The following is a 57,671-nucleotide window of genomic DNA, read 5'->3' as shown; positions in this document are numbered from 1 at the left end:
TTTGATGGCGCTGGCTATGTTTGGGCTATTTGATCTGCAATTATCCGGTGGTATCCAAAGCAAAATGAATCAATGGGCCAATCGCCTACCGGGTGGTCAATTTACCTCGGTATTTGCGATGGGTGCGCTTTCTGCTCTGATTGTTGGGCCTTGCATCGCCCCGCCGCTGGCTGCAGCCTTGGCTTATTTAGGCCAAACGGGGGATCTGCTGCTGGGTGGTAGCGCTCTATATATGCTGGCGCTTGGCCTAGGCCTGCCTTTACTTGCCATCGGCGTTTTTGGAGGCAGCGTCTTACCCAAGCTACCGGACAAGGCCATGCAGGGGATTAAAATAGTCTTCGGGATCTTATTGCTGGCCATGGCGGTATGGGTGGCGCGGCCATTATGGGAGAAAACAGGCGCAGCAACAGGGCCGCAATTTACGGCCATTCGCTCAGTAGCAGAATTAGATCGCTCTATTGCCAAAGCCAATGGCAAAATAGTTGTATTAGATTTTTATGCCGATTGGTGTATTGCTTGCAAAGAATTTGAGCGCGATACACTCAGCGATCCAGAAATTCAAGCCACGCTATCTAATATGGTATTACTACGTGCCGATGTGACTCGAAATAATGCATCAGACCAAGCACTCTTAAAACGCTTTAAACTGTTTGGCCCACCTGCTATTTTATTTACCGGCAATCATGGGCTGTTTTTAAATGAGCGTGTTATTGGCTACCAAAACCCAGCAGCATTTAAAGCCACATTAAAACGCGTTAAAGAGGAAGCACAATGAAATACTGGCTGATTGCATTTAGTTTTATCAGTGTTTTAGCGCAGGCTGATGGGATATTCTCAGCCCAACTCCCTGATTTACAGAACAAATCTCAATCTTTTTCACAATGGAAAGGCAAACCCGTCATCATGAACTATTGGGCAACGTGGTGCAGCCCATGCCGTGAAGAGATTCCAGAGTTTATTGCCTTACAAAAAAAATATGCCGGAAAAGTGCAATTTGTTGGCATTGCCATTGATGATGTAAAAGACGTCAGTGTTTTTTCCAAGCAATATGGAATTAATTATCCAATATTAATTGGTGACGCCAATGCAATGGAGCTGATGCGAAAAGAAGGTAATCAACTTGGCGGATTGCCCTTTACCGCAATTTACAATGCAAAAGGAGAGCGCATCGCAATTGAATTAGGACGGATCAAAAAGGAAAAGCTAGAGGGCTACTTAAAAGAATTAAGTAAATAATTGTAATTTATATAGGTGCAACATCGCGTACCTTGTACGCGATGTAAACGGCTAAAAGCCGCAAAATACATTTCGAAGCATCACAATCACTTCAAGAGTACGCAAATCACCAACACGGTAAAAAACCCGATTAGCATCTTTGCGTGTACGCAACACACCTTTTTCCCGCATCAAAGCCAGATGCTGGGAAATATTCGATTGTGTGGTGCCCACTTGCTCCACAATATCTTGCACGCTGACTTCTTTATCCCCTAAAACGCAGAGAATTTTTAAGCGTAGCGGGTGCGACATCGCTTTCATTGCACGCGAAGCCTGATCAATGTGGGTGTCGTCCATATGCTCAATGGAATTGGCCATAATCACTATCTAAGAATAAAAGGTTTAGGGGGATATTCTAATTATATATTGCTGATTAGGGTAGAAATATTGCCAAACGTCATAGAGGCTATTATGCAATGGGTTAGAATACTAGTGATATTTAAAAATTGTTTGCTTAACAAACCTGCGTAAGCAAACATCATAGGGATAAATTCTAATATGAGCCAAAACGTCAAACCTGTGTTGTTACTGATTCTAGACGGCTTCGGTTACCGTGAAGAGACAACGGATAACGCCATTGCCGCCGCCAACAAGCCTCATTTAGATCGTTTATTTGCCACTTACCCGTGGACCACAATTAACGCATCAGAAGAATACGTTGGCCTGCCTAAGGGTCAATTTGGTAACTCTGAAGTAGGCCATCTAAATATTGGCGCAGGGCGCGTGCTGCAACAAGACATCAGCCGCATTGATTGTGACGTTGCGGATGGCTCCATTGGTCAAAACCCTGTATTTGCTGCTGCCATTTTACAAGCTAAAAACAATAGCAAAACATTACATATCCTAGGCTTGATTTCTGATGGTGGCGTACATTGCCACGAAGCCCATGTAAATGCCTTGATTGCTGCTGCTAGCGATGCGGGCGTCGCCCACATCCATGTGCATGCCTTCCTTGATGGCCGTGATACTCCTCCACGCAGCGCCGCAATCTACCTAGCCAAATTGCAAGCCGTGTGCGATGCCCATCCCGCAGCACGTATTGTTTCTGTTACTGGCCGCTACTGGGCAATGGATAGAGACAAGCGTTGGGAGCGCATAGAGCCCGCCTACAAGGTGATGGTTGAAGGCGAAGGGCTGTTTCATGCCGCCACAGCAGCAGATGCACTGGCAGCAGGTTATGCGCGCAATGAAAACGATGAATTTATCTCAGCAACCGCCATTGGCGAAAAATCATCGATGCAAGACGGTGATGTAGTGATCTTTATGAATTTTCGCGCCGACCGTGCCCGCCAAATCACCACCGCACTTACCGATGCCAGCTTTGATGGTTTTAAAGCGCGTCAGCCTAAATTTGCCTCATTTAGCACCGCAACCAACTACGGCTCAGCCTATCCAAGCCTACTGGTAGCCTACGATAAGCCAAAAGTAAAAAATAGCTTTGGTGAATATGTAGCAGCTCAAGGCTTAAAACAACTACGCATCGCCGAAACCGAAAAATACCCGCACGTGACTTACTTTTTCTCGGGCGGCGAAGAAAACGAATTTGCTGGCGAAGACCGTATCTTAGTGCCATCCCCTAAAGTGGCTACTTATGATTTGCAGCCAGAAATGAGCGCGCCAGAAGTCACTCGGCAAATTGTGGCTGCCATCGAATCCAAGCAATACGCAGTCATTATCTGTAACTATGCCAATGGCGATATGGTGGGCCACTCAGGTATTTTTGACGCAGCCGTTAAAGCAGTTGAAGCTTTAGACCAGAGTGTTGCACAATGTGTTGACGCCATGCTTGCAGCGGGAGGAGAAATCCTCATCACTGCCGATCATGGTAATTGTGAATTGATGTATGACCACACCGCACATCAGCCGCATACCCAGCACACCACGGATCAAGTTCCTTTTGTGTATATCGGCCGCCCAGCAACCATGGCGGCCCGTGGTAGCGGCGCTTTACGTGATATTGCCCCAACCATGTTGGCCTTGATGGGCCTTAATCAGCCCGAAGAAATGACGGGTAAATCATTGGTGAATTTCTAAATTGCTTAGACCGCTATTTCTTTTATTGCTTACAAGCGGTGCACTGGCTGCACCTGCTACCCCCGCCGCTCCGCAGCAAGAATCACAGGCCAAGCAGGCCGAGCTAAAAGACTTACGCGGTCAACTGCAAGAGCTTAAAAAAGATCTGGCTGTTAACGAATCCCACCGAAGCGAAGCCACAGACGCTTTAAAAGATTCAGAAACAGCCATTTCTGACGCCAACCGCGTGCTAAACAGCATGCAAGCAGAACAAGCCTTAAGTACCGCCGAAATTAAGCGCTTAGAAAACGATATCAGCCATACCCGCAGTGGCATTCAAGCCAGCCAAGTTAGGCTGGGTAAAATCCTTAAAACACGCTACAAAGCTGGGCAAATTGAAGCTTGGCGCTTGCTACTCAACCAGCAAGACCCCAATCAAGTCAGCCGCGAGCTCACCTATTACCGCTATATCAGCCGCTCTCAGCTGCAATTGGCCAATAAACTAGAAGCGCAGCTTGCCGAGCTATCCCAGCTATCCGAAGAAATTCGCCAAAAAAACGAAGCCTTACAGCAACTCGCCCAGCGTAAAAAACAGCAAAAAGAAGTGCTGGTTTCTGAGCAGCAAGAAAAAAAACAAATTGTGAATAGCCTGTCACAAGAAATCAGTAGTCAACGGAATCAAATCCAAAAACTCGCTGCCGATGAAAAACGCCTGACCGGCCTAGTCGACAAATTAAACGCGATTATTAAACGCCAAGAGCTAGAACGCGCCAAACAAGCCGCGGCAGCCAAACAGCTGGCAGAAAAGAAAGCAAAAGAGCGCGCAGCCAGAAACGCCGCCGCACAGGCCAAGGCAAAAGCCGCAGGTAAACCCGCGCCCAAAGCCGAACCAGAACCAGCCCCCACATTGAACAGCGCTTTACCCGATGCCAGCCAAGCGGGGCAAGCCTTTGCCTCACTCAAAGGCAAGCTAAGATTGCCAATTAAGGGCGAAATTATGGGCCGCTTTGGCACCGCGCGTGGTGAAGGTGGGCAATGGAAAGGCGTGTTTATCCGTGCCGCTTCCGGCCAGAGCGTAAAGGCCGTTGCCAGCGGGCGTGTGGTGTTTGCCGAATGGCTACGTGGCTTTGGCAATATGCTGATTGTGGATCACGGCGGTGGATATATGAGTATTTACGCCGCGAATGAGAGCATTCTTAAGCAAGTAGGTGATACGATTAAGGCAGGAGACAGCATTGCCACCAGCGGTAACAGCGGTGGAATGGCAGATTCCGGCTTATACTTTGAACTCAGACAAAATGGCCGCCCCGTTGATCCACTAGCGTGGGCTGGCTGATAAACAATAAGCAAAGAGGCTTTGCCCGCATCATTTGCAAAGCGATTGGCCCAGAAATTATTTGCTATACCTAATAGAGCATTCCAATCAAACCACGAGAGTGCGCCGCGCCTAAGGTCATTAGGTGCTTTTCGTGGAAAAAAGTATCAAAAAAAACATAAATTGTACGGTCTAAACCCATGTCAGTAAGCCTATAACAGGAAAACGCGGATGTCCTCGAGCAGCAAAAAACCAAAGCTCCAAAAGATCGCCTTGCTACTGGCAGGCGCAGGTCTGGGCGTTGCCCTCAGCCTTTCCTTTAATGCCGTCGCCGATAAAGATGCCGGCGGTAATCCACTACCCGTTGAAGAGCTGCGCGCATTTTCAACGGTGTTTGGCTTGATTAAGCAAAGCTATGTTGAGCCCGTTGAAGATAAAAAACTGATTACTGAAGCCATCAAAGGCATGGTATCCGGCCTTGATCCGCATTCAAGCTATCTAGATGCCGATGCATTTAAAGATATGCAAATCCAAACTCAGGGTGAATTTGGTGGTTTAGGCATAGAAGTCAGCATGGAAGACGGCTTGGTTCGTGTGGTCTCACCGATCGAAGACACCCCTGCTTACCGCGCTGGCGTAAAAGCGGGTGACTTTATCGCCAAAATCGACGAAACCCCCGTGCAAGGCATGTCGCTCAATGACGCCGTAACCAAAATGCGCGGCAAAATTGGCACCTCAGTTACGCTTACTATGTTGCGTAAGGGCGAAGGCAAGCCGATTGTGATCTCGCTAAAACGCGCCGTCATTAAAGTGCAAAGCGTGAAATCTAAGCTGGCTGAACCTGGCTATGGCTATATCCGTGTGGCGCAATTCCAAGAGCACACCACAGAAAACGTCGCTCAAGCCTTAGAAGCGCTTTATAAAGAAAACAAAGCACCGCTCAAAGGCGTTGTGCTTGATTTACGTAATGATCCGGGCGGTTTGCTAAACGGTGCCGTGGGTGTATCCGCAGCCTTCTTGCCTAAGGATACGCTGGTGGTTTACACCGAAGGCCGCACGCCAGATTCTAAGATCAGGCTCACCGCTAGCAAGGAAAACTATCTGCGCGAAAGCGGCAAAGATGATTACTTTAAAAATACCCCTAAAGAAGTGAAAACCGTACCATTGGTGATTCTGGTCAATGGTGGCTCGGCTTCTGCTTCAGAAATTGTAGCGGGTGCACTGCAAGATCATAAGCGCGCCATCGTGGTTGGCACTCAGACTTTTGGTAAAGCATCGGTGCAAACCATCATGCCGATTGATAACAAAACGGCACTGAAGCTCACTACTGCGCGCTACTTCACCCCGCTAGGCCGCTCGATTCAGCTAAAAGGGATCACTCCGGATATCGAAGTTGAAGAAGCAACACTCAACGGCAAGGAACAAAGCGCCTTCCGTATTCGTGAAGCCGATTTAGGCCATCGTTTGGATAATCCAAATGAAAAAGACGCGGGTAAAGCAGCATCCGAGCCTAAAGCCATCATCAAGGCCCAAAAACCAAAAACAGTTGCAAGCGAAACGGCGGAAGAAAATCCACGCGAGCTGGCCTCTAAAAACGACTACCAACTGCAACAAGCGCTGAATATTTTAAAAGTTCAGCAAATTTTGCAAAATAAAGCGGTAGCAGCACCGGCTAAATAGTCATTGCACAGGATAGCCATAGAGGGCTTGCCCTCTATGGCTCCTAGGTATGGGAAAGCCGCCCATACCAGCTCGCAAAATGCGGAGAATAATGATGAAGCCAGCAGATTCTCTCTCTAGGCAACGCGATATTCAATTTTACCCGCACCCCGCCCAAGCCCATCTTGCGGCTCAGTTTTTAGCCACGATTCCTAGTATTACCGTTCAGATTTTTGCCAGCAAGCACTGTATCTCTGTGCAATACCTAATCCAAGAACACTCACTACAAATCATCGAAAATCAGCTCAAAGTGGCTGGGTTTCATCTGGATGAAAGTATCCTGAGCAAAATCAAACGCGCCCTAGTCTATTATTGCGAAGATATCGCTCGCAGCAATTTAGAAATCCCCGAGCACAATATTAAAAGTCGTGATGTCTATGTGAAGGTCTGGGAAAATCACCCACACGGCGATCATGACGAAACCCCTGAGGAGTTGCGAAGATATTTATAAAATACTCGCCCAGCTACACAGCGGGTTGACACCATGTAATTAGCCGGCACACAACACCTTACACTCTTCTTTTATGTGATTTTTAGCCATGATCTACGCTACGCTATCCCCCTCCATTGCTAACGAAGCTGAGCTCAGCGATCAAGATTTACTGCGCTATAGCCGCCATATTCTGCTCGATGAAATCGGCATCGAAGGCCAGCAGGCAATCAGCAATGCGCATGTGTTGCTGATTGGTGCGGGGGGTTTAGGCTCACCCGCTGCGCTCTATCTAGCCTCAGCAGGTGTTGGCACACTCAGCATTGTGGATGACGATCATGTGGAATTATCTAATCTGCAGCGCCAAATCATCCATAGCACGGCCAGCCTTGGGCAAAATAAAGCCATATCGGCCAAAGCGGCAGCTAGCGCGATCAACCCGCAAATAAAAATCAATGCAATCACCACACGCGCCACGGCGGCAGAGCTAAATAAACTCGTTGCAGCGGCCGATATTGTGCTGGATTGCTGCGACAATTTTGCCACCCGCCACGCGGTAAACCGCGCCTGTGTCGCACACAAAGTGCCTCTGGTTTCAGGTGCGGCAGTGCGCTTTGATGGTCAGCTCACCACGTTTGATGCACGCCTCGGCAACGCCCCCTGTTATCACTGCTTATTTGGGGAAGAAGGCGAAACCAGTGATGGCCCATGCGCCACCTTTGGCGTATTTGCCCCGCTGGTAGGGATTATTGGCGCAGCGCAAGCCGCCGAGGCGCTCAAGCTGCTTATGAGAGTAGGCACGCCGCTGATTGGACGCTTGCAGCTATTAGATGCCCGCAATATGGCTTGGCGCGAAATGCGCTACAAGCAAGACCCTGCCTGCCCAGTTTGCAAGCACCACACGCAATAAACGATAATAATTATCATTAACACGACTTACTGTGTAGACAAGCGGTCTAAAAGCTGCAATAGTAGAGCCCATGAACGCACTTCAACGCCCTCTTATTTCCCAGCCAACGAGCTGGTGCTACCGCCACTATATGTTACTGGCGGCCTAGACTCATTTATTTGAACAATGCCGCCGGTCCAGGCGGCATTGTTGTTTCTACACACCCCATGGGCTCGGCGGCGTAAATCCACACAAGGATCGAGAACATGACTTCGCATATTATTTTGACTGGCGACCGCACTACAGGCCCATTGCATTTAGGCCATTTTGTGGGTTCATTACAAAACCGCCTCGCCTTTCAAGACAAACACACCCAATTTTTGATGCTGGCCGACGCGCAAGCGCTCACCGATACCGATCACGATGTAGTACATCGCAATGTATTGGAAGTAGCGCTCGATTACCTTGCAGTTGGTCTTGATCCTGCTAAAAACACTATTTTTATTCAGTCGCAAGTCCCTGAGCTATCTGAGCTGACTTACTACTTTATGAATTTGGTCACGGTAGCACGCTTAGAGCGCAACCCTACGGTTAAAGAAGAAATTCGCCAAAAGAACTTCCAGCGAGATATTCCCGCAGGATTTCTAACTTACCCCGTGAGCCAAGCAGCCGACATTACCGCCTTTAAGGCCACCGCCGTGCCAGTAGGGGCAGATCAGGCCCCGATGATCGAGCAGACCAATGAAATTGTGCGCCGTTTTAATACCCTCGTAGGTAAAGATATTCTGCTAGAAACCCGTGCCATCATCCCGCAAACCGGCCGCCTGCCGGGTGCAGATGGCCAAAGCAAAATGAGTAAATCTCAGGGAAATGCGCTGCATTTATCAGCCAGCCCAGATGAAATTAGCCAATACGTAAAAAGCATGTACACCGATGCGAAGCACTTAAGAATTAACGATCCAGGCCAAGTTGAAGGCAATGCCGTATTTACCTTTCTTGATGCTTTTGAACCCGATATTAGTTTTATTGATGATTTGAAAGCCAAATACCGCAAGGGTGGCTTGGCCGATTCCGTGATCAAGCAACATCTAGAAGTTCGCCTGCAAGAGCTGATTGCGCCGATTCGTGCTCGCCGTATTGAGCTAGCCAAAGATCCTGCCCATGTCATGCAAATATTAAAAGCAGGCACCGCACATGCCCGCACCATTGCAGCAGCTACTTTGGGCGAAGTAAAATCTGCACTGGAGTTGGACTATTTTAACTAGCAGATTGTCCTCATAAGCACAGATAGGGGGCGGTATTCGTGCCCCCCCTATAAGCTTTGGCCTAGAAAAATCTCATAGGCCAAATCCACCACCTTATCGGGGTAATGACGCCCTTCTATCCTGCCAATTAAACGCTCAGCAGCAAGCCGGCCAATCGCTTCACGCGGGGTGATTACACTGGCTAGCTGCGGCGCTAGGGCGAGGCCAATATCAAGGGCATTAAATCCGGCCACGCTGATTTGCTCTGGCACACGAAACCCCAATGCTTGGCAGGCCAACATCGCGCCTGCAGCAATATCATCATTAGTACAAAACACCCCATCCAAATCAGGCGCAACTTGCAGCGCATCACGCAATAATTGCCCACCTAAAGTAAAGCAAGAAGGCTGATCAGTGTGAATCAGAATAGGCTCAAGCCCCGCGTCAGCCAGTGCTGCTAAATACCCCGCTTCACGCTGACGTGTTCTATGGTCTAAACGCGCCGCCAGATAAGCAATCCGCTTACGCCCCTTAGCCAACATTAAACCCACCATCACTTGCGCTGCAGCAGCATGATTTAGGCCAACCGCCAAATCAATGGGCCGCTCAGGCAGCTCCATGATTTCGACCACGGGAATAGCGGCGGTTTCCAGCATTCTTAAGGTGCGATGGGTGTGCTGCGTTTCAGACAAAATCAGCCCATCCACATTAAACGAAAGTAATTGCTCAATCTGCTGCTCTTCCCGTGCCATCGTATAGCCATAATGGCCGTAGAGCGCGTGTAACCCTGCTGGCCCTGTTACCGACTCAATGCCACGTACTACACTAGAAAAGACCTGATTTGACATGGAAGGTAGCAACACACCAATTGCACGGCTTTTGGCGTTAGCCAGCATATCGGGCACACGATTATGGATATAACCCAGCTCCTCCATTGCCAGCGCAATTTTCTTAGCTGTTGCCACGGCCACTTGCTGCGGCTCGCGCAGATAACGGCTAACAGTCATTTTGGAAGCCCCAACTTTATCGGCAACATCTTGCAAAGTAGGCCGCCGAGTTTTGTGATTCATATGATTCCTAAAACAATTTCTGCAAGGGATTAGCAACAAGGAAAAATCGCTTAGCAGTTCTTACCGCTACAGATTTATATGCACTTAGTGGCATCAGTGCCACCACCTAAAGCAGCTCATTTAATCCACACCTATACTGTCTTTACATGTAATTTCAACTCGATCAGCTGAGCTATTATTTCGTATATGCCCGTCTAGCCTTAGATCTCTGGAGTATGAAGCGTGCGCCTGCTGTTAACGAATCTGCTCCTAGCCTTAGTTTACTTAGTAGCAGGTAAGCTTGGCCTACTGATGTCACTTCCTCCCGGCTATGCCACGGCCATCTGGCCGGCAGCAGGAATAGCGTTTGCTGCATGCTTATTATTTGATGGACGCAAAATTTGGCCTAGCATACTGATTGGCTCATGGTGTGTGAATGCAACCATTGGGCTGCAATGGGATTGGGGGATTTTACCTCTTATTATTGCCACTGGATCGGTCTTACAAGCCATAATTGGCGCCAGATTACTACGCAAATTTGATCCACACTTTGAAATGGATCAGCCTATACGCATTCTGCAATTTAGTGGCTCTGGATTACTGGCTTGTACCATCGCCAGCAGCATTGCCAACACCGCTTTATTTTTTAAAGGCTATTTAAGTGCAGATTTACTTGCACAAAATTTCTCCACTTGGTGGCTTGGGGATGCACTGGGTGTATTAATTTTTACACCACTCTGTATTGCCCTTTACGATAAACGCCCAGCTTGGAGGGAGCGGCGCTGGATGGTGGTTACGCCACTCCTGCTCACCTTCTCATCATTTGTCTGCGTGTATTTATTTATCAGGAATAGTGAAATAAGGCAGATACAAAGCCAGTTTGCTACCGAATCAATCATGATTAGCCAAGATTTTGAGCAATTAGATGCAGTAAACACCCAAACCCTAAGCAATTTAGCCACTCTAGCCCAACTGGTAAAACCATTATCCTTGCCGCAGTTTTCTACCTTTGTCAAACAAAGTAATAAAGCAGCGACAAGCTTTCGCACTTTTGGCTGGGCTCCCCTATTACGCCACGCGCCCTACGATCACCAATATGAGCAGCTACAACAAACCCTCAATTTAAATAATATAAAAATACACCGCTTAGCCAACTGGCACCCCAATCCCCTTGGTGTTTTACCCTTAACCATGATTAGCCCACCCAGCCCTTCGGTATTGGGATTAGATTTGCTCTCCGAGCCACGCCGAGCCCAAACAGCAAACGCAGTTATTGCTAGCCATAAAGTAGCCATCAGTCCCAAAATCTTACTAAGCGATGATTTAAAAGGGCCAGGTGGCTTACTCATGATGGCCCCTGTTTTATCTGCAACGGGGGAAGTAGAAAGCATTGTCACGGGCGTCATTGATATTCGGGGCTGGCTTAAACTGATGCAGCAGCACAAGCAAGTACAGTGGGCGATCCTTGATCTTACCGAGGGCAAAACTGAAGTTATTTACTCTAATTTTACTAAACCCTTTCCCTCATTTCAAAGCTCAAGCCAACTCGATGCTATGGGTGTTTATTACCAGCAACCGCTCAATTTTGCGAATCGTCAATGGCTGCTGCTCTTGCATAAACCCACCAATGCCTTAGGTGGCAGTACCATCAGTGCATCCTTAGTGCTGTTATTTTGTATCCTGACTGCCACTGCCGTACTTGGCAATCTCGCCTTAATTTTAAGTGCAGACCGCCGCCGTGTAGCTGCCGAAGTTGAAATAAAAACCCTTGTTTTGCAACAAGAAATGGCCATCCGCAAGCAACAAGAGATACAACTCATTGAGGCCAAACAGCAAGCTGAATCAGCCAATTTAGCCAAGAGCCAGTTTCTAGCTACCATGAGCCACGAAATCCGCACCCCACTTAATGGCGTAATGGGAATGGCGCAGCTGCTGATGCAAGAACAAGTAGACGAGACAGAACGCTTAGATTACGCACAAACCATCCTTCGCTCTGGCGAGAATCTGCTTTCCTTACTGAATGAAATTTTAGATTTTTCTAAAGTAGAAGCAGGGAAAATGGAATTAGAATCGCTGATTTTTCAACCCGCTGAGCTAGTGCAAGAAGTCGCCAATTTATTCCGAGAAACCGCCCATCAACGGGGCCTGCAGTTAGATTTATTATTTGATGTACCGCTTCATTTAAGCTGCTGGGGGGATCCTTATCGCTTAAGACAAATCATTAGTAACTTACTCAGCAACGCACTTAAATTTACTTCGGCTGGCACTATCACTCTAAAACTAGAACAATTAGAAAATTCTTTCTTAAAATTTACAGTAGCAGACACCGGAGACGGAATTGATGAACTGCAAATCTCTAAATTATTTAAAACCTTTAGCCAAGGTGATGGCAGCATTACACGCCGTTATGGTGGCACAGGCTTAGGCCTTGCCATTTGCCGCAGCCTAATTCAACTAATGGGGGGTGAAATCGGTGTAATAAGCCAATTAGGAAAGGGATCACAATTTTGGTTTCAAATTCCTGTTGATGAAGCTACAGATTCCGAAAAACGCCTCCCCACCCAATACCAAGCATTAGCTACACAAACAGAACAAACAAAATTACAACGCATCTTAGTCGTTGAAGATAATCCAATTAATCAAGTTGTGGTGTTGGCTATGTTGGCTCGATTAGGCTATCAAACAGAGTTGGCACAGCACGGGCAAGAAGCACTCGATGCCTTAAAAAGCACAACTTCATTTGATTTAGTTTTAATGGATTGCCAAATGCCCATCATGGATGGCTACGAAGCTAGTTTACAAATTCGTAGTTGGGAGCAACAATTCAAACGAAAACACATCCCAATTATTGCCCTCACTGCAGATGCCTACCAAGAAGATAAAGAGCGCTGCCAAGCGGTAGGCATGGATGATTTTTTAAGTAAACCCATTAGTATTCATGACCTAGCAGAAACATTGCAACGCTGCCTCTCCCCACGGCTGGCCAGCTCTATACTAGGCAACTCCTTACTCACACGGCCTACTAGGCTAAAAGTAAGCAAATAATCATCGAGTGATGCAAACTTTTCCTCCACAAACCGCCCAGAGGGATGAAGCAAGCCGCCCCATTCTGCCATCGGTATCACAACGTAATATGTATCAATCAAGATCATGGTTGAAAAACCAATTAATAAGTGGGCACTGGCTCTAAAGCGCTGCGCCTGATAGACTACTGCCCCTTTTGGTCTGCGAGATAAGTCATTGTGAATACAACATCTTTTGCCAATCTACCTCTCTCGCCGGCCATGCTGCAAAACTTGGACAGCTTGGGTTACGTTGAGATGACCGAGATCCAAGCGCGCAGCCTGCCGCTGATTCTAGAGCGCCGCGATTTAATCGCCCAAGCAAAAACCGGCAGCGGCAAGACGGCAGCGTTTGGGATTGGCATGCTACATAAGCTCAACCCCAGCTACTTTGCCATTCAGGGCTTGGTGATTTGCCCCACCCGCGAGCTGGCCGATCAAGTTTCTAAAGAGCTGCGCCGTTTGGCACGCTTTACCGACAATATTAAAATTTTAACCCTTTGTGGCGGCTCGCCCATGGGGCCGCAAATTGCCTCGCTTGTACACGGTGCGCATATTATTGTGGGCACACCGGGGCGTATCCGCGACCATTTAGGCCGCGCCTCGATTGATTTATCCACCGTACAAACGCTGGTATTAGACGAAGCCGACCGCATGGTGGATATGGGCTTTTACGATGAGATCGCCGGCATTGTCAGTGCCTGCCCAACGCGCCGCCAAACCCTGCTGTTTTCTGCCACTTATCCCGACAATATTCGTAAAGACAGCGCTAAATTCTTAAAGCTGCCTGCCGAAGTGAAAGTAGAGGCACAACATGCTGACAGCCAAATCGAACAACGCTTTTACCTCGTCGAACACGAGGAACGTAACGCCGCCGTGGCGCAGCTACTCAATCACTACAAACCGGTTTCGACACTGGCCTTCTGCAATACCAAGATCCACTGCCGCGAGCTTGCAGCTGAGCTGCGAGATCAAGGTTTTAGTGCCCTGGCGCTTTACGGCGAGCTAGAGCAACGCGAACGCGACGAGATTCTGGTGCAGTTTGCTAATCAAAGCTGCTCCGTGCTGGTGGCCACCGATGTCGCCGCACGCGGCTTAGATATTCAAACCCTAGGTGCCGTGATTAACGTTGACGTATCTAAAGATACCGAAGTGCATATCCACCGCATTGGCCGCACCGGCCGTGGCCACGATAAAGGCTTAGCCCTTAGCCTTTGCGCCCCAAACGAGAAAAAATGGGTCACCCTGATCGAAGAATACCAAGGCGGCTCAGTACGTTGGTTTGATTTAAACACCCTAGAAGCCGAGGCCAGTGGCCCTCTGCGTGCCCCGATGGTGACGCTGTGCATTATGGGCGGTAAGAAAGAAAAACTTCGCCCAGGCGATTTACTTGGTGCACTCACTGGCGATGCGGGCCTAACTAAAGAGCAAGTCGGTAAAATTAATGTGTATGAATTTATGACCTATGTAGCGCTTGATCGCCGCGTGGCAGATAAAGCATTTAATAGCCTGAGCCAAGGAAACATCAAAGGCCGCAGCTTTAAAATGCGCTTTATTGGCGCTTAATTGGCAGTGGGCACGGCATGCCGTGCCCCTACAAAGACACAATTAGCGCAGTGTAATCTGCACTAATTCATGATTGCTTCACACACCAACGCAAGTACACAGGTATAATCCCGCCGTGGGCGCGTTACCCAGTCTCCGCGCTACACCACCCAGATACGCCATCAAGCTTGAAATCCTTTACCTCGCAGTGTTTTTTTGCATGCAGGGCTCAGCAAAAAGTTGCTGAGTGAGCTATCTTGATGCCATATTTGTAAGATCACCTACCCCATCTGCCTTTGACTGGCGCCACTCTTGGCGACAGGCCGATATCTCCTCTGGAGTTTGAATGAGTTTTTCCGCCCTAGGGCTTGCGGACGATATCGTCCGTGCCGTTACTGAACTTGGCTACACCACACCAACCCCTATTCAGCAACAGGCGATTCCTGCCGTGCTATCCGGTGGTGATTTACTTGCTGGCGCACAAACCGGCACGGGTAAAACCGCCGGCTTCACGCTGCCGCTGCTGCATTTACTCAGCACAAAACCTGCCACTGGCAAAAAGATTCGTGCACTGATTCTGACCCCTACGCGTGAACTGGCCGCTCAGGTTGAAGAAAGCGTGCGCGACTATGGTAAATATTTGCCACTTAAATCCATGATGATGTTTGGTGGCGTGAGTATTAATCCGCAAATTAAGCAGCTAAAAGGCCAGGTAGATATTCTGGTGGCCACACCGGGCCGTCTGCTCGATCATATGTCGCAAAAAACCGTTGATTTAAGCGCGGTTGAGATTTTGATTCTGGATGAAGCAGACCGCATGCTCGACATGGGCTTTATCCGTGATATCAAAAAAGTGCTGGCCCTATTGCCTGCCAAGCGCCAAAACCTGCTGTTCTCGGCTACTTTTTCTGACGAAATCAAAACCCTTGCCGATGGCCTGCTCGATAAGCCTGCACTGATCGAAGTGGCTCGCCGCAACGCCACGGCCGAAATGATTACGCAAAAGGTATATTTTGTTGACCGTGAGCGCAAACGTGAGCTGCTCACCCAGCTGATCAAAGAAAAAAATTGGTTCCAAGTTTTGGTGTTTACCCGCACCAAACACGGCGCTAATCGCTTAGCTGAGCAGCTAAGCAAAGATGGCATTAACTCACTGGCCATTCATGGTAATAAGAGCCAAGCCGCTCGTACCCGTGCTTTGGCCGAGTTTAAATCTGGCACGCTGCAAGTACTGTGCGCCACCGATATCGCCGCTCGCGGTATTGATATCGAAGAATTGCCACACGTGGTTAACTTTGAGCTGCCGAATGTAGCCGAAGATTATGTACACCGGATTGGCCGCACGGGCCGTGCTGGCTCTGAAGGCGAAGCGATTTCTTTGGTTTGTGTGGATGAGCACAAGCTATTAAATGATATCGAACGCCTGATCAAACGCGATATCACCCGTGAAAGCGTAGATGGCTTTGCGGTTGATCCAAGTATCAAAGCCGAGCCAATCTTAAATGGCCGCAATGGTGCAGCGCGCAACACCAACCGCGATCCCCGTAACCCAAATAGCGGCCGCCCTCCACGTGGGCATAATCGCACCAACAATGCCCCTGCAGCAGCAGCGAGTGATGCGCCGCGCCCACCACGCAGCAATCCACGTGCTAGCGATGATAGCCGCCCAGCCAGCCGTTTTAACCCCGATGCACGCCCTGCTTCAGAAGGCCGTTTTAACAATAATCCACGTGGTGAAACGCCTTCTTCCGCAGCGCCTCGCCCTGCTGGTGAAGGCCGCTTTAACAACAATCCACGTGGCGAAGCGCGCACCCCATCGGCAGCTCGACCAACCGATGGCCGCAGCCGTTCTGGCCGTGGGGATCAACCACAAGGCCGTGCGCCGCAAGAGCGTAGCTATGCCGATCGTGGCGCGCGCAGCGATACACGCAGCGCAGCACCACGTGCACCCGCCGCTAAGCCGCGTGGCGATCAACAGCCATTGAGTAATGAAAACACCCCAGTGGCCGCCCTTTTTGCCCCGATCAAACGATCGGGTGGTCGTCACCACTAAGCAGCGGCACGGCATGCCGTGCTATAGCGATTTTACCCAAACGGCGCTCTAAGCGCCGTTTTTTTATATTTGCTCTGCAGGCGCGTAAAAAGTAATTACTCACAAAACAGCCCCCTTCCCACTCTCACCCGCTTAGTTATTTAAGCCGCAATAAACCGCCTATCCCCGCATAAGCACTAGCTTCAGCTCACCAATAAACATGCGGCTCCCTTGGCAATACTCACCTAGAAGCGGCCAGCCTAACCCTAAATAGCTAGATATTGGCCCAGCTCAAGGTATATAGCCCCCCCTCAGTCTAAGCTCAAAAAAATCCCTTAGAAGCCTGCCACCATGACGCAAAATCACCCCAAACTACCAACAGATCCTTATTACGAAGGTGTTCCTGACTATATGACCGAGGTTTACGACTGGGCCTATGTCAATCCCAAACGCGTTGATCAGCTCGACCATAATATGGTGGTAAAGGTGCTGCTATTTGGGAATGATCAACGCCTAATGCGTGCCTATTTGAATGAAATCAAACCAGGAATGAAGGTATGGCAGGTGGCACATGTTTATGGTGATCTAGTACGTAAAGTGGCACAAAAAGTGGGGCCAGATGGTGAGTTTCATTTAAGCGATATCACCCCTGCACAAATTGAACACGCCCAAGCCAAATTAGCTTTGTACCCATGGGCAAAAGTGGTGCGTAGCGATGCTGCAACCTATCAGAGCCAGCTATCGTTTGATCTTATTTGCAGCTTCTTTTTACTGCATGAAGTGCCTGATGAAAAAAAACGCAGCATCGTCGACCATATGCTCAGCCAAATGCCCGTTGGTGGAAAAGTATTGTTTGTTGATTACCATCGCCCATCGCTCTGGCAACCAATCCGTTGGATATTAAAATGGGTAAATGCCAAGCTAGAGCCCTTTGCCGAGGCATTATGGAATAATGAAATTAGCCATTACGCCAGCCAAGCAGAAAAATACCACTGGCAAAAGCGCACGATATTTGGCGGGGTCTACCAGATTGTGAGCGTCACGCGCACAATGCCGCAGCCCCCCCTAAGCCGATCCAACCCAGCCAGCAGCTCATCAAGGAGTTAAATCTATTGATGTTAGATTCACAATTACACTGAGCCAGAAGCAGCCAAGTACCAAGCATGGCGAGCATAAAGTAGTGAATGGCGGCTTGCTCTACTCTTCAGGGAACTGCATTGCTGTGGCTGCAGAATAGCTGCCAATACTTATCAAAAACTTATCAGCTACTTTGCATACTGCGATCAAAAGTCATCATCGCTGTAGATATCTGCTTGGTAACTCCGATTAAACAAACACCAAACTTACAACAAATGAAGTATTTGTTTTGACATTAGCAAGGAGCAAGACAGAAAATGATTGGATTCAGTTATTTTCTATCTATAGGAAAAGTTCATGCTGCACACAAAACTATTGCTCTCTAGTGCCATTTTCGCCTTAAGTACTTTTGCAAATGCCACAGTGATCGATTTCAATCATTTAACTCACAACGATACTTTTCAAACCTTCAATAGCATCAACACCAAGGGCTTTGTCATTAAAAATGACAGCCAAGGCAATGACCGTCTGGGTATTTGGGGGAAGAACGATGAGTTTCAGGCCGATAAAGGCCACGCTGCAGTATTTGTAAACTACAGCGGTAGCAAAACCAGTATTGAGCAAGCTAATAAATCATCCTTTAATTTTAAATCTATTGATCTTGCCGATGTTTTTAATAAGGGCGATTCAGCCTCTATTCAATTCAGCTTTTTTAATGGGCAAAGCACAACATTTGAAACCGTCGTTCTTGACCGGCTTATAGGTCTGCAAACCTTTGTTTTTAATAAAAAAAATCTCACCAAAGTCTCTTGGGTAGGCTCTAACAGCCAATTTGATAATATTAATATAAGCACACCAGTGCCAGAGCCAGAGACTTATGCTCTGATCGGCCTAGGCTTAACCGGCTTATGGATCGCACGCCGCCGTAAGCAAGCATAATTTATAAAGCTTCTCACTATTTGCTCTTGCCATATAAGAACCACGCCATGATCAAGGTGGTTTTTATATGGCATTTTTGTTCATGGAATCCACACATTGCAGTGATTATTCACCAGCGAGCCTTAGCATTTGCCATGTCTAAGATAGTCATTTATAAAAAACACGGCACTAGTGAACTTTTGATTACCCAGCGGCTCTAATTAACGCATAGTTGTTCGCGTTATTCCCCATATATTTATATGGCATTATCCCTGCAATATACTTCCCAATATGAGCAATAACGTCTGATTTGTACAAACTGCAAATCATCTTATATAAAACTAAGCGCTTTTCTTTGCTGCATCTTGGTTTTTTTTCACTGTATACAGAGCTATGATGCTCTGTGTTCAATACGGCATATCTGTATGTAATATTGTCGAACTCGCTATAAATCACTGTCCCCACACTGGAGCATATTATGTTGAATCTTTTTTCTCTGGCGCCACAATGAAAGTAACACTCCCGATCTGGACTATTGCCGCCCCTGCTATCGCTTGGCTACTCTACCTCGCTCCTTTACAAAGCTTAGGCAGCATCTATCTTGGCTTATTGACCTTGGGCTTATTTGGTGGCGTCTTAGCGGCGGTACACCATGCCGAAGTCATTGCGCATCGGGTTGGTGAGCCTTATGGCACCTTGGTGCTGGCTGTTGCCATTACGATTATTGAAGTGGCTTTGATTGTTTCTTTAATGATGGCAGGCGGGCCAGAAACCACGGCACTGGCTAGAGATACCGTTTTTGCCGCAGTGATGATTATTCTGAATGGAATAGTTGGCATGTGCTTATTAGTGGGCGGTTTACGCTACAAAGAACAAAGCTTCAGCTTAGATGGTGCCAGCGCATCGCTTACCACCTTGGCTGCCATTGCTGTACTCACCCTGATTTTGCCTAACTACACCACCAGTGCCCCTGGCCCTATATATACAAGCAGCCAGCTGATCTTTATTGCCGTAGTAACCTTAGTACTGTACGGCACCTTTGTGCTGGTGCAAACCGTGCGCCACCGTGGTTATTTTTTGCCTAGCCATGCGGTTGAAGATGAAGAAATTCATGCCGAGCCACCTACCCTAAGCACCACCGCTATCAGCGCCTTTCTACTCTTAGTTTGCCTTGTGGCGGTAGTGTTATTAGCCAAAGCACTGGCCCCCAGTATTGAGCTGGGAGTTGCCAATATGGGCGCGCCTAAAGCCTTGGTTGGCGTGATTATTGCTGCCGTAGTGCTATTACCAGAAGCCATTGCAGCCTTTCATGCTGCGCGTGCTAATCGCCTGCAAACCAGCTTAAACTTAGCCCTAGGCTCTGCACTTGCTAGTATCGGTTTAACTATTCCAACCGTTGCCGTACTTTCACTGAGCAGTGGCCTAACCTTAACCCTAGGCTTGGATATCAAGTCATCCTTGCTGCTGATGCTATCGCTGTTTATCACCATGCTATCGCTCAAAACCGGTAAAACTACCGTATTACAAGGCGTAGTGCTCTTGGTGATTTTTGCCGTCTATTTATTTACCACTGTCATCCCATAAACCTATACAACGGTCTATATAAGCCATTAAACCATGGCCTGTATAGACCAACACAGGGGAAAATTATGCAATGGATTAGCCGTATTTCAATCTGCAGCAGCATCATTGCAGCACTCTTTTTGCCACTGAATGCGCAGGCTAAAAACGTGAGCAGTGCTAAAGCGATGACCTGCACAGATAGCACACAATGTGCCTATTTTTATGAAGTTTATCCCGCAGATAAAACGCTACGCCAGCAGCTCAATCTTGCCTTTACCACATCCAAAATCAAGCCCCCACGCTGGCTAGGTAAAGGAACGTCTACTCCGATGATCCCTATTGTCTTAGGGCAAATACACTACCTAGCAGGATCGGTTTGCGAGCCACATAATTGTGGACATTCCGTTTATGTACTTTACGCACCAGCGCAAAAACGCGTAGTGGCCCACTACCAAACTGAAAATGGCCCCGCTCAATGGCTAGGCGAACCTAATCCTGCAGAACAACAGCTACTCACCGAGCTTGAAACCGCCAATAGCCCACTACAAACCAAGCTAGATAGCCACCCCAAGCTGCCTATCATCGTGGACTAGCCAAGAAGGTGATGTAAAACCTAGTGATACAACAAGGGCGAAACCCAATCACCCAGCGATAACATCCCAAATAATTCGTGGGTTTCCCCTTTAAGCTGCCTTTAATATCGCAGTTAGATCACAAACTCCTACATCAATATCGCTACCCCATCCGCCCTCTGCCCTATTCTTCATGACATCATTTGCAAGATAATAAAGAAACACCGTAATATGACACTCACACATTACTAACCTGCCCCCAAAGGAAAACAAATGGGCCGTGTTATAACCATCATTATTCTGATAGGTGCACTCTCTGCCGCTTGGAGGCATTATCAACACCCCAGCCCATCCAGTGACAGCTATAGCAGCCAACAAATTAATCAATTAGCCAACATGGTTAAGCCAAATGAAGTAGTAATGTATTCCACTACGGAGTGCGTTTATTGCCATGAAGCCAAAGCTTGGTTAAATCAGAATAACTTTGCCTTTACCGAATGCAATATGAGTATTGAAGAACGCTGCCAACAAGAATTTAATAGCTATGGCGCAATCGGCACACCATTTCTCATTGTGCGCGGCCACCACATGAAAGATGGCTTCGATTCCGACGAGTTTTTACAAGCATTGAGTGTTTAATTTAAATGCCCAATATTTATTCCTCATACACTGGGTAAATACCATGGCAATCAATCCTATCCTGCTTGATTTTCCCGATCAATTTGAATCTAAGCGCCTTATTATTCGCAGCCCACGCGCAGGCGATGGCCTGGCCATGCACGAAGCCAAGCTGGAATCGATGAATGACTTACGCCGCTATCCCGCCTCTTTGCCATGGGCCATGTGTGAATTCGATCTTGCCGATGCAGAAAGCTACTGCCGAAAATGCCAAGCCGAATTTATTGATCGATCCAATCTAACTATGCTGCTATTTTTAAAAGAAACAGGGCAATTTATTGGCGCATCCGGCTTAAAAAGAATGAACTGGGATATCCCAAAGTTTGAAATTGGCTATTGGTGCAGAAGCTCACTGCACGGCTACGGCCTCATCACCGAAGCCGTCAACGCCATCAGCGAATTCGCCTTTGAGCATTTAAACGCCAAACGCTTAGAAATATTTTCTGATGATTTAAATACCGCCAGCTGGCGTGTAGCTGAAAAAGCCGGATTTAAGCTTGAAGGATTACTTAAAAACGAAAATATAGATCCAGATGGCACGCTGCGCAATACGCGGGTATATGCCAAGATAGCCAACACTTAACTTAAAATCGTTGTGCAATTGCAAAAAATTTAAAATCACTGAGCCAAAGCCCTAGGAGGCACCATGGAAAATGATCAATTTACTCAACCGTACCCCGCTTTGGCTAATACCCCTATCTATTTAACCCAGTTATCCACACTAAATAGATCATTAGCTGTTTACAGTATTTCCCCTCATCCGCTTGGGGGTTTAACTGAATAGAGATTTATGACTTTTAACCGACGAGCAGTAAAAACAGCAAGGCTAACCCTTAGGCCACTCAAACCCAGCGATTACCCCCTATGGTTTGATGCTTTAGTAAATCGCTTCCCTTTGCAAAGCAAATGGGATTTAGGCCCAGTAGCGCCAGAGAAATGCACCCCAGCTGATTTTATTCATTTAATTAAACGCCATAAAGAAATGGCAAAAAAAGATGATTGGTATTTCTATGGCGTATTTGAGAATCATACCGGCCAATTAATAGGTCACGTGGATTTTGATATTTTCTCCAGAAATACACATCAGTTTGCTAACTTTGGCTACCAGCTTTATAACCGACATTGGGGATTAGGCTATGGTCAAGAAGCGGCCGCCGCTGGTTTAAAGATAGGATTTAAGCAACTTAAATTAAACCGGCTTGAAGCCGCTATTAATTTAGACAATCACAAATCGATTCGTTTAGTTAAAGCCATCGGAATGGAAGAAGAAGGAATCAAAAAAAGATATTGGTTTGAAAATGGCAAATGGACCGACCACCTAATCTATGTTACCAATCCCGAACACTTAGGATTAAAACCAAACAATCCATTCTAATCAAAAAAGAACTCCCAAGGCCATTCTTAGCATTTAATTTATAAGAGAAAATTAGGGCAAGGAAAACGCTTTACCTTGCCCATGCAGATACACTACGTGAGCAATAGCCCGCCCAACAAAATCAACGCTGATAATAAGATATATAGTCCTCAAGCTGCAGCTGGCTAAATACGCCTAAGGCCAAAGCAATAGCTGCAGCAAATTCAAATACCGCCCATGGCTGAGCCGTAATCAATCGACCATCAACTACAATATTTGCCCGCTCGTAAACCACACCCTGCCAAATAATTTGAACAAAATCGACGACTTGCTGCGGAACAAATTCAAGCGTGTAATTATGTGTTACCCGTTTATTAATCAATAAGTCACTGCTTGCCAAGACCAAAGCCCCTGCACAAATCCCCGCCAATACTGCGCCGTTGGCATAGCCTTCTTTTAAGCAATCACTAGCAAGGCGCAATGGAATAATTGAATCAGGATTACCACCTGGCACTATAATTGCACTAGCATTCGCAATATCAGCATAAGAGCCCGCAGCGCAGAGATACGTACCATTGGATGAAATATGCACACTACCATCCGGTGTGTAATAGCTAAGTTCGCAATATTGAGCAAGTAATTCAACCGCTGCGGCTATTTCAAAGAAGATGCAGCCTGGATAAAGCAATACTGCTATTTTTTTTGTCGCCATATTTTTCTATCAAAACTTTTTGAGCAATGAAATACTTCTATACTTTGGCACAAGCCATAAAACTAAAAAAAATCTATGATAATAAGTCATACATAGCAATTCACCTTACCACTAAAACACACTGCAAATCGTATATCTGCTCCCTGCGACTAGGCGATTTGCAATTGCTTAGTCATAAAGTATTTACAGCCTGTTTGAGGGTAAGCCTCCTGAACCCAGCCCACTTGATAGCCAAATTTTTCATAAAATGGCTTGGCTTGAAAATTAAGCGTGTCCAATAAAGCGATCATGCAACCTCTAGCAATGGCCGCGGACTCCAATTGGGCCAATATCTTTGAGCCAAGATCTTGCCCACGCAAAGTTTCATCCACCCAGATATTTTCAATCAATAACCACTGGCCAAAAGTTCTAGCACTAGCCCCTGCTAATAATTCACCTCCCTCGCCTTTAATTATAATGGCTAATGGTTGCTTCTTTTTAACCTCCCAGCGCTCCTCATTAAATACAGTTATTTTTTCTTCCAATTCTTCAAATAATTCAGCGGATGGGTTTTGTAGCGTTTCAATATTCATTATTTTCACCAAAAAATAACTGCCATGTATAAAAAACCTGATTATGCCTCTTACTCAATAACGCGAATGTAAACTAAAATCACATAAAACCTTAACAGAGTATAAAATAGCGCTAAACCTTTAACCACAGAGAAAGATGAGAGCACAGAGAAAGACTCAAAACAGAGGTTTATTTCCTCTATGAAACTCTGTGGGCCTCTGTGTTCTCTGTGGTTTAAGGTTTAACCGGCTCATTAATATCATTATTTTTTTAGTTAGCGCACATGGGTTAAAACCCGCGAGCAATACTCAATAAATACGCCGGTTTTACCACAATCCTATCAATTTACGGCCACTGTTGATCGTTAAACCTTAAGCGATCAACTCAGATCTATGTATTGCAAGCATTGAAACGTCGTAGGGCGGGTGCAACCCGCGGTTTTTTCAGCATTACTCGCGGGTTGCACCCGCCCTACGATATTTATGATGAATTTGAGCAAGAGGCATAATCAGGAAAAAGAAATAAAAGGGGAGAGTTAAGAAACACGCTAAGCACAATAACCTTTTAGGCCTGCTATTTCAAGATGGCGCGACAAAAAAACTAACTCTATTTCCACCTGATTTTTTTGCTTGATACATGGCTAAATCTGCATTTTTAATTAAATCAACTAATTCTTCAGCATGCTGTGGATAAATAGCAATACCAATGCAAGATGAGATATCGAGCTGATTATTACCTGCAATAAAAGGCTTATTTATAGCGATGCGAATTTTTTCTGCAACTGAATAGGCGTCATTATGATTATTTATTTTAGGTAAAAGTACAATAAACTCATCGCCTCCAACTCGGCCTACACTATCTGAATCTCTTAGGCAGGCTAACATTCTGGCTGCCACTTCTTGCAAAATAACGTCGCCTACGGCATGTCCATATTTATCGTTAATAGGTTTAAATTTATCTAAATCAATAAACATCAAAGCTAATTGACTATGGTTACGTTTAGCAACCAACAACCACTGATTAATTCGCTCAAATAACAAAGATCGATTGGGCAAACCAGTAAGCATATCGTAATGCGCAGCGTGGGCAAGCTGAAGATGAATCTGCTTACGCTCATTAATATCCTGCAATACCGCAACATAGTGAGTAATTTGGCCATCGCTATTTTTTACAGGCCCAATATGCGCCTCTTCACAATAAACCTCACCAGTTTTACGGCGAATATTTAATTCCCCACTCCATAATTCCCCCTGCTGTAATTTATCCCACATCTCCTTATAGATCCCATCATCCAGCATATCGGCCTGCAATATCCTACTGGATTGACCTAGCACTTCATTCGAAGAATAAGCCGTTTCTTGGGTAAACTTAGGATTTACATATTGAATTGTATTATCTGGCCCAGTAATTAATACGGCCATTGGGCTTTGCTCAATTGCAGTTGAAAATACTTTTAAACGTTGTTCAGTCTGTTTTACTTCAGCAAGGCTCAGCGCCAAACGATGATTAAGCCGATAAATATGTAATGCAATGGCGCCAACAGTGCCTAGCAGGGCTAATACCGTGGCGAGAGTGGTATATAGCCAAGTTAAATCATCCTTAGGATTGGGATCATATAAAAACCCATTCAAGGAGAAATTAGTGGGCAACATGCCAATTTCAGCATAGGTATCTGCAATATGCCGCCAACGGCTCGCATTCATATAGCCAATGGTGATTAAATCACTCCGCATTAATGCAATCATTTGCGTTAATTCATATTGATAATGCTCTTTTAAACGGTGCTGTGGGTATTTGCTCAATAGAAGCTGAATTGTTTCATCAGGATGACTCATGGCATGCTCCCAGCCACGTAAGCTAGCCGCTCTAAATGCTTTTACCCGCTCTGGATGCTGCTGAATTTCTGCTTCAGAAGTAAATAAATTATCACCATAAAAATCAATCCCAGCAGAGCGAGGGCTATAAATTTGATAATGAAAGCCCACTTGGTCTAATAAAAATGGCTCATTCGTCATATAAGCAGATATTGCATCCACTTTGCCTGCCAGCAGTTCATCAATTTTAAAGCTCTGCTGAACACGCTGCAGGTGATCCAAGGCAATGCCTTCACGCTTTAGGTAGGCAAAAATTTCTGCGGAAAGCGGATCAGCCATGATGCGTTTATTACTTAGATCTTGGATACTTTGCATCTCACTGTGGCGTGGGGTAATCAGCACATAAGAGGAGTGCTGAAAAATAACCGCCAAAACAACCACAGGCTTACCAGTTTTTCTTGCTAGCAGCAAGCTACTGGTACCAACTCCAAAGTTTGCCTTACCCGCCAACACCTCATCCAGCACATTAGTATTGGCCTCGGCTTCTTTAATCTGGACATCTAACCCTGCTTGCTGATAATAGCCCTGCTGTTTAGCAACGTAATAGCCCGCAAACTGAAAAGCATGTTTCCACTTTAATTGCAGCGTCACTTGTTCTACTGCCATTGCATCATGCAAGCACGTAGCAAAAAATAACAAGGTAAGTAGCAAATTTCTCATAAGATTTTTATAAATAAAGCTTCCTAATTATGTCTCTTACTCAAACTCATCATCAGTATTGTAGGGCGGGTAAAATCTTTGATCGATGCTAAAAAAACGCGGGTTGCACCCGTCCTACGATGTTTCAACGCTTGCAATAGATAGATCTAGATCGCTTAGGGTTTAACGATCAACAGTGCCCTTAAGTTGATAAGATTGAGTTTCTCTCTCCACAAAAGCAAAGTGCGATTCTAAAAAACCCATTTACATAGGCGTTATTAAACAAGAGACATAATCAGCTAAAGTTTTCCATATTTTGTCAAAATAAATAAGTATTACCAGCTAAACCATAGCTGGAATCTAGGTATTTTTCTGTAGCTTGCTTAAATTTAATAAAGGACTAATTGGGATAAACCACAAATGAGGCTTAGAAATGGGAGGAAATACGCAGCTAAAAACGAAAAAAAGCCCATAATTACGGGCTAAATGAAAAGAAAAATCGCAGAAAAAATATTAGATAAGCAGCTACACCAGCGACTAAAGGCCTGTACCTGCCTCGCTCACTAAGCGCATCCCATCAAAGCCCACCACCATGCCCTCCGGTAATTCTTGCGAAAGCGCATGGTATTCAAGCTCGTGCGTCATATGGATCATCACGGTTTGCTTGGCCCCTATTTGCTTGGCGGCCGCAATGGCTTGATCCACAGAAAAATGCGTAGGATGGGGTACGCGGCGCAGGCAATCAAGTAGCACAATATCTAAGCCTTGTAGCTTAGCAAGGCTCTCTGCGGGGATTTCTGATACATCGGTTAAATAGGCTACTTTGCCTATGCGGTAGCCCAAAATCGGCCATTTTCCATGCATAAGTGGAATAGGCTCAATAGCAATCCCAGCGAACTCAAAGGTGCTATCGCTGACGGAATGTAGCGTTAAGACCGGTTTATCCCAAAAATTATTTGGCGGAAATAGCGTGTAGGGAAAACGCTGGCGGATATGCTCAAGCATAAACTCGTTGCCAAACACAGGAATAGGCGCTTTTTGCAGCCAGCAAAAAGCGCGTAAATCGTCGATCCCATTGAGGTGATCAGCGTGTGGATGGGTATACAGCACCGCATCTACGTGCAGTAATTGCTCACGCAGGGCTTGATAGCGCAGATCGGGGCCAGTATCTATAAGGAATGTTTTGCCCCCAACCCGTAGTACCGATGATGCGCGGCTACGACTATTTTTAGGATCGCTAGAGGTGCAGGTTGGGCAAGAGCAACCGAGCGCTGGTGAACCACCGCTAGAACCCACACCCAAAATGAGCACCTCTACTTTCATTTTTGCGCCCTTGCAAATAGCTTAAAGAAGTTAGCAGTCGTGGCATCTGCAATTTGATTAACGCTGACCCCACGTAAATCTGCAATTGATTCACCTACATGCCTAACCCAAGCGGGTTGGTTCTGTTTACCACGGTATGGCACCGGCGCTAAATAAGGCGAATCCGTTTCGATGAGCAGCCTATCCAGCGGCACAAGCCGAGCTACTTCTTGCAGCTCAACGGCTTTTTTGAAGGTGACAATGCCAGATATCGAGATATAAAACCCTAGCTCCATCGCTGCCTGCGCCACTTCCCAAGTCTCGGTAAAGCAATGCAATACCCCGCCAACCTCATTCGCGCCCTCTTCTTTTAAGATACGAATGGTGTCTGCCGCAGATGAACGAGTATGGATAATGAGTGGCAAGCCTGCTTGCTTGGCGGCGCGGATATGCACTCTAAAGCGCTCCCTTTGCCATTCCAGATCACCTTGCAAACGATAGTAATCAAGCCCTGTTTCACCAATAGCAACCACTCTAGGGTGCTTGGCTAGCTCTACCAGCTGCTCTACGCTTGGCTCTGGCGTGTCTTCATAATCAGGATGCACCCCCACCGAAGCAAAAATATTGGCATGCGCTTCAGCTAAGGCAAGCACGGAGGGCAGCTCTGGCAAATTCACCGCCACGCACAGCGCGTGCGTCACTTTGTTCTCGGCCATATTGGCAAGCAGTGGGTCGATATTGGCAGCAAGATCGGGGAAATTAATATGGCAATGCGAATCAATAAACATAGGGACTTCAAAAAGGCAGATTAAGAAAAATTACATAGTGTGGGTGGTACGGGCCGATTGCAGATAGCCGCCCAATAAGCCTTCAATCTTGGTTTTAGCTTGATTGCCTGCTTCATTAGCCGAGAATTTCACCCCAATACCCTGCTGGTGATTATTATTGGCTCCCTGCGGGGTAATCCACACCACATTGCCCGAAACGGCAATTTTGGCAGGATCATCCAAGAGCGAAAGCAACATAAAGACTTCATCGCCCAATACATAGGCTTTATTGGTTGGAATAAAAATACCACCGCCTTTTAAAAAAGGCATATACGAAGCATACAGAGCAGCTTTTTCTTTAATATTTAGCGACAATACGCCAGGCCGCGATACCGGAGCCTTAATGGGTTCACTCATTTTTTCCCCTTATTACTACGCAGTGCATCCAGATAAGCAAAAAGCAAAGATTCAAACACTAATCGCTGATTTAAAGGGTGGTGCGCTAGGCGCATTGCCTCATTAAGACGATCGGTATAATGAAAAAAGGCGGGTGATTGCGCTGCTAAGCGCTGTAAATCGCTCTCCCAATCTGGATAATAGCGAAGTTTGCCCGTCATCTTGATATTGATTAAATCATGGACCCATTTTTGCAACCAGCCCACCACCAGAGACATCTCTAGTTTAGCCTTTTCTAGCTCACTAGCCACAGCCAGCACATCTAAAACCGCAGGATTGGCAATATGCGCCAAAAATGCCTTGCGGTTAGGCAGCCATTCGGCACTTGCATCTTCTAAAGCCGCCAAGGGTGCGCCACCCGTATGCGCCAAATGCAGTGCAGGATTAACCACCTGCTGCTGCGCCAGCCACGCCGCAGCTGTAGCATGCTCAGGCGTTGCCATTGGAAACACACGGCAGCGGCTGCGAATAGTCGGCAATAAACGCCGCCAGTGATTTGACACCAGAATAAACATCGCGCCTGATGGCGGTTCTTCTAGTGTTTTTAAAAATGCATTTGCCGCGGCCACATTTAGCGTTTCGGCCGGATAAACCACCGTGACGCGGATGCCTTTGCGGTGTGCAGTTAAGTTAACAAAATCGGCCAAATCGCGGATGTCATCCACCCCAATCACCTGCGATTTGCGCTTAGGCTTAGCGTCTTCGCTGGCGTCATTCTCATTATCTTCAGGCGAAAGCACGCGGTAATCGGGATGATTGCCCGCCATATACCAGCGGCAGCCATCACACACGCCACAAGGTGCCGTGGTTTTTGTCTCGTCTTCGCAAAGTAGAAACTGGGCTAAGTATTCTGCAAAACGCCTTTTCCCAATGCCTTCCTCACCGGTAATCAGCATGGCATGCGGCAGCCTATCCATCTCGCGCATTAATTGCGACCAAGCTGCGGCTTGCCAAGGGTAAAGTGTTTTCATCTATCTAGGTGCTCATTAAAGGATGGCGCTTAGTATCTCAGCTAATTCTTGCTGAATTTCTTCCAAAGAGCGATTAGCATTGATCACGCGAATGCGCTGCGGCTCACTGGCGGCTCTTTCTAGATATGCAGCCCGCACTCTGGCATGAAAATCGGTGGCTTCCCGCTCAAACCGATCCAAAGTACGCCCCCCCGCCATCCGCTCTTGGCTAACCGACAAGGGTACATCAAAAATCAGGGTTAAATCAGGCTGAATCTTATTAGGCGCAACACCTTGCACCCATTCTTCTAGCGCAATAAATTTCTCGCGTGGTAAACCTCGTCCACCGCCTTGATAAGCGTAGCTTGCATCGCTAAAGCGATCGCACAACACCCACTCGCCACGCGCCAATGCAGGCTTAATCACTTGCTCTAGATGCTCTCGGCGGCCTGCAAACATAAGTAAGGTTTCGGTTTCTAGATGCATAGGCTCGCTGAGTAGTAAATCGCGGAGCTTTTCACCCAAAGCCGTGCCGCCTGGCTCGCGTGTTTGCACAAAAGCGACACTATGCTGCTTTAGCCACTGTGCAATCCAAGCCAGTTGCGTGCTTTTCCCCGCGCCATCAATGCCTTCTACCGAAAGAAAACGCCCCAAAGCTGCCATATTGATTAAATTCCTAAAAAGAGATTCCCCTTAGAATTTTACACGGGGATCATTTGAATGGTGCGGACGAAAAAAAACCTGCCACATGGGCAGGTTTTTTAAATTGGCGATCCCACGGGGAATCGAACCCCGGCCGCCGCCGTGAAAGGGCAGTGTTCTAACCGCTAAACTATGGGATCATACTTTTAAGCTAGCTCTTATAAACTGAGCAGCGTTTAAAACTGATTGGTGCGGCTGAAGAGATTCGAACTCCTGACCCTCTGGTTCGTAGCCAGATACTCTATCCAACTGAGCTACAGCCGCACGATAAAACTAAGATTAGATGGCGATCCCACGGGGATTCGAACCCCGGTCGCCGCCGTGAAAGGGCAGTGTCCTAGGCCTCTAGACGATGGGATCAATCTAAAACTCTACTCAACAAGTTATAGTTTTAAATCAAAACTACAACTTATTTAATTCTGGTGGAGGTAAGCGGAATCGAACCGCTGACCTCTTGCATGCCATGCAAGCGCTCTACCAACTGAGCTATACCCCCCGAAAGAGATGCGAATATTACAGAGCAAATTTAAGCCTGTAAACCCCCCTTTCGAAAATAAATTAAATATTCCTTACCAAGGCTTCCACCAGTCAGAATCAGTGAATAAGCTGTTCTCATCCAATACCGTGGTTTCTGGGTAATTTTTGAACAATACTTTTTTTACATCATCACGCAAAGGGATCAAACCTAGCTTGTCGTAAGACAAAGCCATAATGCCTAAAGCAGGCTCAACTTGCTTGGTGCTTGAATACGTTTCTAGTAAATATTTACCACGATTAGCTGCCGCTAAGAATGCCCCACGGTTGTAGTAATACTTAGCTACATGTAATTCTAAGTTGGCCAACGCACCAACTAAGTAGCCCATACGCACCGTAGCATCGGCAGCGTATTTGCTTTCTGGGTAGCGCGTAACCAACTGGCGAAAGGTATCGTAGGATTCGCGAGCGGCTTTAGGATCGCGCTCAGACATATCCTGCTTTACTACGCTAGATAAAAAGCCTTGTGCCTCATTAAAGTTGACCAAACCCTTTAAATAGTAGGCGTAATCAATATTTGGGTGGGCTGGATATTGCTTAATAAAGCGATCGATTGCGGCAAAAGCCAGCAAAGGTTCTTGGTTTTTGTAGTGGTTATAAGCCGTCTCGATTTGTGCTTGCTGTGCATGCCGCCCGTAAGGGAAACGCGCTTCTAGCTTTTCGAACAGCTTATTGGATCGATCATAACTGCGGCTTTCTTGCTCTGATTTTGCCTCAGCAAAAATCTTCTCCGCAGTCCAGCCACGGGTTTCATCCTGCTCTTCTGGAGTGGATGCGCAGCCTGCCAATAATCCGGCAAATACTGCAGAGACGATGAATCGCGGTAGAATCTTATTCATGATGCATTCCGAAAACGAATTAAACGATTATAACGACTTCGAGCAGGCGCGTGTCCTGACCGTGCCATCCGATTTGGCAGGGGAGCGCTTGGACGCTGCTTTAGCCAAGATGCTGCCCGAGTTTTCCCGTAACCGACTCTCCACATGGATTAAAGACGGCCTAGTCTTTCTTAACGGCAATCCAGCCGTCCCCAAAACAAAACTATGGGGCAGTGAAACGATTAGTGTCTTACCCCAACCCGAAGCAGACGAAAGTGCTTTTCAGCCTGAAGACATCGAGCTGGATATCATTTACGAAGATGCTACCTTACTTGTGCTGAATAAAGCACCGAGTTTAGTTGTGCACCCAGGTACAGGCAACTGGACTGGCACTGTACTGAATGGCTTACTTTATCGCTACCCTGAGCTTAAAACTATTCCCCGCGCTGGCATCGTACACCGACTGGACAAGGATACCAGTGGGCTAATGGTGATTGCACGCAACTTAAAAGCCCAAAACAGCTTAGTGCAACAATTACAAGCGCGTACGGTTAAGCGCCATTACACCGCTGTTGCCCAAGGTTTGTTTGGCTCAGATGGTAAAGTAGATGCCCCAATTGGCCGTCATCCTAAAGAAAGAATCAAGATGGCGGTAGTTCATTCGGGGAAGCATGCCGTTACACATTACAAGGTTCATGAGCGCTTTACCGCACACACTTTGATTGAATGCCAGCTAGAAACCGGCCGCACGCATCAAATTCGGGTGCATATGGCGCATTTAAACCATCCACTTGCTGCCGATCCAATCTACGGCGGCAAGCCAAGAATACACTCACCTGAAGTCAGTATTGCGCTGAGTGAATTTGCACGTCAGGCGCTACACGCCAGAAAACTGTCTCTGATTCACCCAGAAACAGGCAAAACCATGACTTGGAAAGCCCCTCTTCCTGAAGATATGGAAATACTGGTGAATGTATTACGCTTAGATGCTGGCATGCTAGAAGAAGACTGGGAAGACGATTGGGATGTTGACGATAGTGACTGCGAAGTCATGTATGTGCGTGAATAAGCCACTTCCCCCAACATGGATCAGGCCTGATTGGCCTGCACCCGCAACGGTGCAGGCCATCTCAAGCAGCCGCCACGGCGGCGTCAGCGACGCGCCGTGGGCTAGCCTTAATTTGGGCAATCATGTTGATGATCATCCTCAAGCCGTTGAACAAAACCGCGCCATCGTTCGTCACTATCTACCTGCTGATCCACTCTGGCTTACGCAAGTGCACGGTGTGCACGTCGTTAACGCAGCTACGGCTGCACAAAATACCGAGGCCGATGCCAGCGTGGCGCATGTTACCTCCGCCGTCTGCGCCATTATGACCGCCGACTGCTTGCCCGTTTTGCTGTGTAATCAAGCTGGAACCGTCGTCGGCGCAGCCCATGCGGGCTGGCGTGGCCTATGTAATGGCGTGATTGAAGCCACCATTGCCAAAATGGATGTCCCGCCAGCAACACTCATAGCATGGCTCGGCCCTGCGATTGGGCCAAATGCTTTTGAGGTAGGCGATGAGGTAAAAGCTGCGTTTACAGCGCATGACCCTACCGCTAGCGCTGCATTTCAGGCTACAGCCACATCTGGAAAATGGCTCGTTGATATCTATCTTTTAGCCAAACAAAGACTTAATGCACAAGGCGTTACCGCGATTTATGGCGGCAATTTTTGTACAGTGACGGATGCTGAACGGTTTTTCTCTTACCGCCGCGATCAGCGCACAGGCAGGATGGCTAGCTTAATTTGGTTAAGCGAGGCTTGAAACCAACCCTGCACGCCTCTTAGCCAAGCTTAAAAAGCACACTACGTGTATGCCTTTATCCACCCGCTGCCCAGATAAAATAACGCCTCAGCCCCCTTGCAGAGCCTGACTAAACCTTACTTAAAATGATACACTGTTGCATCTATCATATTTTTGAAAACGGTTTATGAGTATTCTTGCTTGGATTATGACCGCCAGCCTAGCGGGCAGCTTACTCAGTGTATTGGCGGCAGCGGGCATTGCCTATGCTGCGCGTCCTAGCTGGATACCTAAATTAGTAAGCTTTGCCGTTGGCTCGCTATTAGCGGCGGCTTTTTTAGAAATTCTGCCGCATGCCTTTGGCGAGCATGATCATCACGCCGCCCCAATCGTGAATGAAACCGTCGTTATCCATCAGCACGCCCCGCTTACTCCAGAACTTCAGCAGCATGAGGTGATGGCTCACCCTGCTGAAGAAGCACCTTCTGCCTCGAGTATTTCGCTCACGCTGCTCGCTGGAATTTTGGCCTTTTTTATCATGGAAAAACTCGTGATCTGGCGGCATTGCCATCATGAGCAATGCGAAGAGCTAGAGCCACACGAGCATAGCCACGGCCACAGTCATGGGCGAGCGGGCTTGATGATTATTGTGGGCGATACCTTCCATAATTTTTTAGATGGCGCCTTAATTGCAGCGGCATTTATGACTGATATAAATGTTGGCATCGCTACATCCCTCGCCATTATTGCCCACGAAGTGCCACAAGAAGTGGGCGATTTTATTGTGCTATTGCATTCAGGCTATAGCAAAATGAAGGCGCTATTTTTTAATGCCCTATCCTCCTTAGCCGCCTTAGTTGGCGCTCTGCTCGCCTATTGGTCGCTGAATACAGTGACGCATTTACAGCCCTATTTATTAGCGTTGGGCGCATCCAGCATGATTTATGTCGCTATTGCCGACTTAATCCCCGGCCTGCATAAACGCCCTCAGCTTAAAGACACGGCCCAGCAAGTGGCGCTCATTCTGGCGGGTGTAGCCTTTATTGCTATTCCACATTTTTTATTTCCACATTGATGCGCAGCATTAAATTACCGAATTAGCCTGCCCTATTCAGCCCGCTGAATACCCTAAGCTTTGTTGCAACTAGGAAACGCCGCTTGCTTAAACCTAGGTATTTAATCCTCTGCCTGCTTCTTGGCGGCTTGCTTATCCGTTACTGGCCGCATGAGCCACTGGCGGTGGCAGGCTCAACAGCGGTGCTGGCGCAAGATGGCAAGCTGCTAAGGCTCACGCTTGCTCCAGACCAGCGCTACCGGCTATGGCTGCCGCTAGAGCAATTCTCCCCCACGCTGATTACTGCGGTTAAATTACAAGAAGATCGCTGGTTTTACTGGCATTTAGGGCTAAACCCCGTTGCCCTGCTGCGTGCCATTACAGAGACCTACGGCGGCGGTGCTAAGCAAGGCGCATCCACGCTTACCATGCAATTAGCGCGGCTTAAATATCGGCTCAATACTAAAACGCCCAGCGGCAAACTTCGGCAAATTACACTGGCACTGTGGCTAGAAGCCCGTTACAGCAAGCACGATATTTTAGAAGCCTATTTAAATCTCGCCCCCTATGGCAGAAATATCGAAGGCGCAGCGGCGGCCAGCCTGGTCTACTTTGGCAAAGCCCCTAAGCTGCTCACGCTACCAGAAAGCCTGACGCTAGCGGTAATTCCACAGCAGCCCAATCAGCGTTTAGGCAGTGGCGTATCGCTAATCGATGCGCGGCAAAGATTATGGCAACGCTGGCAAGCGGCCTATTCAGCATCCCCTGCACAAATACAACTGATGACCTTGCCCCTGCCGGTTAAGCGCTTAGAGCAGCTCCCCTTTAGAGCGCCGCACTGGGTGGAGCAAAGACTAGTCGATGAGGCAACCCACCCTGCCGCCACGCTCAACACCACCCTTGATTTGCAGCTGCAAACCCTGCTAGAAAAACACATTCAACAATATCTAGCCCAAACCCGCAGCCGAGGCATCAATAATGCCGTAGCGATGCTGGTAGATAGCCGCGATCAATCCGTGCGTGCCTTAGTGGGGTCTGCCGATTACTTTAACGCCAGCATCTCCGGCCAAGTCAACGGCAGCTTAGCCAAACGATCGCCAGGCTCCACCTTAAAACCGTTTATTTATGCACTGGGGCTGGATCAAGGCATCATCCACCCAAGCTCTATTTTGCGCGACACCCCCAGTGCTTTTGGCCCTTACCAGCCAGAGAATTTTGACGGGCGCTTTGTTGGCCCGCTCAGCGCCACCGATGCGCTAATCAAAAGCCGCAATATTCCCGCCGTATGGCTGGCTAGCCAACTTAAAAACCCCAGTTTTTATGATTTTTTACAGCAAGCCGGCATCTATAAATTGCAATCCGCCGAGCATTACGGCCTAGCGCTGGTGCTAGGCGGGGGGGAAGTCAGCATGGTAGAGCTAGCCAGCCTTTACACCATACTGGCCAATGATGGCCGGCTTAAACCACTGCGCTACCTAAAAGACACGCCACCCAGCAAGGGTGAAGTACTGATCAGCGAGCAGGCCAGCTGGTTGGCCCTCAACATGCTCAGCAAAAATCCCCGCCCCGATGGCGGTAGCAATGCTTGGCCGGTGGCGTTTAAAACCGGCACCTCATGGGGGTTTCGTGATGCATGGACGGCAGGTACGGTTGGCCCCTATGTACTGGTAGTGTGGTTGGGGAATTTCGACGGCCAAGGCAATCCCGCACTGATCGGCCTAGAAGCCGCCGCCCCGCTATTTTTTAGAATTGCCGATGCATTAGCGTTGGCCAAGCCCGCCGATAAGCCGATACCCAAACGCCCACCCAGCGGCCTTAGCCAAATCAATATCTGCACCGCCAGCGGTGAGCTACCCAATACTTGGTGCCCGCAGCAAAGCAGCACTTGGTTTATCCCGGGTAAATCACCCATCCGCGTGAGCCGCCTGCATCAGCCAGTGCAAATCGATAGCCAAACCGGCAAGGCCGTCTGCCCGCCCTACAACCCTGCCCGCACAAAAACAGAAGTGTTTGAATTCTGGAGCAGCGATATGGCGCGGCTATTCAAAGAAGCGGGCGTGCCACGCCGAACCCCACCCCATATCGATTGCAACTTTGCCGCAGCCAACGGCGAAGCCCCCAAAATCAGCACCCCCTTAGCCGGCCTCGCCTACACGCTACGCCTATCTCGCCCAGACGAAACCATCGCCTTACAAGCCGCAGCCAGCAGCGCCCAACTCTATTGGTTTGATAATCAGCTTTATCTAGGCAAAACCAGCAGCGGCCTAGCATGGCGGCCACAAACCGCGGGTTGGCATCAGCTAACAGTGGTGGATGATGAGGGCAGGAGTGATAGCAGGCAAGTTAGGGTGGAGTTGTTGCCTTAGGCATTCAGAGACATGTAGGGTGGGCACGTTTTTGTACCCACGCGTTAGCAAAAATACACAATCCAAATAGCGCTGAGATCTGATCAGCTTACAATAAGTCTTGCTTGGCTATATCTGCTCCAGTAATCTCGAGAAAAGCCGTAGTTTTCTAGTAAATCGGATAGAGAAGAGAAGATTAAATGAGAGATCAAATTCAGCAGCGAAATCCCCTTGTGGCTAGGCCATTAAATTGGGGGGATTGCAAAACATTAGGCTTAGCATCACTAGGTGGTGCCTTAGAATTTTACGATTTTATTATTTTTGTATTTTTCACTGTTGTTTTAAGCAAGCTGTTTTTTCCGCCCGATATGCCCGATGCACTGAGGCAAGTCCAGACCTTTAGTATTTTTGCCGCAGGCTATTTAGCACGCCCACTCGGTGGGATTGCCATGGCGCATTTTGGTGATTTGCTTGGCCGCAAAAAGATATTCACCCTTAGTATTTTGATGATGGCCTTACCCACCTTAATGATTGGCTTACTGCCCACCTATCAGCAAATCGGCATCTGGGCCCCACTTAGCTTACTCGCCCTACGCATTTTGCAAGGTGCTGCCATTGGTGGCGAAGTACCTGGCGCATGGGTATTTGTGGCCGAACATGCACCAGAACGCCACACAGGGCTGGCTTGCAGCTTAATTACCTCTGGGCTAACACTGGGTATTTTATTGGGCGCGTTGATCGCCATGGCGATGAATAGCCTATTTAGCCCCGCCGAGCTTGAAGCATGGGCTTGGCGTATTCCATTTATTATTGGTGGTGTATTTGGCCTAGTAGCGATGTATTTGCGTAAATGGCTGCATGAAACGCCGGTATTTTTAGAGCTGCAAGCTAAAAAACATCTGGCCACTGAGCTGCCGCTTAAACAAGTGCTGCGAGATCATCGCTCTAGCATTGCTATTTCTATGCTGGCCACCTTTTTACTTGCCGTGGCGATTGTAGTCGCAATTTTAATGACCCCTGCGTATTTACAAAAACAATTTGCGGTATTGCCAGTTGATGCCTTACGCGCCAATTGCTACGCGATTGTGGCACTTAGCTTGGGCTGTGTGGTGGCGGGTTGGGCAGCAGACAAACTAGGCACTGGCCTAACGATCCTGATCGGTAGTATCTTACTAGGCAGCAGCAGCTTCGCGTTTTATCACACGATGAGCCATGATACGAGCCAGCTGTCTTTACTCTACCCCTTGATGGGTTTTACCGTAGGGATTGTTGGCGCAGTACCGCTCTTAATGATTAAAGCCTTCCCCGCAGCGATCCGCTTTAGCGGTTTGTCTTTTTCATACAACGTGGCCTACGCCTTTGCGGGCGGCCTGACGCCGGTGATTTTATCGTTCTGGATTAAATACGATGTGTTAGCCCCCAGCTATTACCTTTTGCTGCTCAGTCTGATTGGGGCGGGATTAGGCGGCTATATCCTTGCCAGCCAAGGTAAACCACTTAAACACAGTATTCGATAAGAAAAAAGCCATCTCTTTATATTAAAGAGACGGCTTTTTTATCAGGGCTGTGATTTAGCTTACCACTGAATTAAACCTTAGCCTGCAATCCCAGCCGCATCCAAAGCTCGGCTACGCCGCTTGGCACGGGCTCACTAAAGTAAAAACCCTGCATACGCTGCACGCCTAGGCCCTGCAAGAAACGGGCGGTTTCTAGGCTTTCTACCCCTTCCACGATGATTTCCAGCCCTAGCCCAAACCCTAGCTGAACAATGGCTTGCATCATCCTACGGCCATCTTCGGTATGCAGGCGCAGTGCAAATGACACATCAATTTTTAAAATTTGTGCAGGCATCTCGTGCAACTGCGATAAGGATGAATAACCAGTACCAAAATCATCAATCGCAATTTCAAAACCAGAGGCATTAAGCTGGCGCAGATGGCGTAACTGACGGGAGTAATCGGTAAGCGCTACCGATTCGGTAATTTCTAGCACCACGTCTTCTGCACGCAAACGATGCTGCATCAGCCTTTCATTCAGCTGAGTCACAAACTGTGGCTGAAACAACTGGCTGCGCGAGATATTAATCATCAACTTTTGTGTTAGGCCTGCATCACGCCATTCGCGTAATTTGGCAAAACTCTGCTGAATAACCAGCTCTGATAGCTCTTGAATTAAGCCCACCTTTTCTGCCATAGGAATAAACAGCTCTGGGCTAATCCAACCACTTTGATCATCTTGCCAGCGCGCCAACGCCTCAACACTCAGCACTTCACCACTTCTGGCATCCACAATCGGCTGATAAAACACTTGCAGGCGATTATTGCGAATTGCGGTAGAAAGGCGCGATTGGATGGCTACGTGCTCTCGGCCCAAGGCTTTTAAATGCACGATATCGCTATAAAAACAGACATTATTTCGACCGGTATGCTTGGCGTGATACATGGTGTGATCAGCCGCAGAGAGTAACTCTTCTCCCGACTCGGCATTGTCTGGAAACACGGCAAAACCCAGCGAAATAGTTGGCTGTGTTTCCATACCATTGATGGTTACGCCCTGCCTTGCAGCATTTCGCAGCCGATCAGAAATATCGCGCATCACGGTTAAATCAGTTAAATCGGGGATCAGCACCACAAACTCATCGCCGCCCCAACGGGCCAATACATCGTTTTCCCGCAAGACACTAGAGAGCTGCTGGGCCACGTTCACCAATAACTCATCCCCAACCTGATGGCCAAAAGCATCATTAATTTGTTTGAAGTGATCTAAATCGATAAAACCCAACGCAACTTTGGTATTTTCTTGCCGTGCACGATCAATGGCGCTGTGAATCTCGCTATCGAGCATCAAGCGGTTAGGTAGCTTGGTTAAGGAGTCATACAAGGCCAGTTGAGTGATTTGTTGCTCGTTAAGATGAGTCACCGTTACATCACGCAATACACCTCGAATCGCCGTAAGCTGCCCATCTGGGCCGCGGTGCGCAATCAACCTAGCTTCTACCCAAATATGCCCGCCATTCTCCTGTATCAGCCGAAAGCGTTGCAAGATAGGATCCGTCGCCTTCAATATTTTACTTAAAGCCGTCACCATGGCTAAACCATCATCGTGGTGCACCCAAGCAAACAGGGGCTTACCTAAATCATGCTTCATTTCCCGCAAATCTAGCGCACGTAATTTGGCCCATGCAGGTGTGGTACTGGCCAATTCGCCCGTCGGCGCTAAATCGATCACTGCCTCTTCAAGCAAATTCAGCGTATCCAACATTGTCTTACGTTGGGCGTTTTCTAGCATCAGCGAGGTGACATCATGCACCAAGGCCACAGCATGGCTTTTTCCATTGCTAGCTTGCACTGGCTGCAGACGTGTTAATAGATAGATAGGGCCTTGTGGTGTCGACAAAGTGCAATTAAATTGAGTGCTTACCTTTTCATGCAAAGTGCGGGGCAAATAACGTACCAGCTCCGAAGCCAACTCATAGGGCAGCACACTGGTAATCGGCCGCCCTTGCAGCATTTCTGCAGGGGGTAAATGAGGATGGCCAGACCAAACACTCACAATCACGCCCTGCTGATTGCATTCAAATACCATATCTTGCAAAACGCCTACAAGGGCACGTAAGCGTTGCTGGTTACACTTTAACTCTTGCTCAACGCCATCTTTAACAATGGCTTGCGCCACATGATTGCTAAGCATAGAAAGCAGGCGTAATTCGCTGCGGCTGCGCTGCTTTTCGCAATCATTTAAAAAAGTTAAAAAGCCAAATGGCTCACCACGCTCCAATAGAGGAATGCACAAAAGCTGACGCACACCAATTTGTGCCATCAGCATTTGCTCAGCCAGCGGTAATTCTAAGAGTGTTTTATTCAGAACCATCCCTACCGCCAGCGTATCTGCCAAGAGGGGGTACGTTGCATAATCGAGTGTTCGACAAGGATCTGGTGTGATATCGGCAAGGCGGGTATCGGGATCGCGCCAAACCGAAACTAAATACGCGGCGCTTTGATCGGGTGTATTTAAATAGAGGCAAGCCACATGGCTTTTAGAAACGCCTGCCAGCAAGCCCAAAGCTTCCAGCATATTGCCGTCATACTCAAGCAAGGTAGCAACGAGGTTATCAAAGGCTTCAAAATAAGTTTGCAACAGCCCAAGTTCGCTCCGAAGCTCGAAATCAGGATCAGTTAAGACATTGCGCTGCACGGCAAACCTCTTTGAAAAAGCGTCTAAAAACAAAGGTCTTCAGCTGCTCTGATTTAAATCAACAACTACACCCAAATCAATAGCAAATATACAGCGATTGATTTTGGTAAATAAATGCAGAGCGGGTGATGCTTACCCTACCCTGCATCAAGACTCAACTTATTCGCTATCTACTTTTTCAGCTTTAGGCGCAGGCCCTTCGATGACTTCCACATAACCACATTCTTTCTGTGGGCAGACTTTCTCTGTACCACGGCGCTTGGTTACTTTAATGGTCATTACTGGCCAGTTACATTGTGGGCAGCATTCAGCAATCGGTGGATTCCAAGTCGCGTATTTGCAATCTGGGTAAGTATTGCACGAATAAAATAGCTTGCCGTAGCGGCTCTTTCTTTCGATCAAACTACCTTTTTTGCACTCTGGGCACTCAACACCAGTATCACGTGGTTTTTCGAGTGGCTCAATATGCTTACACTTTGGATAGGCCGAACAACCAATAAACTTACCATAACGCCCTACTTTGATATGCAAAGCGGATTCGCATTTTGGACAGGTACGATCAGGTACGACTTCTGGCTCGGTAGGTGCGGTATCGGCATCATCCCCCAGATTGCGGGTGTAATCGCATTCTGGATAAGTGGTGCAGCCAATAAAGCGGCCACGTTTGCCTAAGCGAATCGCCAGTTTTGCCACACCACATTTTGGACAATCTTCGTCCATTTCTTCTTGGGTGACTTCTTTACGCGATAGCCCTGCTTTTTCTTCACATTGCTTATGAAAACCTTTCCAGAAATCAGCCAGCACCGGAATCCAATCCCGCTTACCGGTAGAAATCTCATCCAGCTTGTCTTCTAGCTTGGCGGTAAAGTTGTAATCCACGTACTGCGTAAAATGCTCAGTCAGGAATTTATTTACCACTTCGCCGGTGTCAGTTGGGGTAAAACGCTTTTTATCCAAGATCACGTATTCGCGATCTTTCAGCGTTTTAATCGTTGACGCGTAAGTAGACGGGCGACCAATCCCAAATTCTTCCAGCGATTTTACGAGTGAGGCTTCAGTAAAGCGCGGTGGTGGCTGGGTAAAATGCTGCTCGCCAGAAAGCTTATCTACCGGCAAGGCATCGCCAACGGTGAGGACGGGCAGGCGTGCTTCGTCGTCTTCATCGTCTTCTTCGTCAGTATCTTCTTGGTAAACCGCAATAAAGCCAGGGAACACCAAGGTTTGACCTGTGGCACGAAAAATAGCCTCCGCTCCCACCGCAATATCCACCGCCACGGTATCAAACTTAGCAGGGGTAATTTGGCTGGCCAGCGTACGCTTCCAAATCATCTGATACAGCTTAAATTGATCTGCCGTCAGATAGGCCTTAACCGCATCTGGGGAGCGGTAGATAGAAGTAGGACGAATCGCTTCGTGCGCTTCTTGGGCATTTTTGGCTTTATTTTTGAAGATCACCGGCGCATTAGGCAGGTATTCTTTCTCAAATTTTTCGCCAATATAAGCGCGGATTTCATCGAGCGCATCGTTTGCCAAGGCCACCGAGTCAGTACGCATATAGGTGATCAAACCGACGGTTTCGCCGCCAATGCTCATCCCTTCATACAATTGCTGAGCCGTACGCATGGCGCGATCGGTAGTCATGCCCAGCTTACGCACCGCTTCTTGTTGTAAGGTAGAGGTGGTAAACGGGGCAGCGGCACTACGGGATTTCTTTTTCTTTTCTACAGCTTGAATCACCGCACTCTGGCCGCTAAGCGCATCAAGGATGCTCTGCTGGCTACCGGTATCGGGGATATCAAATTGTTCGAGTTTTTTACCCTGCCATTGGGTTAGCTTTGCACCAAACTTGCTGCGGCCTTGATGAGTATCGAGGTGTACCGACCAGTATTCTTGCGATGTAAACGCACGAATCTCGATCTCACGCTCACAAATCAAACGCAGCGCAGGGCTTTGTACACGGCCAGCCGATAGGCCGGAGCGTACTTTACGCCAAAGTAAGGGGGATAAATTAAAGCCCACTAAGTAATCTAGGGCACTACGTGCTTGCTGGGCATTGACCAGATCGTTATCAATATCCCGTGGATTGGCCACGGCATTGAGTACGGCGGTTTCGGTAATTTCATGAAATACCACGCGCTTAAAAGTGCGGCTGGCTGTCAGCAGCTTTTTAGCGCGCAAGATTTCCATGATATGCCAGGAAATAGCTTCACCTTCGCGGTCCGGATCGGTTGCCAGAAAGATGTTGGTAGATTCTTTAACTGCGGCAACCAGTGCATCGACGTGCTTTTTATTACGCTCGATCACCTGATACTTCATTTTAAAGTCATTCTCGGTATCTACCGAGCCGTCCTTTCTAACCAAACCACGGACGTGACCATAGGAAGCAAGGATCTGGAAATCCTTACCAAGATATTTCAGCAGCGTTTTCGCCTTGGACGGCGACTCGACGATCAATAGATTCGCGGGCATGGGTCCCCGGTACAGATTATTTTTAGATTAAAGAACTGTCAGCGAGCTCAAGTGTTTTACACATAAAAACTGATCTCAGCCAACAACATGCAGACAGTATTTCAAAGATCCGCCAAAGAAATAAACTCTCTGGATATAGCAGGAAATCGGGTGGAGCACGCTTTTAAAAAAGCGGTTCAGCAAATACTTACGCCCTACTCAGGCCACCCGCTGATAGCGGCTACCAGGCAGGGCGACAATGCAACCTTCTAGCTCCAAGGTCAATAGCATCGCGGATAGCCTGTCTGTCGTCAAGCCGCTGCGCTGTGACAATGTCTCAATGTCCACAGGGTCAAAGCCCATATTTTGTAAAAAAGGGCTACTTTTTGATGCACGTTTTGGCGTACTTACCGCCAGAGGCGACCCCCATGCCAGCTCGGATAAAACATCATCGCTTGATTCAACCAACTTTGCCCCCTGCTTAATCAGCTGATGACAACCCCGTGCCAATGGCGAGTGAATTGAGCCAGGAATCGCCAACACCTCTCTGCCTATATCTGCGGCCTGTTTCGCCGTTATCAAGGAGCCACTGCCCACACTGGCCTCTACCACCAAGCAACCCAAGCCCAAGGCAGCGATCATCCGGTTGCGTCTTGGAAAATGTTCGGCCTTGGGTGGGCTGCCCAAAGCCAACTCAGAAATAATCGTGCCCTGCTTGGCAATCTGGTGGGCTAACTCACGGTTACTGGCTGGGTAGACCCGATCTAAACCCGTCCCCACAACGGCAATGGTGGAGGCCACCCCAGCTAGGCCACCGCGATGCGCTGCCGCATCAATCCCCGCCGCTAAGCCACTGACAACGGTTAAACCCGCAGCACTAAAGCATTGTGCAAATTGCTCGGCGTTTTCTAAGCCCTGAGGGCTGGCACTACGGCTACCTACAATGGATAAGGCAGGCGTGGATAATAAATCCAGCCTGCCTTTTACATAAATTAAAGTAGGAGCATCGGGTAAATCAAGCAAGCGCGGTGGATAAGCAGCATCGGCCAAAGAGATCAGCATATTGCCCTCCTCAAGCTGCCAAGCCAAAGTTTGCTCAAGCGTGGCTTCCAGCTGGCTTTGATCCACATCCAGCCAAGCGCGCAAAGCAGTAGGAGTGAGGATTTCGGCCAGCTCAGCCTCTTTAGCCGCCAGCGCTGCTTCTGGCGTTGCAAAGCGGGTCAACAGAGCAAGTTGCTTTCTTGGCCCAACTTTATAAACCGTGGTGAAGCGCAGCCAAAGCCGCACTTCATCCTTATCCATCAAGGCGTTTTAACCTCGTCCCCCACATTTACCGCTCGGGTGCTGTCAAGCACTAGGCCGTAAGCAAATTCAGGGAATACACGGTAGATAAATAAGTTGCCGTTCTTTTCAATAGGCGTAAAGCGATCTGGCTCACTCTTTGATTCCTTACGAATCAAACGGCCCGCTTTGTAATTAAAAAATACGCTCCCTACATCTACACCATGTTGTGAACCGCGGTTAATCACCACCGTTGTTAGCGGGCCAGCTTCAGCCACACCACCGTAAGAAGTTACAATCCGGCCGCTGACTGGCTGCTCTGGCACATGCGGCACATAATTAATAAAAGGTGCTTCGTTAGCACGAATCAAGCGGCTACCAACCAAGATTTCTTCTTTAGAGGAAGTTAGGCGCAGCGTTGCCACATCACCCGTTACTTCTAATCTTGCGTCGCCTAGATAATCGACTTGATGGCCAATGACGCGTTTTTTCTCTGGATCATCAGGATCGATCAGGTTTTTACCGTCTCTAAATACCTGCCAGTTATCCCCCACCTCACCCACTAATCCAACGGCATAGACCTTGTCACCACTGGCAAAAATAACACGCTCATCCGGACCAGCGGCAATCCGCGGTGCGGCAGCAAAGCTCTCGTTATCAATAACCAGCGGCTTACTAAGGAAAGGACTGATCGCCGACATAGGGATACTTGGCGTAGCCCCATCAGCTAAAGACGTCGTGCGAATACGCGGCGACAGCTTGCCCGAAGAGCCACTCCCTCCCGTGGTTTTTTCGTTCTTAAGCAAGCGCAGACGCGGCTCGCCACTACTGTTGTCCAACAAAACCACATCGCCTGGATAAATCCAGTGAGGGTTTTTAATTTCCGTTTTATTAAGCTGCCAAATCTCAGGCCAACGCCACGGCGTTTTTAAAAAATGCCCTGAAATACTCCAAAGCGTATCGCCCTTTACCACTACATAACGGTCAGGCGCGTTATCTTGCATGGCTAGGGTATCTGCCAAAGCAGTGCTAGATAAAAGTACACCAGCCCAAAGTAGCGATATAATTGTTTTTCGCATGATGGCGATTTCTCTCCGCCGAGAAAACTGCTAAGCAAAGGCTTGCATGTTTTTTTCGGATTAAGTTGATACTACATATTTTACAGCTATACGCAAAAAGTTTGCTTATAGCAATCACCGTACTTACTTGCACAGACTAATATGGCCATTCTAAACATTTTGCACTACCCCGACGACAGGCTTTACACCGTAGCAAAGCCTGTTACTGTATTTGACAAACACTTACAGCAATTTATTCTCGACATGGGTGAAACCATGTATGCCGCCCCAGGCATTGGCTTAGCAGCTACGCAAGTTAACACTCACCAGCGCGTTGTGGTGATTGATATCTCCGAAGAGAAAAATAGCCTCATGGCATTGGTAAACCCTGAAATCATCAAGATGGATGGCAAAACCATGTGGGAAGAAGGCTGCCTTTCTGTGCCTGGCATCTATGAAGAAGTAGAACGCGCTGAGCGAGTCACGGTTCGCGCTTTTGATGCCAAAGGCAAAGTTTTTGAATTAGAAGCCGATGGCCTACTGGCTATTTGCATTCAACACGAATTAGATCACTTGGACGGTAAAGTCTTTGTAGAAAAGCTTTCTAAATTAAAGCTCAACCGTATCCTACAAAAGCTTAAAAAAAACCAGCGTAAGACCATGTAACTGATGTTACGCACAAAGACTATTTGCCCACCAAAAACACTAAATACACGAAAAAAATGAATCAAACAGGGATAATTTCCCTCTGTTTTTTGAGCATGACACATAGATTATTCACCTGATAACTAGTTGATATTAAATAAAAATATCAAAATAAATAAGAAAAAATGCTCATGCCGCATTTGTTTGTGCTTTTGGTGTTTTTAGTGGACGGCATATTTTTTGATCTTGCTGCGTAACATCAGCATGTAATCCCCCTTGGTAGCTAAAAAATGAAAATCATCTTTGCCGGTACGCCGGATTTTGCCGCTTGTGCTCTGCAAGCGCTCATCAATGCGGGTCATGAAATTGCTTTGGTTTTAACCCAGCCTGATCGTCCTGCAGGCCGAGGGATGAAGCTAAGCGCCTCGCCAGTAAAAGCGTTGGCAGAGAAGCACGCCATTGCGGTTTACCAGCCAGAAAAACTCCGCACAGCCGAGCAACAAGCGCCGGTAGCAGCCATTGAAGCGGACGTGATGGTGGTGGCCGCTTACGGGATTATCTTGCCGCAAATTGTGTTGGATATGCCAAAGCTGGGCTGCCTGAATATCCACGGCTCGCTGCTGCCGCGCTGGCGTGGCGCTGCGCCTATTCATCGCGCCATCTTGGCGGGGGATACGGCAACGGGCATCACCATTATGCAAATGAATGCAGGGCTAGACACGGGGGATATGTTGTCTATCCATACCACCTCTATTGCGGCCTCTGACACCACCGTTAGCCTACACGATAAGCTGGCAGAAATAGGCGCAGAGGCCATTGTTGCTGCACTAGAAAACTTGCCAGCATTACAGCAAGCACGCCAAGTCCAGCCCGAAACGGGGGTGAGCTATGCAGAAAAACTGCGTAAAGAAGAATCTCAAATCGATTGGCAAAAATCCGCCGCCGAGCTGGATAAAATGATTCGTGCGTTTAACCCCTTCCCTACGGCTCAAACATTACTTGACGGGCAGGCATTAAAAATTTGGCAAGCGCAGCTTAAAGATGAAAATGGCCCAGCCGGAACCATCCTTAAGGCGGATAAAGACGGCCTCTTAGTCGCATGTGGCCAAGGATCTTTACTGATTACCGAGCTGCAAAAAGCGGGGAGCAAACGCGTTGCGGCCAGTGCCTTTTTAGTGGGAAACACCATTGAGGCGGGGCAAAAGCTAGGCTGACAAGCGCAAACAGCCTCCAAACAAAAGCGCTATTTGCCCACATTTCGCATAAGGATTGAATTTTCTTAAAAAAACATCATCTTATAAAGATTGAACCGTTTTTTTGAGAGAAAATATAATATGAATAACTGGCTAAAAACCACTATTTTGATGGCGGGCATTATTGCCCTCTTTGCCATGATCGGCGGCATGATTGGCGGTAAAAGTGGCATGCTGCTGGCGCTGCTATTTGGCGGCGGCATGAATGTGTGGGCTTATTGGAATTCCGACAAAATGGTGTTGCGCATGTACAACGCTCATCCTGTCGATGCCCATACTGCGCCAGAGCTTTACGGCATGGTCGAAGAATTAGCCAGAAATGCCGGCCTACCTATGCCTAAAGTGTATGTGATTGATGAAGACCAACCAAATGCTTTTGCTACCGGCCGCGATCCAGAACACGCCGCCGTTGCTGCCACTACTGGCATTATGCGGGTGCTGTCTTACCGTGAATTACGCGGCGTCATGGCGCACGAGCTGGCACACGTTCAACACCGCGACATTTTAATTTCCACCATTTCAGCCACCATGGCGGGGGCGATTTCTGCCTTAGCTAACTTTGCAATGTTTTTTGGCGGCAGAGATGAAAATGGCCGAGCCATGAATCCAATTGCAGGAATTGCCTTAGCCATTTTGGCCCCGATTGCAGCATCGCTGATTCAAATGGCCATCTCACGCGCCCGCGAATTTGAGGCGGATGCAGGCGGCGCACGCATCTCTGGCGACCCGCTAGCACTGGCCGACGCTTTACAAAAAATAGAGGCCCATGCGCGCGGCATTCCGATGCAAGCAGCCGAAGACCATCCTGCAACTGCACAAATGATGATTATCAACCCGCTGATAGGCGGTGGATTATCCGATTTATTTAGAACTCACCCACAAACCGCAGAGCGCATCGCCAGATTACATGCCATTGCGCGGGGTTAAGGCAGGGGCACGATACGCCGTGCCTCACCCCAAATCCAACATTACAAAGAGAATATTTTGTTAGCTACTCAAAAATTTGCCAGCCGTATTGTTGCCAGCGTGCTTGCTGGCCAGAATCTAAACGAAGCCTTGAACAAAGTTTGGCGTGAAGATCCTAGCCTGCTACCTCGCCAAAAAGGTGCTATTCAAGACGTGAGCTACGGCACACTGCGCCAGTTGGGCTTAATTGAAAGCATCCTTAAGCAACTACTGCAAAAACCTTTACACGAGCCTGAGCTTAAAGCACTGCTCTTGGTTGCCATTTACCAGCTGCAATTTAGCCGCGCCGCAGCGCACGCTATTGTGGATCACGCTGTCACGGTGGCCACACAAACCGGCGCTGGCCATGGCAAAGGTTTAGTCAACGGCGTATTGCGTAATTTCTTGCGTCAAAAAAACGATCTATTCAACATGGCGCAAAACAGCGAATACGGCCAGTACTCGCACCCCGCTTGGTGGATCTCGGCCATGCGAAAAACTTACCCAAAACAATGGCGCAATATTTTGCTCGCCAATAATCAACACCCACCGATGACACTCCGAGTGAACCTCAACAAAACCACCGCCAATGATTATATTGCGCTGCTGGCACTCGAGGAGATTGGAGCTAGCTCTAGTGATGGTCTATCGATTCAATTGCAAAGCCCAGTAGGTGTAGATCGTTTGCCACACTTTTTTGATGGCTGGGTATCGGTACAAGATTTGGGGGCGCAGTATGCCGCTCGTATTTTAGATGTGCAAGATGGGCAGCGCGTACTGGATGCCTGTGCCGCGCCTGGCGGTAAAAGTGGCCATATTTTAGAGCTGGCAAAAGTGGCTTTAACCGCCGTTGATAACGATGGAATCCGCCTAAGACGCGTACAAGAAAACATTGATAGGCTTGAACAAACGGCCACGCTGGTGCTTGGAGATGCAGCCCAGCCAGACGCTTGGTGGGACGGTCAGTTATTTGATCGCGTGCTCGCCGATGTGCCTTGCTCCGCCTCTGGTGTGGTGCGTCGCCATCCAGATATTAAGTGGCTACGCCGCAGCGGCGATTTTGCCGGATTTGCTCTCCAGCAAGCCCAAATGCTCGATGCCCTTTGGCCACTCGTAGCGCCGGGCGGCAAACTCCTGTACGCTACCTGCTCTGTTTTTGCAGCGGAAAATACCGAGGCAGTGAGCGCATTTGCCGCTCGCCATGCCAACGCAAAACAACTCCCTTTACCCGACTTCATCCCTGCAGATGGTCAGCTTTTGCCCACACCGGAACATGATGGCTTTTTCTACGCCCTTTTTACTAAAACGGCCTAAACGCCATAGTTTGCGTTTGATGCCATGCTGAAACCTAGCATGGTTGCCGCCTCTTATCTGCAAGGCCAGCGTCTGTTAAAGCTGGCTTTGTTTTGCATGGTTTGGCTCTGCTGCGCCATGACAGTTGTGGGCAACGCTTGGGCCGATGCTGGCGAGATTAAAGCGCAAAAAGTGGAAGCGAGTTTTGGCGATAATCGCATCGAGATTGCTGCTCGCTTTGATATATCCCTCTCCAATGATTTACAAGAAGCGCTTAAAAACGGCTTGTCACTGAGCTTTGTCTACGAATTTCAGCTGACTCGCCCGCGCATCTACTCTTGGTATCGGCAGATGGCCGATGGCTTTGGCCCAAACTCCTCCCTCAGCTATCAATTGTCTTACCACGCGCTTAGTCGACAATATCGGCTACACGTTGGCAGCTTTTACCGTAACTTTCAAAATATTAACGAAGCGCTCGCAGCGCTCGGCATTGTGCGCAATTGGGGCGTGCTTTACGACAGCAATATTGCCCGTGATAAAGCAGGGGATTTTGCAGGTAAAGTGCGCTTAAAGCTTGATCGCTCACGCCTACCTAAAACCTATCAGTTAACCGCCTTTGGCCATGAAGAATGGCAGCTAGAATCACCGTGGGTAGAGTTCACTAAGGTACGTGAAGAAGCCAGCAGCAATGAATAAACCCAAGCTACTACTACTGGCCTCGCTGGGGGCCATCCTTATTTTTCTACTGGCCACGGCCAGTGGTAACACCTCCGCTTTTGCCGAGTATTACGGCCTGCTGCTGGTGCTTAATTTATTACTCCTCAGCGGCCTGCTATTTTTAGTTAGCTTTCGCCTGATTAAGCTTATCCAAAAAGTACGCGCCAAAGTATTTGGCTCTCGGCTTACACTCAGAATGGTATTGATGTTTGCCTTGGTGGCTGTACTACCAGGCACGCTGGTTTACACCCTCTCCGTACAGTTTTTAAATCGTAGTATTGAAAATTGGTTTGATGTACGCGTCGATCATGCGCTTGATCGAGGGCTGAACCTAGGCCACAACGCCATTGATTATCAACTGGGTGATTTGGCCCGCAAAGCCACGGTGATTGCGCTCGATATTAGCGATGATAGCAGTGCTGGCATGCTCTCTAGGCTTGGGCGCTTACGCGAACAAACCGGCGTACAAGAGTTATCATTATTTGATGAATCTGGCCAAACTTTGGCGCATATTGGCGGCGAAAATGCCAGCCTTTTCCCCGTTCAGCCCGATCGAAACCAATTACGCCAAGCGATGCGGGGCCCCTTCAAAATCATCGAGCCCCATACCGATCAAGGCCTGAGCATGCGGGTACTGGTGGCCGTACGAGCCAGTAACTTTGGTGAGCGAACCCGCATCTTACAACTCATTCAACCCGTCCCCAAGCAATTAGCCGCCGATGCCGAGCTGGTTGAAAAAGTACGCAGTGATTACAAACAACTCTCGCAATCAAGGCGAGGGCTTAAACTTATTTACAGCTTAACACTGACGCTGGCACTGTTAATGGCCTTGCTAGGCGCGCTGGCCCTCGCTATTTACCTATCCGATAAACTAGCCGCACCGCTTTCGGTGTTAGCCGAGGGCACGCGTGCGGTTGCGGCGGGGGATTACTCGCAGATGCAGCCCGTGATCAGCCGTGATGAGCTAGGGATACTGACGCACTCCTTTAACCGTATGACACGGCAGCTTTCTGAAGCGCGTAGCACCCTTGAAACCCACCAGGCAGAACAAGCCGCGGGCAGAGCCCACCTTGGCGCGATTTTGGGATCTCTTTCGGCAGGTGTATTATCATTTGACGATGCTTGGCAGCTGCGCTCTTCCAACCAAAGTGCCTTAAGAATTCTAGGAATAGATCCAGAAAGAATTGGTGAAGAACCGCTTTCAAACTGGCATTTAATTTATCCAGCACTTACACCATTTTGTGCTCAGATCTCAGATAGATTACTATCGGAGCAAGATCACTGGCAACATCAGTTAGAATTAGCAAATACGAAACGGGTTTTACATGTACGTGGCACCCGTTTGCTAGATCAACAAGACTCATCTCACACCGGTTTTGTGGTGGTATTTGATGATATTACTGAGCTTCTTTCCGCGCAGCGCGATGCGGCTTGGGGCGAGGTAGCAAGGCGTTTGGCGCATGAAATTAAAAACCCGCTTACACCCATTCAGCTCGCCGCAGAACGCATGGAACACAAGCTTGCTGATAAACTAGATGCGGCCAGTGCCGAGCTGCTATCGCGTAATACTCAAACCATTGTGCGCCAGGTTGGAGCACTTAAAGATATGGTGGATGCGTTCCGTGATTATGCGCGGCAGCCGAGCGGCAAGAAAAAGCCACTCGACTTTCAACGGCTGTTAACTGAAATTTTAGTGCTCTATGAAGCCTCACCCTTGATCTTAAAACAGATGAGCCATGAGTCTTTAATCGTGCTTGGCGACGCTACCCAGCTGCGTCAAGTGATCCATAACCTCTTACAAAATGCTCAAGATGCTATCACTGGGCAAGAGAATTCCGAAAAACCGAATCGGATTTGCCTTAAGATGGAAAAAAACGAGCGATTTGCAAGCTTAACCGTATCAGATAGTGGCAGTGGTTTCCCTGCAGAAATCTTGCCTCGGGTATTTGAGCCCTATATAACCACCAAGATAAAGGGGACTGGGTTAGGTTTAGCCATCGTTAAAAAAATAATCGAAGAACATCAGGGCCGAATACAGGCCGGCAACAGGGATGAAGGTGGCGCTTGGGTTCGTATCGAGCTGCCCCTCGCGGAGGAAGCAATTGGCTAGTCAGGATATTTTGATCGTCGACGACGAAGTCGGCATTCGTGAATTATTGTCAGAAATTCTGCAAGATGAAGGCTATGGCATTGTTTTAGCCGAAAATGCAGAAGCTGCTCGCAAAATCAGAAATCAATCTCAGCCACGCTTGGTGCTATTGGATATCTGGATGCCAGATACTGATGGGATCACGCTGCTTAAAGAATGGTCGCGAAATGGTCAGCTCACCATGCCTGTGGTGATGATGTCTGGTCACGCGACTATTGATACGGCGGTGGAAGCCACCCGTATTGGCGCGCTTGATTTTTTAGAAAAGCCAATTGGTTTGCAAAAACTATTGGCTACGGTAAAGCGTGCGCTTTCTTTACCTAGCGAAGTGGCTCCGCGTGCGCCAACTTTAGAGCGATTAGGCTCAGGGCAAGCGATTCAAGAATTGCAGGCAACCTTAAGCCCATTGCGTGGTAAAACCGGCCCAGTCTTACTGCTCGGTTTACCTGGCGTTGGGTTTGAGCACTGTGCACGCTATTTAAATCAAGGTAGCGCGCCGTTTATTTCGCCTCCTTCGAATGAAGACTTGGCCCAAGCTCCCCAAGAATTACTCAATAAAGCCGCGGGAGGGATCTTATTTCTGCGTGATTTAGCGTGGTTAGATCGCCGAGCACAGATCGGTTTAAAAAGTATTCTGCCAAGATTAGAAAAACAACGCGTGCGCTTAGTGTGTGCTTCTAGTAAGCCACTGAGTGTTTTGGCGGGGCAAATTGAGCCAGAGCTACTCAATTTTATTTCGCAGCTCAGCATTGCCATTCCCGCTTTATCAGAGCACCGCGAAGATATCCCTGCCTTGGCAGAAAAGCTGCTGAATGACGCCATTGGCATGCATAAGCTAGGCCCGCGTTACTTTAGCCCCTTAGCTTTGCAATTATTATCCCGCCAAGATTGGGCCGGTAATTTAGATGAGCTGGCCAATGTGGTAAAAAGCGTGGCAATTACCAGCCGCGATGGTGAAATAGATAGCGCGCCACTGGCCCGCTTGCTTTCCCAGTTTTCACCCAATGGCAGCATGCATAGCGAAAGCCACAGCCAACACGTAACTGGCTTGCCAAATATTGATCTCAGCCTGCCGCTACGTGAGGCACGCGATCAATTTGAAAAGCTCTATATCGAGCGGCAAATTGATTTATCTAACGGTAATATGAGTCGTGTGGCAGAAAAAGTCGGCCTAGAACGTACTCACCTTTACCGCAAGCTAAAGCAACTGGGTATTGCGGTGCCAAAAAAGCAGCGCAGCACTGAGGAAGAGTAATGCCGCTTATCCCCTGTGATATAGACCGCTTAATTGCGAGTGCAGATGAAATCCTTGCATTGCAAGCCAACGAGGGCCTGCAGCTGGCTAAGTTGGCACAAATGCAAGCACATTCCATTGGCTATATCCAAGGGGAAATTCGGGCAGGGCTGATTTTAGGCAGGGCCCAACTGATATTAGGCGAGCTGCAAAGTGCCTTAAATACTTTGCAGCACACCCTACTGATGGCGGTGGATGGCTCCTTAGAAAAAGTGCAGCTGCTAGAGCAAATTGCGCGCTGTCATTTTGACCTTGGTGACTCCACCCTTGCGGCTAAGCTTTGGCAAGAATGCGCGCAATTAGCGCAAGAGCAGCAGCACTATAGCCCGCTGATTCATGCGCATATTGGCCTAGGCCAAGTTTATTTTGGCTTTGAAAACTACCCCTCAGCCCTGCATTCACACTACCAAGCGTTTGATTATCTACACACCAGTAGCAATACAGAACTACGCTGCCGAGTTTACGCCAATATTGTGGTGGATTTACTCAGCCTAGAGCGCCTAAGCGAAGCCGCCGCCATGCTGCAACGCCTACAAGATGCGGCGCTCACCCAGCGCAGTCTTAGCACCGATATAGAAACCTATCGCTTAAAAGGCCTACTCGACTTAGCCAATCAGCAGGTGGCAGACGCAAGAATCCACTTTGCCTCCGCCTTAAAAATTTGCCAATTACAAGCCAACCCATGGAGTGAGGCCATGAGCTTGCTTAGCTTAGGCCGCTGTGATCTGGCCGATCAAGAATGGGCCAGTGCCCTAGCCCATCTGAACCAAGCCCTCGACTTAGCCTGTGGATTACAAAACCCACACTTACTATGCAAAATTCATTTTGCCCTAAGCAGCTGCTATGAAGGGCTAAATGAGCTACATACCGCTAAAACCCACCTCACAGAATATCTGCAATACAAGCAGCTATTACAGCCCAAAGTGGCTTAAGTCTGCCCGATAAGAGCGCATCGCAAGCAACCTAGTTTAAACAATTCAATGCCTCAAGGCGTAATACTTTTACTGTGCGATCTAAACCTACCACATGCAAAGATGATCACGCCCTAAGGTAAAGTTACTCCCCCTCTAGCTAGGGTCTGTTGACGTTTCATTCACGGCTGCGTTGGCTACAGCTTTGGGGCTGAGCCGCGATAAAAAACAGATGGCTGTCTTCAACAACATATTTTTCTCTATAAAACTCCGCACTCTATCTATTTCTAGATAATTCAATACTTGGGTTTTTACTGTGTAACACTCCCCTATAAATTGCATCAACAACACCCCATACTCTAAGCCCTACGCTATCCTTCAAATGCATTAAAACTTCGCATGGAATAATCGTGTCAAATATCTTAATTCTTGGCGCTGGCCGTGTTGGCGCATCAGTGGCTGAGCAGCTAGTGCATGAGCGCTATCACGTCACCATTGTGGACGAAAACCCAGAGCAGCTTAAGCCGCTGGCTGATCGGCTCGACCTACGCACCTTGGTTGGCCACGCCGCCAGTCCTGCCGTGTTGGCAGCAGCAGGAGCGGCCGATGCGGATTTACTGCTGGCCGTTACGCCACTGGATGAGCTCAATATGGTGGCTTGTAAGATTGCTTACGAGTTATTTAATGTGCCCACTCGCCTTGCGCGGATTCGTGACCCTGATTTACTGGCGCGGCCAGAGCTATTTACCGACAATAATTTTGCGATTGATCATGTCATCACCCCCGCGCAAATTGTGACCGACTATTTAGTGAGCCTAGTAGAAACCCCCGAAGCGTTACAAGTGCTGGATTTTGCCGGTGGCAAGGCGCAACTGGTGGCGATTCGGGTAGAGGCTGGGGCGCATATGGATGGCCAAGATTTAGCCACGCTGGATCGACTGTTACCTAAAATTGATCGACGCGTAGTATCAATTTACCGCAAGAATCGCCGTGTGCACCCTGATGGCAATACCGTGTTACAAGTGGGAGATGAGGTATTTTTCCTCGCCGCCACCGAGCATATTCGCGCCGTAATCAAAGAAATGCGTGGCACAGAAAAAGCCATCAAACGCATTACGCTTTCCGGCGGTGGCAATGTAGGTTATCGCCTAGCGCAAACCCTGCAACACGATTATCAAGTCAAATTAATTGAAGCCAACAAAGAACGCGCCGCTTGGCTAGCCGAAGCGCTACCGTACGCCTTGGTGCTACGGGGCGATGCCACCGATGAGGCGTTATTAGAAAGCGAGCTAATTGAGCGCTGCGATCTTTACATGGCGCTCACCTCCGATGATGAAGACAATATTATGTCTAGCCTTTTGGCGAAACAAATGGGGGCGCGCAAAACCATCGCCATTATTAATCGCTCGCGTTATGTAGACCTTTTGCAAGGCGGCAAGATTGATGTGGCCATTTCCCCTGCCATTGCCACCATCGGCTCACTACTTGCCCATGTTAGAAGCGGTGATGTTGTGGCAGTGCACAGCCTGCGGCGCGGTGCGGCAGAGGCAATGGAAATCATCGTGCACGGCACGCCTGCCACTAGCCGCGTCGTTGGTAAAAAGATCGATGATATTAAGTTGCCCTCAGGTGCTGATTTGGCCGCCATTGTGCGCGGCAACAAAGTGATCATTGCCCATGGCGACACCATGATAGAAAGCGATGATCATGTGATTTTATTTGTGGATAACAAAGCGCATATTCGCGAAGTAGAACAACTATTTGCCGTAAAACTTGGATTTTTCTGATGCAGCTAACCCAACGTATTTTTCCCACCATTAATATTTTGGCGCGGGTTGCCGCTATTTTTTCGCTATGGATTTTGATTCCGATTACCGTGGCTTGGTGGGGAAACGATGCAGGGCTGCAGCCTTTTATCACCTCTCTAGCTAGCTTACTGCTGTTTAGCGGAGCCTTAAGCCTGCTCACTCATCGCTATAAGCGGGAAATGAAATCACGGGATGGTTTTATTTTAGTGGTCGGGCTTTGGACCACCCTGCCCGCCGTGGCGGCGCTGCCACTGATGCTATTTGATACGCAGCTCTCCTTTACCCACGCCTACTTTGAAACCATGTCGGCGCTTACCACCACCGGCGCAACGGTACTCACCGGCCTAGATCAGCTACCCGCATCAATCAATCTATGGCGGCACCTGTTAAATTGGTTGGGCGGCATGGGGATTATTGTGCTGGCGGTGGCGATTCTGCCCATGCT

The 57,671-nt window shown here is 48.1% G+C and carries 48 protein-coding genes and 4 tRNA genes (2 of these 52 cut by a window edge); 33 read left to right on the top strand and 19 right to left on the bottom strand.

The window, feature by feature from the left end; translation table 11 throughout:
• Together dsbD and R6242_RS05610 are read left to right on the top strand one after the other, a co-directional pair.
• A protein-coding gene (gene dsbD, locus R6242_RS05615; protein ID WP_318424817.1) for a protein-disulfide reductase DsbD crosses the window boundary here: on the top strand, positions 1-775 show its 3' portion. Its footprint begins 761 nt before the window's first position; the window shows 775 of its 1,536 coding nt (coding positions 762-1,536); the start codon falls outside the window, past its left edge; the stop codon is at positions 773-775.
• Positions 772-1,236 (top strand): TlpA disulfide reductase family protein, encoded by a 465-nt coding sequence (locus R6242_RS05610; protein ID WP_318424814.1) that lies wholly within the window; start codon positions 772-774, stop codon positions 1,234-1,236. The genes dsbD and R6242_RS05610 overlap by 4 nt, the downstream gene beginning before the upstream one ends.
• A gap of 51 nt (positions 1,237-1,287) precedes the next feature.
• Here R6242_RS05610 and R6242_RS05605 read toward each other — a convergent pair whose 3' ends face one another.
• Positions 1,288-1,593, bottom strand: coding sequence for an ArsR/SmtB family transcription factor (locus R6242_RS05605; protein WP_293931219.1), 306 nt, complete (start codon positions 1,591-1,593; stop codon positions 1,288-1,290).
• Between the two features lie 180 nt (positions 1,594-1,773).
• Here R6242_RS05605 and gpmI point away from each other — a divergent pair, with 180 nt between their 5' ends.
• The 6 genes from gpmI to trpS all read left to right on the top strand — a co-directional run bounded on the left by gpmI (position 1,774) and on the right by trpS (position 8,906).
• Positions 1,774-3,309, top strand: coding sequence for a 2,3-bisphosphoglycerate-independent phosphoglycerate mutase (gpmI, locus tag R6242_RS05600; protein WP_318424810.1), 1,536 nt, complete (start codon positions 1,774-1,776; stop codon positions 3,307-3,309).
• Between the two features lies 1 nt (position 3,310).
• Positions 3,311-4,624: a murein hydrolase activator EnvC family protein gene (locus R6242_RS05595; RefSeq protein ID WP_318424806.1), complete on the top strand. Its 1,314-nt coding sequence runs from the start codon at positions 3,311-3,313 to the stop codon at positions 4,622-4,624.
• Between the two features lie 210 nt (positions 4,625-4,834).
• Complete coding sequence (locus tag R6242_RS05590; RefSeq protein WP_318424804.1) at positions 4,835-6,283, top strand: S41 family peptidase; 1,449 nt, start codon at positions 4,835-4,837, stop codon at positions 6,281-6,283.
• 91 nt (positions 6,284-6,374) lie between these two features.
• Complete coding sequence (locus R6242_RS05585; RefSeq protein ID WP_318424801.1) at positions 6,375-6,773, top strand: hypothetical protein; 399 nt, start codon at positions 6,375-6,377, stop codon at positions 6,771-6,773.
• Between the two features lie 88 nt (positions 6,774-6,861).
• Complete coding sequence (locus R6242_RS05580) at positions 6,862-7,662, top strand: molybdopterin-synthase adenylyltransferase MoeB (protein ID WP_318424798.1); 801 nt, start codon at positions 6,862-6,864, stop codon at positions 7,660-7,662.
• A 245-nt stretch (positions 7,663-7,907) separates the two neighbouring features.
• Positions 7,908-8,906, top strand: a complete 999-nt coding sequence (trpS, locus tag R6242_RS05575; RefSeq protein ID WP_318424796.1) for a tryptophan--tRNA ligase — start codon at positions 7,908-7,910, stop codon at positions 8,904-8,906.
• A gap of 47 nt (positions 8,907-8,953) precedes the next feature.
• Here the strand turns inward: trpS and R6242_RS05570 are convergent, their stop codons facing one another.
• A complete protein-coding gene (locus tag R6242_RS05570) occupies positions 8,954-9,955 on the bottom strand; it encodes a substrate-binding domain-containing protein (RefSeq protein ID WP_318424793.1) in 1,002 nt (333 codons plus the stop codon).
• A gap of 222 nt (positions 9,956-10,177) precedes the next feature.
• Between R6242_RS05570 and R6242_RS05565 the strand changes: the two genes are divergently transcribed.
• The 10 genes from R6242_RS05565 (at position 10,178) to R6242_RS05520 (ending at position 22,756) form a co-directional block, all read left to right on the top strand.
• Positions 10,178-12,979, top strand: coding sequence for an ATP-binding protein (locus tag R6242_RS05565; RefSeq protein ID WP_318424790.1), 2,802 nt, complete (start codon positions 10,178-10,180; stop codon positions 12,977-12,979).
• Positions 12,980-13,176: 197 nt separating this feature from the next.
• A complete protein-coding gene (gene dbpA, locus R6242_RS05560) occupies positions 13,177-14,562 on the top strand; it encodes an ATP-dependent RNA helicase DbpA (protein WP_318424787.1) in 1,386 nt (461 codons plus the stop codon).
• A gap of 325 nt (positions 14,563-14,887) precedes the next feature.
• On the top strand, positions 14,888-16,594 hold the full coding sequence (locus R6242_RS05555; protein WP_293931192.1) for a DEAD/DEAH box helicase: 1,707 nt from the start codon (positions 14,888-14,890) through the stop codon (positions 16,592-16,594).
• A 330-nt stretch (positions 16,595-16,924) separates the two neighbouring features.
• Entirely contained in the window at positions 16,925-17,680 is a 756-nt protein-coding gene (gene rquA / locus R6242_RS05550; RefSeq protein ID WP_318424784.1) for a rhodoquinone biosynthesis methyltransferase RquA, read from the top strand.
• 327 nt (positions 17,681-18,007) lie between these two features.
• The gene (locus R6242_RS05545; RefSeq protein WP_318424781.1) at positions 18,008-18,589 is read left to right on the top strand and encodes a PEP-CTERM sorting domain-containing protein; all 582 of its coding nucleotides are present in this window, start codon (positions 18,008-18,010) and stop codon (positions 18,587-18,589) included.
• A gap of 486 nt (positions 18,590-19,075) precedes the next feature.
• Positions 19,076-20,152 carry a calcium:proton antiporter gene (locus R6242_RS05540; RefSeq protein ID WP_293931184.1) on the top strand — a complete coding sequence of 359 codons (1,077 nt, stop codon included), beginning with the start codon at positions 19,076-19,078 and terminating at the stop codon, positions 20,150-20,152.
• A gap of 65 nt (positions 20,153-20,217) precedes the next feature.
• Positions 20,218-20,724 (top strand): Ivy family c-type lysozyme inhibitor, encoded by a 507-nt coding sequence (locus tag R6242_RS05535; RefSeq protein WP_318424774.1) that lies wholly within the window; start codon positions 20,218-20,220, stop codon positions 20,722-20,724.
• A 252-nt stretch (positions 20,725-20,976) separates the two neighbouring features.
• Positions 20,977-21,342, top strand: a complete 366-nt coding sequence (locus tag R6242_RS05530; protein WP_318424771.1) for a glutaredoxin family protein — start codon at positions 20,977-20,979, stop codon at positions 21,340-21,342.
• Between the two features lie 43 nt (positions 21,343-21,385).
• Entirely contained in the window at positions 21,386-21,964 is a 579-nt protein-coding gene (locus tag R6242_RS05525; RefSeq protein WP_318424768.1) for a GNAT family N-acetyltransferase, read from the top strand.
• Between the two features lie 207 nt (positions 21,965-22,171).
• On the top strand, positions 22,172-22,756 hold the full coding sequence (locus R6242_RS05520) for a GNAT family protein (protein ID WP_318424766.1): 585 nt from the start codon (positions 22,172-22,174) through the stop codon (positions 22,754-22,756).
• Between the two features lie 121 nt (positions 22,757-22,877).
• On the opposite strand, the gene R6242_RS05515 is transcribed toward R6242_RS05520, so the two are convergent.
• The 13 genes from R6242_RS05515 to R6242_RS05455 form a co-directional block, all read right to left on the bottom strand.
• Entirely contained in the window at positions 22,878-23,447 is a 570-nt protein-coding gene (locus R6242_RS05515; RefSeq protein ID WP_318424764.1) for a DJ-1/PfpI family protein, read from the bottom strand.
• A gap of 149 nt (positions 23,448-23,596) precedes the next feature.
• Entirely contained in the window at positions 23,597-24,019 is a 423-nt protein-coding gene (locus R6242_RS05510) for a GNAT family N-acetyltransferase (RefSeq protein ID WP_318424761.1), read from the bottom strand.
• A 558-nt stretch (positions 24,020-24,577) separates the two neighbouring features.
• Positions 24,578-26,479, bottom strand: a complete 1,902-nt coding sequence (locus tag R6242_RS05505; RefSeq protein WP_318424758.1) for a diguanylate cyclase domain-containing protein — start codon at positions 26,477-26,479, stop codon at positions 24,578-24,580.
• A 570-nt stretch (positions 26,480-27,049) separates the two neighbouring features.
• Positions 27,050-27,835, bottom strand: a complete 786-nt coding sequence (locus tag R6242_RS05500; RefSeq protein WP_318424756.1) for an MBL fold metallo-hydrolase — start codon at positions 27,833-27,835, stop codon at positions 27,050-27,052.
• On the bottom strand, positions 27,832-28,602 hold the full coding sequence (locus tag R6242_RS05495; RefSeq protein ID WP_318424753.1) for a TatD family hydrolase: 771 nt from the start codon (positions 28,600-28,602) through the stop codon (positions 27,832-27,834). Before R6242_RS05495 ends, R6242_RS05500 begins: the two co-directional genes overlap by 4 nt.
• Before the next feature lie 30 nt (positions 28,603-28,632).
• A complete protein-coding gene (locus R6242_RS05490; RefSeq protein WP_293936400.1) occupies positions 28,633-28,998 on the bottom strand; it encodes a PilZ domain-containing protein in 366 nt (121 codons plus the stop codon).
• On the bottom strand, positions 28,995-30,008 hold the full coding sequence (gene holB / locus R6242_RS05485) for a DNA polymerase III subunit delta' (protein ID WP_318424750.1): 1,014 nt from the start codon (positions 30,006-30,008) through the stop codon (positions 28,995-28,997). Before holB ends, R6242_RS05490 begins: the two co-directional genes overlap by 4 nt.
• A 15-nt stretch (positions 30,009-30,023) precedes the next feature.
• Entirely contained in the window at positions 30,024-30,650 is a 627-nt protein-coding gene (gene tmk / locus R6242_RS05480; RefSeq protein WP_318424748.1) for a dTMP kinase, read from the bottom strand.
• A gap of 104 nt (positions 30,651-30,754) precedes the next feature.
• A tRNA-Glu gene (locus tag R6242_RS05475) sits at positions 30,755-30,829 on the bottom strand.
• 47 nt (positions 30,830-30,876) lie between these two features.
• A tRNA-Arg gene (locus R6242_RS05470) sits at positions 30,877-30,953 on the bottom strand.
• Between the two features lie 20 nt (positions 30,954-30,973).
• Positions 30,974-31,049 (bottom strand) — tRNA-Glu (locus R6242_RS05465).
• 60 nt (positions 31,050-31,109) lie between these two features.
• Positions 31,110-31,185, bottom strand: a tRNA-Ala gene (locus R6242_RS05460).
• Between the two features lie 73 nt (positions 31,186-31,258).
• Positions 31,259-32,062 (bottom strand): outer membrane protein assembly factor BamD, encoded by an 804-nt coding sequence (locus R6242_RS05455; RefSeq protein ID WP_293936408.1) that lies wholly within the window; start codon positions 32,060-32,062, stop codon positions 31,259-31,261.
• Between R6242_RS05455 and rluD the strand changes: the two genes are divergently transcribed.
• The 5 genes from rluD to R6242_RS05430 all read left to right on the top strand — a co-directional run bounded on the left by rluD (position 32,061) and on the right by R6242_RS05430 (position 38,747).
• A complete protein-coding gene (gene rluD / locus R6242_RS05450; RefSeq protein WP_318424743.1) occupies positions 32,061-33,110 on the top strand; it encodes a 23S rRNA pseudouridine(1911/1915/1917) synthase RluD in 1,050 nt (349 codons plus the stop codon). The two genes, R6242_RS05455 and rluD, sit on opposite strands and share 2 nt — an antisense overlap.
• Positions 33,103-33,852: a peptidoglycan editing factor PgeF gene (pgeF, locus tag R6242_RS05445; protein WP_318424741.1), complete on the top strand. Its 750-nt coding sequence runs from the start codon at positions 33,103-33,105 to the stop codon at positions 33,850-33,852. The genes rluD and pgeF overlap by 8 nt, the downstream gene beginning before the upstream one ends.
• 166 nt (positions 33,853-34,018) lie before the next feature.
• Positions 34,019-34,906 carry a ZIP family metal transporter gene (locus tag R6242_RS05440; protein WP_318424738.1) on the top strand — a complete coding sequence of 296 codons (888 nt, stop codon included), beginning with the start codon at positions 34,019-34,021 and terminating at the stop codon, positions 34,904-34,906.
• Positions 34,907-34,989: 83 nt separating this feature from the next.
• Entirely contained in the window at positions 34,990-37,251 is a 2,262-nt protein-coding gene (pbpC, locus tag R6242_RS05435) for a penicillin-binding protein 1C (protein ID WP_318424735.1), read from the top strand.
• Between the two features lie 179 nt (positions 37,252-37,430).
• The gene (locus tag R6242_RS05430; RefSeq protein WP_318424732.1) at positions 37,431-38,747 is read left to right on the top strand and encodes an MFS transporter; all 1,317 of its coding nucleotides are present in this window, start codon (positions 37,431-37,433) and stop codon (positions 38,745-38,747) included.
• Positions 38,748-38,817: 70 nt separating this feature from the next.
• Here the strand turns inward: R6242_RS05430 and R6242_RS05425 are convergent, their stop codons facing one another.
• The 4 genes from R6242_RS05425 to R6242_RS05410 form a co-directional block, all read right to left on the bottom strand.
• Positions 38,818-41,424 (bottom strand): EAL domain-containing protein, encoded by a 2,607-nt coding sequence (locus tag R6242_RS05425; RefSeq protein ID WP_318424729.1) that lies wholly within the window; start codon positions 41,422-41,424, stop codon positions 38,818-38,820.
• Positions 41,425-41,583: 159 nt separating this feature from the next.
• Complete coding sequence (gene topA, locus R6242_RS05420) at positions 41,584-43,893, bottom strand: type I DNA topoisomerase (protein WP_293936428.1); 2,310 nt, start codon at positions 43,891-43,893, stop codon at positions 41,584-41,586.
• A gap of 198 nt (positions 43,894-44,091) precedes the next feature.
• Positions 44,092-45,174 carry a DNA-processing protein DprA gene (gene dprA, locus R6242_RS05415; protein WP_318424922.1) on the bottom strand — a complete coding sequence of 361 codons (1,083 nt, stop codon included), beginning with the start codon at positions 45,172-45,174 and terminating at the stop codon, positions 44,092-44,094.
• Positions 45,174-46,232, bottom strand: coding sequence for a LysM peptidoglycan-binding domain-containing protein (locus R6242_RS05410; protein ID WP_318424725.1), 1,059 nt, complete (start codon positions 46,230-46,232; stop codon positions 45,174-45,176). The genes dprA and R6242_RS05410 overlap by 1 nt, the downstream gene beginning before the upstream one ends.
• Positions 46,233-46,373: 141 nt before the next feature.
• Here R6242_RS05410 and def point away from each other — a divergent pair, with 141 nt between their 5' ends.
• The 10 genes from def to R6242_RS05360 all read left to right on the top strand — a co-directional run.
• Positions 46,374-46,877 (top strand): peptide deformylase, encoded by a 504-nt coding sequence (gene def / locus R6242_RS05405; protein ID WP_318424722.1) that lies wholly within the window; start codon positions 46,374-46,376, stop codon positions 46,875-46,877.
• Between the two features lie 269 nt (positions 46,878-47,146).
• Positions 47,147-48,070: a methionyl-tRNA formyltransferase gene (fmt, locus tag R6242_RS05400; protein WP_318424719.1), complete on the top strand. Its 924-nt coding sequence runs from the start codon at positions 47,147-47,149 to the stop codon at positions 48,068-48,070.
• A 120-nt stretch (positions 48,071-48,190) separates the two neighbouring features.
• Positions 48,191-49,036 (top strand): zinc metalloprotease HtpX, encoded by an 846-nt coding sequence (gene htpX / locus R6242_RS05395; RefSeq protein WP_293936441.1) that lies wholly within the window; start codon positions 48,191-48,193, stop codon positions 49,034-49,036.
• A 57-nt stretch (positions 49,037-49,093) separates the two neighbouring features.
• The gene (gene rsmB / locus R6242_RS05390) at positions 49,094-50,368 is read left to right on the top strand and encodes a 16S rRNA (cytosine(967)-C(5))-methyltransferase RsmB (RefSeq protein ID WP_293936443.1); all 1,275 of its coding nucleotides are present in this window, start codon (positions 49,094-49,096) and stop codon (positions 50,366-50,368) included.
• A 24-nt stretch (positions 50,369-50,392) separates the two neighbouring features.
• Positions 50,393-51,043, top strand: coding sequence for a DUF4390 domain-containing protein (locus tag R6242_RS05385; protein ID WP_318424716.1), 651 nt, complete (start codon positions 50,393-50,395; stop codon positions 51,041-51,043).
• Positions 51,036-53,174, top strand: a complete 2,139-nt coding sequence (locus R6242_RS05380; RefSeq protein ID WP_318424713.1) for a sensor histidine kinase — start codon at positions 51,036-51,038, stop codon at positions 53,172-53,174. The genes R6242_RS05385 and R6242_RS05380 overlap by 8 nt, the downstream gene beginning before the upstream one ends.
• Positions 53,167-54,468, top strand: a complete 1,302-nt coding sequence (locus R6242_RS05375) for a sigma-54 dependent transcriptional regulator (protein ID WP_318424711.1) — start codon at positions 53,167-53,169, stop codon at positions 54,466-54,468. Before R6242_RS05380 ends, R6242_RS05375 begins: the two co-directional genes overlap by 8 nt.
• Positions 54,468-55,439: a hypothetical protein gene (locus tag R6242_RS05370; protein ID WP_318424709.1), complete on the top strand. Its 972-nt coding sequence runs from the start codon at positions 54,468-54,470 to the stop codon at positions 55,437-55,439. Before R6242_RS05375 ends, R6242_RS05370 begins: the two co-directional genes overlap by 1 nt.
• A 398-nt stretch (positions 55,440-55,837) precedes the next feature.
• Positions 55,838-57,205 (top strand): Trk system potassium transporter TrkA, encoded by a 1,368-nt coding sequence (trkA, locus tag R6242_RS05365; protein ID WP_308446363.1) that lies wholly within the window; start codon positions 55,838-55,840, stop codon positions 57,203-57,205.
• Positions 57,205-57,671 carry the 5' end (the start) of a TrkH family potassium uptake protein gene (locus tag R6242_RS05360; protein ID WP_318424706.1) on the top strand. It continues 1,003 nt past the right edge of the window, so the window shows 467 of its 1,470 coding nt (coding positions 1-467); its start codon is at positions 57,205-57,207; the stop codon falls past the right edge of the window. Before trkA ends, R6242_RS05360 begins: the two co-directional genes overlap by 1 nt.

The sequence above is a fragment of the Iodobacter sp. CM08 genome (assembly GCF_033446605.1).
Taxonomy (GTDB): domain Bacteria; phylum Pseudomonadota; class Gammaproteobacteria; order Burkholderiales; family Chitinibacteraceae; genus Iodobacter.
Note: the sequence above shows the minus strand (reverse complement) of the source record. Positions and strands in the feature narration are given on the sequence as shown.

Excerpts from the sequence above, each read along its gene's own strand:
- R6242_RS05610 (WP_318424814.1), top strand. The coding sequence starts at position 772 with ATGAAATACTGGCTGATTGCATTTAGTTTTATCAGTGTTTTAGCGCAG.
- R6242_RS05605 (WP_293931219.1), bottom strand. The coding sequence starts at position 1,593 with ATGGCCAATTCCATTGAGCATATGGACGACACCCACATTGATCAGGCT.
- gpmI (WP_318424810.1), top strand. The coding sequence starts at position 1,774 with ATGAGCCAAAACGTCAAACCTGTGTTGTTACTGATTCTAGACGGCTTC.
- R6242_RS05590 (WP_318424804.1), top strand. The coding sequence starts at position 4,835 with ATGTCCTCGAGCAGCAAAAAACCAAAGCTCCAAAAGATCGCCTTGCTA.
- R6242_RS05585 (WP_318424801.1), top strand. The coding sequence starts at position 6,375 with ATGATGAAGCCAGCAGATTCTCTCTCTAGGCAACGCGATATTCAATTT.
- R6242_RS05580 (WP_318424798.1), top strand. The coding sequence starts at position 6,862 with ATGATCTACGCTACGCTATCCCCCTCCATTGCTAACGAAGCTGAGCTC.
- trpS (WP_318424796.1), top strand. The coding sequence starts at position 7,908 with ATGACTTCGCATATTATTTTGACTGGCGACCGCACTACAGGCCCATTG.
- R6242_RS05570 (WP_318424793.1), bottom strand. The coding sequence starts at position 9,955 with ATGAATCACAAAACTCGGCGGCCTACTTTGCAAGATGTTGCCGATAAA.
- R6242_RS05555 (WP_293931192.1), top strand. The coding sequence starts at position 14,888 with ATGAGTTTTTCCGCCCTAGGGCTTGCGGACGATATCGTCCGTGCCGTT.
- rquA (WP_318424784.1), top strand. The coding sequence starts at position 16,925 with ATGACGCAAAATCACCCCAAACTACCAACAGATCCTTATTACGAAGGT.
- R6242_RS05545 (WP_318424781.1), top strand. The coding sequence starts at position 18,008 with ATGCTGCACACAAAACTATTGCTCTCTAGTGCCATTTTCGCCTTAAGT.
- R6242_RS05540 (WP_293931184.1), top strand. The coding sequence starts at position 19,076 with ATGAAAGTAACACTCCCGATCTGGACTATTGCCGCCCCTGCTATCGCT.
- R6242_RS05535 (WP_318424774.1), top strand. The coding sequence starts at position 20,218 with ATGCAATGGATTAGCCGTATTTCAATCTGCAGCAGCATCATTGCAGCA.
- R6242_RS05530 (WP_318424771.1), top strand. The coding sequence starts at position 20,977 with ATGGGCCGTGTTATAACCATCATTATTCTGATAGGTGCACTCTCTGCC.
- R6242_RS05525 (WP_318424768.1), top strand. The coding sequence starts at position 21,386 with ATGGCAATCAATCCTATCCTGCTTGATTTTCCCGATCAATTTGAATCT.
- R6242_RS05520 (WP_318424766.1), top strand. The coding sequence starts at position 22,172 with ATGACTTTTAACCGACGAGCAGTAAAAACAGCAAGGCTAACCCTTAGG.
- R6242_RS05515 (WP_318424764.1), bottom strand. The coding sequence starts at position 23,447 with ATGGCGACAAAAAAAATAGCAGTATTGCTTTATCCAGGCTGCATCTTC.
- R6242_RS05510 (WP_318424761.1), bottom strand. The coding sequence starts at position 24,019 with ATGAATATTGAAACGCTACAAAACCCATCCGCTGAATTATTTGAAGAA.
- R6242_RS05505 (WP_318424758.1), bottom strand. The coding sequence starts at position 26,479 with ATGGCAGTAGAACAAGTGACGCTGCAATTAAAGTGGAAACATGCTTTT.
- R6242_RS05500 (WP_318424756.1), bottom strand. The coding sequence starts at position 27,835 with ATGAAAGTAGAGGTGCTCATTTTGGGTGTGGGTTCTAGCGGTGGTTCA.
- R6242_RS05495 (WP_318424753.1), bottom strand. The coding sequence starts at position 28,602 with ATGTTTATTGATTCGCATTGCCATATTAATTTCCCCGATCTTGCTGCC.
- R6242_RS05490 (WP_293936400.1), bottom strand. The coding sequence starts at position 28,998 with ATGAGTGAACCCATTAAGGCTCCGGTATCGCGGCCTGGCGTATTGTCG.
- holB (WP_318424750.1), bottom strand. The coding sequence starts at position 30,008 with ATGAAAACACTTTACCCTTGGCAAGCCGCAGCTTGGTCGCAATTAATG.
- tmk (WP_318424748.1), bottom strand. The coding sequence starts at position 30,650 with ATGGCAGCTTTGGGGCGTTTTCTTTCGGTAGAAGGCATTGATGGCGCG.
- rluD (WP_318424743.1), top strand. The coding sequence starts at position 32,061 with ATGATGCATTCCGAAAACGAATTAAACGATTATAACGACTTCGAGCAG.
- R6242_RS05455 (WP_293936408.1), bottom strand. The coding sequence starts at position 32,062 with ATGAATAAGATTCTACCGCGATTCATCGTCTCTGCAGTATTTGCCGGA.
- R6242_RS05440 (WP_318424738.1), top strand. The coding sequence starts at position 34,019 with ATGAGTATTCTTGCTTGGATTATGACCGCCAGCCTAGCGGGCAGCTTA.
- R6242_RS05430 (WP_318424732.1), top strand. The coding sequence starts at position 37,431 with ATGAGAGATCAAATTCAGCAGCGAAATCCCCTTGTGGCTAGGCCATTA.
- topA (WP_293936428.1), bottom strand. The coding sequence starts at position 43,893 with ATGCCCGCGAATCTATTGATCGTCGAGTCGCCGTCCAAGGCGAAAACG.
- dprA (WP_318424922.1), bottom strand. The coding sequence starts at position 45,174 with ATGGATAAGGATGAAGTGCGGCTTTGGCTGCGCTTCACCACGGTTTAT.
- R6242_RS05410 (WP_318424725.1), bottom strand. The coding sequence starts at position 46,232 with ATGCGAAAAACAATTATATCGCTACTTTGGGCTGGTGTACTTTTATCT.
- def (WP_318424722.1), top strand. The coding sequence starts at position 46,374 with ATGGCCATTCTAAACATTTTGCACTACCCCGACGACAGGCTTTACACC.
- fmt (WP_318424719.1), top strand. The coding sequence starts at position 47,147 with ATGAAAATCATCTTTGCCGGTACGCCGGATTTTGCCGCTTGTGCTCTG.
- htpX (WP_293936441.1), top strand. The coding sequence starts at position 48,191 with ATGAATAACTGGCTAAAAACCACTATTTTGATGGCGGGCATTATTGCC.
- R6242_RS05385 (WP_318424716.1), top strand. The coding sequence starts at position 50,393 with ATGCTGAAACCTAGCATGGTTGCCGCCTCTTATCTGCAAGGCCAGCGT.
- R6242_RS05380 (WP_318424713.1), top strand. The coding sequence starts at position 51,036 with ATGAATAAACCCAAGCTACTACTACTGGCCTCGCTGGGGGCCATCCTT.
- R6242_RS05370 (WP_318424709.1), top strand. The coding sequence starts at position 54,468 with ATGCCGCTTATCCCCTGTGATATAGACCGCTTAATTGCGAGTGCAGAT.